Annotated in this window: 45 protein-coding genes (2 of these 45 running past the window's edge); 19 read left to right on the forward strand and 26 right to left on the reverse strand. The window is 51.3% G+C overall.

All coding sequences use genetic code 11. The features are described 5' to 3' along the window. Positions 1-1,856: the 3' portion of an MGH1-like glycoside hydrolase domain-containing protein gene (locus ACFSUS_RS00910; protein WP_381517768.1), read on the forward strand. Its footprint begins 820 nt before the window's first position; the window shows 1,856 of its 2,676 coding nt (coding positions 821-2,676); its start codon lies beyond the left edge, outside the window; the stop codon is at positions 1,854-1,856. Between the two features lie 201 nt (positions 1,857-2,057). Here the strand turns inward: ACFSUS_RS00910 and ACFSUS_RS00915 are convergent, their stop codons facing one another. The 3 genes from ACFSUS_RS00915 to ACFSUS_RS00925 form a co-directional block, all read right to left on the reverse strand. Beyond that, complete coding sequence (locus ACFSUS_RS00915; RefSeq protein WP_381517771.1) at positions 2,058-2,654, reverse strand: LutC/YkgG family protein; 597 nt, start codon at positions 2,652-2,654, stop codon at positions 2,058-2,060. Beyond that, positions 2,651-4,027: a lactate utilization protein B gene (locus ACFSUS_RS00920; protein ID WP_381517774.1), complete on the reverse strand. Its 1,377-nt coding sequence runs from the start codon at positions 4,025-4,027 to the stop codon at positions 2,651-2,653. Before ACFSUS_RS00920 ends, ACFSUS_RS00915 begins: the two co-directional genes overlap by 4 nt. Positions 4,028-4,148: 121 nt before the next feature. Then, positions 4,149-4,883 carry a (Fe-S)-binding protein gene (locus ACFSUS_RS00925; protein WP_381517777.1) on the reverse strand — a complete coding sequence of 245 codons (735 nt, stop codon included), beginning with the start codon at positions 4,881-4,883 and terminating at the stop codon, positions 4,149-4,151. Positions 4,884-5,213: 330 nt separating this feature from the next. Between ACFSUS_RS00925 and ACFSUS_RS00930 the strand changes: the two genes are divergently transcribed. Genes ACFSUS_RS00930 through ACFSUS_RS00945 form a run of 4 tightly spaced genes read left to right on the forward strand, consistent with a single transcriptional unit; the run spans position 5,214 to position 10,698 of the window. Further along, positions 5,214-6,572 (forward strand): glycoside hydrolase family 88/105 protein, encoded by a 1,359-nt coding sequence (locus ACFSUS_RS00930; RefSeq protein WP_381517780.1) that lies wholly within the window; start codon positions 5,214-5,216, stop codon positions 6,570-6,572. Positions 6,573-6,594: 22 nt separating this feature from the next. Continuing rightward, the gene (locus ACFSUS_RS00935) at positions 6,595-7,932 is read left to right on the forward strand and encodes a rhamnogalacturonan acetylesterase (RefSeq protein WP_381517783.1); all 1,338 of its coding nucleotides are present in this window, start codon (positions 6,595-6,597) and stop codon (positions 7,930-7,932) included. Positions 7,933-7,962: 30 nt separating this feature from the next. After that, positions 7,963-9,855, forward strand: coding sequence for a rhamnogalacturonan lyase (locus tag ACFSUS_RS00940; RefSeq protein WP_381517786.1), 1,893 nt, complete (start codon positions 7,963-7,965; stop codon positions 9,853-9,855). 48 nt (positions 9,856-9,903) lie between these two features. Further along, positions 9,904-10,698, forward strand: a complete 795-nt coding sequence (locus ACFSUS_RS00945; RefSeq protein WP_381517789.1) for a rhamnogalacturonan acetylesterase — start codon at positions 9,904-9,906, stop codon at positions 10,696-10,698. A gap of 132 nt (positions 10,699-10,830) precedes the next feature. Here the strand turns inward: ACFSUS_RS00945 and bla are convergent, their stop codons facing one another. The 5 genes from bla to ACFSUS_RS00970 all read right to left on the reverse strand — a co-directional run bounded on the left by bla (position 10,831) and on the right by ACFSUS_RS00970 (position 14,456). Then, on the reverse strand, positions 10,831-11,589 hold the full coding sequence (gene bla, locus ACFSUS_RS00950) for a subclass B1 metallo-beta-lactamase (protein WP_381517792.1): 759 nt from the start codon (positions 11,587-11,589) through the stop codon (positions 10,831-10,833). Between the two features lie 63 nt (positions 11,590-11,652). Next, a complete protein-coding gene (mtgA, locus tag ACFSUS_RS00955) occupies positions 11,653-12,483 on the reverse strand; it encodes a monofunctional biosynthetic peptidoglycan transglycosylase (RefSeq protein ID WP_381517795.1) in 831 nt (276 codons plus the stop codon). A 95-nt stretch (positions 12,484-12,578) separates the two neighbouring features. Next, entirely contained in the window at positions 12,579-13,703 is a 1,125-nt protein-coding gene (hemW, locus tag ACFSUS_RS00960) for a radical SAM family heme chaperone HemW (RefSeq protein ID WP_381517798.1), read from the reverse strand. 94 nt (positions 13,704-13,797) lie between these two features. Further along, entirely contained in the window at positions 13,798-14,256 is a 459-nt protein-coding gene (locus ACFSUS_RS00965; RefSeq protein ID WP_381517801.1) for a GNAT family N-acetyltransferase, read from the reverse strand. 44 nt (positions 14,257-14,300) lie between these two features. Then, positions 14,301-14,456 carry a hypothetical protein gene (locus ACFSUS_RS00970; RefSeq protein WP_381517803.1) on the reverse strand — a complete coding sequence of 52 codons (156 nt, stop codon included), beginning with the start codon at positions 14,454-14,456 and terminating at the stop codon, positions 14,301-14,303. Between the two features lie 57 nt (positions 14,457-14,513). Between ACFSUS_RS00970 and ACFSUS_RS00975 the strand changes: the two genes are divergently transcribed. Next, positions 14,514-15,323, forward strand: a complete 810-nt coding sequence (locus ACFSUS_RS00975) for a DUF4198 domain-containing protein (protein WP_381517805.1) — start codon at positions 14,514-14,516, stop codon at positions 15,321-15,323. 89 nt (positions 15,324-15,412) lie between these two features. Here the strand turns inward: ACFSUS_RS00975 and ACFSUS_RS00980 are convergent, their stop codons facing one another. Further along, positions 15,413-15,949 carry a hypothetical protein gene (locus ACFSUS_RS00980; RefSeq protein WP_381517808.1) on the reverse strand — a complete coding sequence of 179 codons (537 nt, stop codon included), beginning with the start codon at positions 15,947-15,949 and terminating at the stop codon, positions 15,413-15,415. Positions 15,950-16,023: 74 nt separating this feature from the next. After that, entirely contained in the window at positions 16,024-16,560 is a 537-nt protein-coding gene (locus tag ACFSUS_RS00985; protein ID WP_381517811.1) for a hypothetical protein, read from the reverse strand. A 667-nt stretch (positions 16,561-17,227) separates the two neighbouring features. Here ACFSUS_RS00985 and ACFSUS_RS00990 point away from each other — a divergent pair. Continuing rightward, positions 17,228-18,448: an N-acetylmuramoyl-L-alanine amidase gene (locus ACFSUS_RS00990; protein WP_381517814.1), complete on the forward strand. Its 1,221-nt coding sequence runs from the start codon at positions 17,228-17,230 to the stop codon at positions 18,446-18,448. 1 nt (position 18,449) lies between these two features. On the opposite strand, the gene ACFSUS_RS00995 is transcribed toward ACFSUS_RS00990, so the two are convergent. The 3 genes from ACFSUS_RS00995 to ACFSUS_RS01005 form a co-directional block, all read right to left on the reverse strand. Continuing rightward, positions 18,450-19,247: a PhzF family phenazine biosynthesis protein gene (locus tag ACFSUS_RS00995; protein ID WP_381517817.1), complete on the reverse strand. Its 798-nt coding sequence runs from the start codon at positions 19,245-19,247 to the stop codon at positions 18,450-18,452. Between the two features lie 33 nt (positions 19,248-19,280). Beyond that, a complete protein-coding gene (gene hxpB / locus ACFSUS_RS01000; protein WP_381517822.1) occupies positions 19,281-19,970 on the reverse strand; it encodes a hexitol phosphatase HxpB in 690 nt (229 codons plus the stop codon). Positions 19,971-20,330: 360 nt separating this feature from the next. Further along, positions 20,331-20,618, reverse strand: coding sequence for a YciI family protein (locus ACFSUS_RS01005; RefSeq protein ID WP_381517825.1), 288 nt, complete (start codon positions 20,616-20,618; stop codon positions 20,331-20,333). A gap of 331 nt (positions 20,619-20,949) precedes the next feature. On the opposite strand from ACFSUS_RS01005, the gene ACFSUS_RS01010 reads away from it, so the two are divergent. Then, positions 20,950-23,376: an alpha/beta fold hydrolase gene (locus ACFSUS_RS01010; RefSeq protein ID WP_381517828.1), complete on the forward strand. Its 2,427-nt coding sequence runs from the start codon at positions 20,950-20,952 to the stop codon at positions 23,374-23,376. A 105-nt stretch (positions 23,377-23,481) separates the two neighbouring features. After that, complete coding sequence (locus ACFSUS_RS01015; protein WP_381517830.1) at positions 23,482-27,648, forward strand: hypothetical protein; 4,167 nt, start codon at positions 23,482-23,484, stop codon at positions 27,646-27,648. Positions 27,649-27,704: 56 nt separating this feature from the next. On the opposite strand, the gene ACFSUS_RS01020 is transcribed toward ACFSUS_RS01015, so the two are convergent. The 3 genes from ACFSUS_RS01020 to ACFSUS_RS01030 form a co-directional block, all read right to left on the reverse strand. Beyond that, positions 27,705-29,948 (reverse strand): T9SS type A sorting domain-containing protein, encoded by a 2,244-nt coding sequence (locus tag ACFSUS_RS01020; RefSeq protein ID WP_381517833.1) that lies wholly within the window; start codon positions 29,946-29,948, stop codon positions 27,705-27,707. Positions 29,949-30,078: 130 nt separating this feature from the next. Beyond that, entirely contained in the window at positions 30,079-31,380 is a 1,302-nt protein-coding gene (locus ACFSUS_RS01025; protein ID WP_381517836.1) for a serine hydrolase, read from the reverse strand. A 105-nt stretch (positions 31,381-31,485) separates the two neighbouring features. Then, positions 31,486-31,890: an OsmC family protein gene (locus tag ACFSUS_RS01030; RefSeq protein WP_381517839.1), complete on the reverse strand. Its 405-nt coding sequence runs from the start codon at positions 31,888-31,890 to the stop codon at positions 31,486-31,488. A gap of 84 nt (positions 31,891-31,974) precedes the next feature. Here ACFSUS_RS01030 and ACFSUS_RS01035 point away from each other — a divergent pair, with 84 nt between their 5' ends. From ACFSUS_RS01035 to ACFSUS_RS01045, 3 genes are all read left to right on the forward strand, one after another. Continuing rightward, positions 31,975-32,853, forward strand: a complete 879-nt coding sequence (locus ACFSUS_RS01035; RefSeq protein WP_381517842.1) for a PIG-L family deacetylase — start codon at positions 31,975-31,977, stop codon at positions 32,851-32,853. A gap of 151 nt (positions 32,854-33,004) precedes the next feature. Further along, the gene (locus ACFSUS_RS01040; protein WP_381517845.1) at positions 33,005-34,573 is read left to right on the forward strand and encodes an NAD(P)/FAD-dependent oxidoreductase; all 1,569 of its coding nucleotides are present in this window, start codon (positions 33,005-33,007) and stop codon (positions 34,571-34,573) included. A 116-nt stretch (positions 34,574-34,689) separates the two neighbouring features. Beyond that, positions 34,690-35,319: an NUDIX hydrolase gene (locus tag ACFSUS_RS01045; RefSeq protein ID WP_381519143.1), complete on the forward strand. Its 630-nt coding sequence runs from the start codon at positions 34,690-34,692 to the stop codon at positions 35,317-35,319. A gap of 4 nt (positions 35,320-35,323) precedes the next feature. On the opposite strand, the gene ACFSUS_RS01050 is transcribed toward ACFSUS_RS01045, so the two are convergent. From ACFSUS_RS01050 to ACFSUS_RS01070, 5 genes are all read right to left on the reverse strand, one after another. Continuing rightward, the gene (locus ACFSUS_RS01050) at positions 35,324-35,569 is read right to left on the reverse strand and encodes a hypothetical protein (protein ID WP_381517847.1); all 246 of its coding nucleotides are present in this window, start codon (positions 35,567-35,569) and stop codon (positions 35,324-35,326) included. A 67-nt stretch (positions 35,570-35,636) separates the two neighbouring features. Continuing rightward, a complete protein-coding gene (locus tag ACFSUS_RS01055; RefSeq protein ID WP_381517850.1) occupies positions 35,637-35,969 on the reverse strand; it encodes a hypothetical protein in 333 nt (110 codons plus the stop codon). Between the two features lie 44 nt (positions 35,970-36,013). After that, on the reverse strand, positions 36,014-37,465 hold the full coding sequence (locus tag ACFSUS_RS01060; protein ID WP_381517853.1) for a TolC family protein: 1,452 nt from the start codon (positions 37,463-37,465) through the stop codon (positions 36,014-36,016). Then, positions 37,462-38,823: an HlyD family secretion protein gene (locus ACFSUS_RS01065; protein WP_381517856.1), complete on the reverse strand. Its 1,362-nt coding sequence runs from the start codon at positions 38,821-38,823 to the stop codon at positions 37,462-37,464. Before ACFSUS_RS01065 ends, ACFSUS_RS01060 begins: the two co-directional genes overlap by 4 nt. Beyond that, a complete protein-coding gene (locus tag ACFSUS_RS01070) occupies positions 38,816-39,826 on the reverse strand; it encodes an ABC transporter transmembrane domain-containing protein (protein ID WP_381517859.1) in 1,011 nt (336 codons plus the stop codon). Before ACFSUS_RS01070 ends, ACFSUS_RS01065 begins: the two co-directional genes overlap by 8 nt. Positions 39,827-40,034: 208 nt before the next feature. Here ACFSUS_RS01070 and ACFSUS_RS01075 point away from each other — a divergent pair, with 208 nt between their 5' ends. Further along, the gene (locus ACFSUS_RS01075; protein ID WP_381517861.1) at positions 40,035-40,727 is read left to right on the forward strand and encodes a TetR/AcrR family transcriptional regulator; all 693 of its coding nucleotides are present in this window, start codon (positions 40,035-40,037) and stop codon (positions 40,725-40,727) included. Here ACFSUS_RS01075 and ACFSUS_RS01080 read toward each other — a convergent pair. Further along, positions 40,698-41,060: a DUF1801 domain-containing protein gene (locus ACFSUS_RS01080; RefSeq protein WP_381517864.1), complete on the reverse strand. Its 363-nt coding sequence runs from the start codon at positions 41,058-41,060 to the stop codon at positions 40,698-40,700. The two genes, ACFSUS_RS01075 and ACFSUS_RS01080, sit on opposite strands and share 30 nt — an antisense overlap. A gap of 73 nt (positions 41,061-41,133) precedes the next feature. Between ACFSUS_RS01080 and ACFSUS_RS01085 the strand changes: the two genes are divergently transcribed. Both ACFSUS_RS01085 and ACFSUS_RS01090 read left to right on the forward strand, forming a co-directional pair. Further along, a complete protein-coding gene (locus tag ACFSUS_RS01085; protein ID WP_381517867.1) occupies positions 41,134-42,285 on the forward strand; it encodes an efflux RND transporter periplasmic adaptor subunit in 1,152 nt (383 codons plus the stop codon). 97 nt (positions 42,286-42,382) lie between these two features. After that, positions 42,383-45,514 carry an efflux RND transporter permease subunit gene (locus tag ACFSUS_RS01090; protein ID WP_381517870.1) on the forward strand — a complete coding sequence of 1,044 codons (3,132 nt, stop codon included), beginning with the start codon at positions 42,383-42,385 and terminating at the stop codon, positions 45,512-45,514. Positions 45,515-45,611: 97 nt separating this feature from the next. On the opposite strand, the gene cphA is transcribed toward ACFSUS_RS01090, so the two are convergent. Next, entirely contained in the window at positions 45,612-48,299 is a 2,688-nt protein-coding gene (cphA, locus tag ACFSUS_RS01095; protein WP_381517873.1) for a cyanophycin synthetase, read from the reverse strand. 226 nt (positions 48,300-48,525) lie between these two features. Here cphA and ACFSUS_RS01100 point away from each other — a divergent pair, with 226 nt between their 5' ends. Both ACFSUS_RS01100 and ACFSUS_RS01105 read left to right on the forward strand, forming a co-directional pair. Beyond that, entirely contained in the window at positions 48,526-48,702 is a 177-nt protein-coding gene (locus tag ACFSUS_RS01100; RefSeq protein WP_381517875.1) for a dehydrogenase, read from the forward strand. 30 nt (positions 48,703-48,732) lie between these two features. Beyond that, the gene (locus ACFSUS_RS01105; protein ID WP_381517878.1) at positions 48,733-49,488 is read left to right on the forward strand and encodes a succinate dehydrogenase/fumarate reductase iron-sulfur subunit; all 756 of its coding nucleotides are present in this window, start codon (positions 48,733-48,735) and stop codon (positions 49,486-49,488) included. A gap of 75 nt (positions 49,489-49,563) precedes the next feature. Here the strand turns inward: ACFSUS_RS01105 and ACFSUS_RS01110 are convergent, their stop codons facing one another. The 3 genes from ACFSUS_RS01110 to ACFSUS_RS01120 form a co-directional block, all read right to left on the reverse strand. After that, positions 49,564-50,049 carry a WGxxGxxG family protein gene (locus tag ACFSUS_RS01110; protein ID WP_381517881.1) on the reverse strand — a complete coding sequence of 162 codons (486 nt, stop codon included), beginning with the start codon at positions 50,047-50,049 and terminating at the stop codon, positions 49,564-49,566. Positions 50,050-50,350: 301 nt separating this feature from the next. After that, positions 50,351-53,734 carry a DEAD/DEAH box helicase gene (locus ACFSUS_RS01115; protein ID WP_381517884.1) on the reverse strand — a complete coding sequence of 1,128 codons (3,384 nt, stop codon included), beginning with the start codon at positions 53,732-53,734 and terminating at the stop codon, positions 50,351-50,353. 89 nt (positions 53,735-53,823) lie between these two features. Continuing rightward, on the reverse strand, positions 53,824-55,323 hold the full coding sequence (locus ACFSUS_RS01120; protein WP_381517887.1) for a helix-turn-helix domain-containing protein: 1,500 nt from the start codon (positions 55,321-55,323) through the stop codon (positions 53,824-53,826). A gap of 157 nt (positions 55,324-55,480) precedes the next feature. Here ACFSUS_RS01120 and pckA point away from each other — a divergent pair, with 157 nt between their 5' ends. Both pckA and fbp read left to right on the forward strand, forming a co-directional pair. Beyond that, positions 55,481-57,058: a phosphoenolpyruvate carboxykinase (ATP) gene (gene pckA, locus ACFSUS_RS01125; protein ID WP_381517890.1), complete on the forward strand. Its 1,578-nt coding sequence runs from the start codon at positions 55,481-55,483 to the stop codon at positions 57,056-57,058. Positions 57,059-57,207: 149 nt separating this feature from the next. Next, positions 57,208-57,671, forward strand: partial view of a class 1 fructose-bisphosphatase gene (gene fbp, locus ACFSUS_RS01130; protein WP_381517893.1) — the start only. The gene runs 622 nt beyond the window's last position; only the first 464 of its 1,086 coding nucleotides appear in the window; its start codon is at positions 57,208-57,210; the stop codon falls past the right edge of the window.

A 57,671-nucleotide genomic window follows, 5' to 3' on the forward strand; every position in this document is an offset into this window, starting at 1 on the left:
ATGGAATCAACAATTTTATTACGTCGGGCGGCAAAAAGCAGTTTATCAATCCAAACCAGATCGGTACGAAGGCTTCGGCTCAGTACACGCGTGAGGTTCCGGCGGGCGGTAGCGTAAGCATTCGGCTCCGGTTTAGCGATCAGACGCTGTTCACCCAACCCTTTACCGATTTTGACGCCATCTGGGACAAACGCGTTGAAGAAGCAGACGCGTTTTTCGCCAATTTACAGAAGAACGTCACTGACCCTGAGTTGCTGGCGATTCAGCGGCAGGCCTACGCTGGCATGCTCTGGAACAAGCAGTTTTACTATTACAACGTTAATGAATGGCTCAAAGGCGACCCCAAGATGCCGGTGCCCTTTCAGGGACGTGTGTACGCTCGGAACGAAGGCTGGCGGCATATGTACACGGCCAACATTCTGTCGATGCCCGACAAATGGGAATACCCCTGGTTTGCAGCCTGGGATCTGGCGTTCCACACGCTGACGCTCGCCCGGCTCGACCCGCACTTTGCCAAGCGTCAGCTGGCCGTTATTCTGCGTGAGTATTATATGCATCCGAATGGCCAGATTCCGGCCTATGAATGGAATTTTGGCGATGTGAACCCGCCCGTTCACGCCTGGGCGACCTGGAAAGTGTACGAAATTGACCGCGACCTGAACGGCGTTGGCGACGTAGGCTTTCTGGAGCGGGTGTTTCATAAACTGCTGCTAAACTTTACGTGGTGGGTGAACCGCAAAGACGTCGAGGGCAATAACATCTTCGGGGGCGGCTTCCTCGGCCTGGATAACATCGGGGTATTTGATCGTAGTCAGCCGCTACCGATGGGCGGCCGTATCGAGCAGGCCGATGGTACGGGCTGGATGGCGATGTACACGCTCAATATGCTCAGAATTGCCTGCGAGATTTCGTTGACCCGGCCGTCGTATCAGGACATGGCCAGTAAGTTCTTCGAGCACTTCCTGCACATTGCAGCCGCCATGAACAACCTCGGCAAGCAAGGCATTAGCCTATGGGATGAAGTCGATCAGTTCTATTACGACGTACTGCATACGCCTGATAACAACGCCCGTCTGCTCAAAATCCGCTCAATGGTTGGGCTAATTCCCCTGTTCGCCGTCGAGATTTTAGATGAGGAGTTACTTTCTAAATTGCCCGACTTCAAGCGCCGGGTAGAATGGGTACTGACCAACCGACCTGACCTGGCATCGCTAGTATCGCGTTGGCACGAGCCAGGTAAGGGTGAAACCCACCTGCTGAGTCTGCTACGTGGGCACCGGATGAAAATGATTCTGAAACGAATGTTCGACGAGACCGAGTTCCTGTCGGACTATGGCATCCGGGCGCTATCGAAATACCACGAGAAGACGCCGTATCAGTTCGAGTTGAACAGCGAGATCTTCCAGGTACGTTACGTGGCCGCGGAGTCAGAGATGAGTATGTTCGGTGGTAACTCTAACTGGCGCGGTCCTATCTGGTTCCCGGTTAACTTTTTGCTCATTGACTCGTTGTTGAAATTCTACCAGTATTACGGCGACGACTTCGAGATTGAGTATCCGACCAATTCGGGTCAGGTGATGAGCGTGAAAGAAGCTACGATTCAGGTAGCTGAGCGGCTGATTAATATTTTCCGTCGCGGAGCCGACGGTCGTATTGCGGCTTACGGATATGATAAGAAGATGCAGACTGATCCGCATTTCCAGGGCTTATATCTCTTTTACGAGTACTTCCACGGCGACGTTGGAGCAGGCTTAGGCGCTAACCACCAAACGGGCTGGACGGGTCTGGTGGCTGACCTGATCGAGTACTGGTATAAGTACCAGCCAGAACCGGCCGCTGTAAGCATAGGTAAGTAGGCTACCATCTGTTGTATAATCTATAATACTCTAAACAAAGCAACACCCATGATCGCCCTTTGTTGTATTATCTGTCTCTTAACAAAGGTGCTTTGCTAAGAGACTTAAACGAACAATCCTCATAGCTCATCCGCCCCCGCAAATTCCGTCTCCTACACTGACGCGCTAACTCCACAACACCCAATCCAGATGCTTAGCACCCTACTCCTCCCCGTCGGCAAGGATGTAGACGTATAAGGAACGAGCGCCGTGTGCCCCAATCACCAGACTCTGCTCAATATCGGCCGTCTTGGACGGGCCGCAGATGAACGTACCAAAACCCGTCTGATCGACTTTGAGCAGTTTGTAGGCATCGTGCATGTTGGCTACCAGCGTCGACTGCCGAACGACGATGGACAGGTATTGCGTGATCATGGGCAGCACGCGGTGCGGCAAATGGCGCTCGTCGACCCAGATGGCGGCATTCTCTGCGACAGCGAGTTGCCCTTCGATAATAGCCAGGTTCAGACCTGCCAGATCGTGCGGGGATGTGCCGTCCAGCGGGGTATCGGCCAGGCTAGCCAGTTCAGGAATGGTTGTAGCAACGGCCGTTATACCAGAGTACGTTTCCTGAAGTTTGGCGATAACAGTCGCCCAATCGGGGACTACCTCGGCAATCCCCCCTACCGACGCTAACACATCGATGAATTTCTGGGTAAGGTCGTCAAAACGTGACTCGAAGGTGAATTGAGTCGGCAAGGGTATCAAGGCGGGGGCGTTGGCCTTGATGCTGCTTAAGATACGGTCGCGGGAAGTCATTTTTTAGCGTGGTTAACGTACCAGTCACGGAAACTTTCGGCGGGTGGCTCGGGCATTTCGCGCTGTTGGTACCACGGATTGAAGCGATTTTCGGCCAGCACCGGCGCAAACCGGAGTACCCCCCGCCCTACTTTGCCAGCGGTTCGGTACAGCCGGGGCGATTCGAGCACGGTGGCCATTGCTTTCATGGCCGCGGTCTTGGTGGTGGGTCCGTAGCCTTCCTGCATGAGCACCTGCCGCCATTTGTACAGCTGCTGGTGAATATCAATTTTAACCGGACAAACGTTGCTGCACGACCCGCAAAGCGTAGACGCAAATGGCAGATCGGCATTTTCTTTCATGTCCAGATTAGGCGCCAGAATTGAGCCAATCGGCCCGGCCACGGCGCTGTGGTAACTGAAACCACCCGACCGCCGGTAAACTGGGCAGGTGTTCAGACAGGCCGCGCACCGGATGCATTTGAGCGAATTCCGGAAGTCCGGTCGGCCCAGCTGACGACTACGTCCATTGTCGACAATGATCAGGTGCAGTTGCTGGCCCGGCCGGGGTTTATGGAAATGGCTCGAAAACGTAGTGATAGGCTGTCCGGTAGCGCTACGGGCCAGCAGGCGTAAGAATACCCCCAAATGCTCAGCACGCGGAATCACTTTCTCGAATCCCATCGACGCGATGTGAATGTCGGCCAGGTGCGCGCCCATGTCAGCGTTACCTTCGTTCGTACACACGACTAAACCGCCCGTTTCAGCAATGGCAAAGTTTACGCCGGTCAGGGCCACTTTCCGGGTAAGAAAGGTTTCGCGCAGATGCTGACGGGCCGCTTCGGTCAAGTATTGTGGATCGGTCGCGCCTTTGTCGGTGCCCAGGTGCTGGTGGAACGTTTCGCCAACGTCGGACTTCCGGAGGTGAATGGCGGGTAACACAATGTGGGAAGGTGGCTCCCCCCGCATCTGTACAATCCGTTCGCCCAGATCACTATCAATGACTTCGACGCCGTGCTCGATCAGGTAGTTGTTAAGATGACATTCCTCCGTGAGCATGGATTTCGACTTAACCATCTGGGTTATGCCCGCTTCGGTCAGGATGCGATGGACGATAGCATTATGCTCGGCACCATCGGTGGCCCAGTGGATGGTTATGCCGTTGCGAGTCGCGTTTTCTTCAAACTGCACCAGCAAATCGTGCAGGTTCGACAACACGTGGTTTTTGATCTGCGACGCAGCCTCACGAAGCTGCTCCCATTCGGGCACCTGAGCCGCGGCCCGGTCTCGTTTCGATCGCACAAACCAGAGTGTCTCATCGTGCCAGTCGACGGTTGCTTCGTCCTTGTTAAACGCACTGGCCGCAGTGGCATGGTCTACAACAGAGTTGTTCATAACATTCCGATCAGTTTATGGACCGCTGACTTTTATGATTTTTTGTGTTAACACCTAATCAATTGTATAGAATCATGAAAAACCCTATAGATCGTAAAAATCAGCGGTCTATTAAAATCAGTTATACCGTAGCCGTAAGAATTTCGGCAATATGCTTCACCTTCACCGGTGAGCCCGTCCGTTTAAGAATACCTTCTAAATGCATCAGGCACGACACATCGACGCCGGTGATGTAATTAACGCCATGTCGCAGGTGATCGGCCACCCGATCTTTGCCCATCTTGGCAGAAACGGCCTCTTCCGTCACGCAGAACGTACCGCCGAAGCCGCAGCACTCATCGCGCCGGTCCAGCTCAACCAGTTCCAATCCATTCACCATATTCAACAATTGAACCGGCTTGGAAAAGGGTGGCGCCATCAGTTCAGACATCTGCGACAAATGCAGTCCACGCTGCCCGTGACAGCTCTGGTGCAGACCTACGCGGTAGGGAAAGGCAGCCTCCAGCGCCGACACCTTTAATACATCCGTCAAAAATTCGGTTAGTTCGTAAACGCGCGACCGAATGGCTGTAGCCGCTGATTCGTTCGTTGCGTGAAGGTGTTCTTTTATGTGCAGCGTGCAGCTTCCCGATGGCGAGACGACATAGTCATATCCAGCAAAATTCCGGACGAAATTGTCGTTGCAGCCCCCCGTCAGGTGTTCATAGCCCGAGTTAGCCATGGGTTGTCCACAGCAGGTCTGCTCTAGTGGGTAATCGACTTCACAACCCAGCCGTTCCAGCAAGGTCAACGTAGCCCTGGCAACGTGTGGGTAAAATTGATCGACGTAACAGGGAATAAACAAGCCAACTCTCATACACGTGTTTAAGTAATCACATCGCTACGCTAAAGAGGCAATTTACTGCCATAAGCCAGCAATTGATCAACCATTAGTGGGATTATTTCTACTTGTCATTACTCAGCCGATAAAAAGCCGCTTAGGATGACGGAACGAAAGTACCAGCTTAGCGCCTAACCCCTGTCCTGTACCTTCCTACTCTAAAACAACACCTTTGTTTTGTTCAACAAAAGATTATCTGAATACAGGAGAGTGCATGATAGAAAGCCTTTCGCGTAGTATGACATTTAAGGTGCTAAACCAACTAGCTACACGAGCCCACCTGTCTAACCATAAACACCCTAACCGATGAAATACACCAACTTCCTGCTGGCAGGCTTCGTCTCCACTAGTATCGCGGTTTGGGCGCAACCGACGCCCCCGAAAGCTAACGATTCCACTACGCCTTTGCACGCCCTTCAGCCCGATTACCCCGTGCCCTACGGCAGTCCCAAAGTTGAGGACGTAACGAAGGTACTGAACCGGGTGTACACGTATCTGGACGCGGTAACGCCCATGCAGGTCATTGATAAGCAAACCAAACAGGAGATCAAAGACTTTGGTAAATTCAATGAGAATGCCATTCTCAAGCCCGGCGACTTCCGACTGACGAGTTACGAATGGGGCGTTACGTACGCGGGTATGCTGTTAGCCAGTGAAGCCACGGGCGATGCCCGGTACGCGGATTATACCAACAAACGATTCGCTTTTCTCAACAGCATTACGCCTTATTTCCGTCCGCAGGTTCAGGCGAACCCAAAGGCAAATACTCCGCTTCGGGCAATGCTGGCTCCGCATGCACTCGATGACGCCGGTGCCATGTGCGCGGCCATGATCAAAGCGGTACGGGCCGGTTCCATCAAAGCGGACCTACGTCCTCAAATCGACACCTACATTAACTACATTCAAACTAAGGAGTACCGGTTAGCCGATGGTACGTTAGCCCGTAACCGTCCGCAGCCGAACACGCTCTGGCTCGATGATCTGTTTATGGCCATACCCGCCCTGGCCCAGATGGGCAAGCTGACCGGCGACCAGAAGTATTTCGACGAGGCTGTGAAGCAGGTTATGCTCTTTTCGAAGCGGATGTTTAACAAAGAGAAAGGCTTGTACATGCACGGTTGGGTCGAAGGCATGGACGTGCACCCCGAGTTTCACTGGGCACGCGCCAACGGCTGGGCCATTATGACTAAGGTTGAACTGCTGGACGTGCTGCCGGAAAATCACCCAGGCCGGGCCGCCATCCTCGATTTGTTACGTGCCCATGCGAAAGGGCTGGCCGCTTGTCAGTCAGGATCGGGCTTCTGGCATCAACTGCTCGACCGAAACGACTCGTATCTCGAAACTTCGGCCACGGCTATTTATGCCTATTCCATCGCCCGCGCCATTAACCGGGGCTGGCTCGATGGGCTGGCCTATGCTCCGATGACGATGCTGGCCTGGAATGCCGTGTCAACCAAGGTCAATGCTGAGGGCCAGGTGGAAGGTACCTGCGTCGGTACCGGCATGGCTTTCGACCCGGCGTTTTATTACCACCGCCCGATCAACGTCTTTGCGGCCCACGGCTACGGCCCGGTATTACTGGCAGGGGCCGAGGTGATCAATCTGCTCAAGAAAAAATCGTTTGAAATCAACGACAGCTCTCTCCAACTGACCGAGAAGCGGTGACCTAAATTCATTACCCACGTTAATGAAAACTATTCTCTCATTATCTGCCTGTTGTGTACTGGCCTCTACGTTGGCAACCGCGCAACCTACCTTACCCAAAACCAATCTTAAGTTCGACTTTGGCTCGGGAAAGACCGAGAAAGGGTACATGCAGGTACTGCCGACTACTCAATACACGAAAGAAGCGGGCTATGGGTTCACGAAAGAGGCCCAGGTTTCGGCCGTAGATCGCGGTGGAAAAGACGCCCTGAAGAGCGATTTTATAACCAGTGATAAGCCGTTTTACTTCACCGTCGATGTGCCCGAGGGCAACTACGACGTTAAAGTAACTTTGGGCGATAAAGCCGGTGAATCGACGACAACCGTTCGGGCCGAATCGCGTCGGCTGATGCTGGATGAGGTCGTAACCAAGACCGGCCAGCTTGAAACCCGCTCATTTACGGTAAACGTTCGCTATCCACAGATTGATGCTCAGGAAAAAGTCCGGCTCAAATCTCGTGAACTAGCCTATCTCAATTGGGATAATCAATTAACGCTGGAGTTCAACGGGCCCAGCCCGAAAGTCTGCGCTGTCGAGATTACCCGGAACGACAAAGCAACTACGGTCTTCCTGGCCGGAAACTCGACCGTCGTTGACCAGGACCGCGAACCCTGGGCGGCCTGGGGGCAGATGATTCCGCGTTTTTTTAAGCCCGGCAATGTAGCCATTGCGAACCATGCCGAATCGGGCGAAGCCTTGAAAAGCTTTGTCAGCGAACGGCGACTGGCCAAGATTCTGAGCCTGATGAAACCCGGCGACTACCTGTTCATCGAATTTGCGCACAACGACCAGAAGCGGGGAAGCGCGTATGTCGAGCCATTCACAACCTACAAAGAGCAGCTAAAACTGTACATCAGCGAAGCCCGGAAACGAGGAGGAATACCCGTGCTGGTGACGTCGATGCACCGTCGTAACTTCGATTCCACTGGGCACATCAACAACACCTTGGGCGACTACCCCGAAGCCGTGCGCCAGACTGGAGCAGAGGAGAAGGTTGCAGTGATCGACCTGAACGCGATGAGTAAAACCCTGTACGAAGCCTGGGGGCCGGAGCAGTCTATCAAAGCGTTCGTGCATTACCCCGCGAACAGCTTCCCCGGCCAGACGCAGGAGTTGAAAGACAACACGCATTTCAGCACTTACGGAGCTTACGAAATTGCCCGGTGCATGATGGAGGGCATCAAGGCTAACGTACCGGACCTGGCCAAGCACCTCATGAGCGATATTGCCCCATTTAACCCCGCTCAACCCGATCCAATTGCGGCATGGCACTGGCCGCTTAGCCCCATGATCACGGCCCTAAGACCGGACGGCAACTAAAACACGTTCATACCGATCGCACTCAATCTTATGAAGTACGTCTTTATTTCCCGGGTTCTCTTTACAGCACTTTGGCTAGCTAGTTGGCCAGTCCAGGCGCAACGGCTAATGGAAAATTTGGGCCGTGGCGTCGTTGCTATCAATCAGGGCGAGGGTAAGGTGTACGTGGGCTGGCGGTTGTTAGGCACCGACCCCGATAACATCGCGTTTAACCTGTACCGGACATCGGGCAACGGGAAACCGGTCAAGCTGAACAAACAGCCGATTATCCAGAGTACAAACTATATCGACCAGGGCGTTGATTTGAGTCAGTCAATCAGCTACGTTGTGAGACCAGTGCTAAGCGGCAAGGAACAAGCGGCCAGCAAACCGTATACGCTGATGGCTAACGCTCCGGCGCAGCAATACCTGACTCTTCCGCTGCAAACGCCCCAGGGCTACACGCCCAACGATGCCTCAGCGGGCGACCTGGACGGCGATGGGGAGTATGACATTGTGATTCACCAGGCCGGGCGAGGACGCGACAACGGTCAGGCGGGCTTGACCGACCCGCCAATCCTGGAAGGGTATAAACTGGATGGTACGTTGTTTTGGCGCATTAATCTTGGGCGTAACATTCGTGAGGGAGCCCACTACACGCAGTTCATGGTGTACGATCTCGACGGCGATGGCCGGGCTGAAGTCGCCTGCAAAACCGCCGATGGCACTATCGACGGTACGGGTAAAGTCGTCGGCGATTCGACGAAGCATTGGGTCGGTCAGGATGGTAAGATTATGACAGGGCCAGAGTACTTTACCGTTTTTGATGGAAAAACCGGCGCGGCCCTGGCAACGACCGATTACATTCCCTCGCGCAATCCAACTGATGGATGGGGCGGAATTGGTGGCAATGGCGGAACCGACAACAACGGCAACCGCGTCGACCGTTTCCTGGCCTGCGTAGCTTATCTGGACGGAAAATTGCCAAGCGTGATCATGTGCCGGGGTTATTACGGCCGCACGGTGCTGGCAGCCTGGGACTGGCGCAACGGCAAGTTATCATCGCGCTGGGTATTCGACTCCAACAAGCAGGATGGCTTTTCAGGTATGGGCAATCACAATTTAACCGTTACTGATGTTGACAACGACGGCAAAGACGAGATTATCTACGGCTCAATGGCAGTAGACGATAACGGCAAAGGCTTGTACACCACCCGACTCCGGCACGGCGACGCTTTGCACGTCACCGATCTCGACCCCACCCGGCCGGGCCTGGAAGTATGGGGCATCCACGAAAACGAAGAACCCGTGCCTGGTTATGACAACGGCTATGGCGCAGCCCTCTACGACGCCCGGACAGGACAGGTAATCTGGGGTAAGTTCCCCGGAAAAGACGTAGGACGTGGCGTGGCCGAAGACGTTGATCCAACGAATCCGGGCGCTGAACTTTGGTGGTCAGGTTCCGATGGTGTGTACAACGTAAAAGGAGAGCGTATTGGCGATAATCCGCCATCGGTCAACTTTCTGGCGTGGTGGGATGGCGATCTGACCCGTGAACTGCTGGATGGCAATCACATCGACAAGTACAAACTGACGGGTCCATCGGAGCGGTTACTAACGGCCGAGGGCTGTTCCTCGAATAACGGTACGAAAGCGACGCCCGCCCTCAGCGCTGACCTGTTCGGCGACTGGCGCGAAGAAGTGATCTTTCGTACCAACGACAACAAAAGCCTGCGAATCTACACGACAACCATTCCGACGGAGCATCGTTTATACACCCTGATGCATGATCCGCAGTACCGATTGAGCATTGCCTGGCAGAATGTTGGGTATAACCAGCCTCCGCACACCAGTTTTCACCTCGGTAATGGCATGAAAACACCACCTAAACCTTTACTAAACGCAGAGGGACAGAGTATGCGTAGCGTTCGCAAAGATTTTTAAGTCCCTCTGTGTATACTCTGCCCTTCTGCGTTTAAACTCAAACCTCCTATGCATAAGACCCTGTCAGCCTCACTATTCATCATTACCGTTTTTTTGTTGGCGGCTATGCCTCCCCAACGGCCAACCCTCTACATCATCGGTGACTCTACCGTTCGGAATGGTTCTGGTAAAGGGTCGGATGGCCTATGGGGTTGGGGTAGCCTTATTTCGGAACACTTCGACACAACGCGACTACATATCGAGAATCACGCCATTGGTGGCCGTAGCAGTCGTACGTTTATGACCGAAGGCCGCTGGGATAAAATCATGGCGACGCTTAAACCCGGTGATTTTGTGCTTATGCAATTTGGCCACAACGACGGCGGAGCCATCAACGATACGTCCCGGGCACGGGGCAGCATCAAAGGCATTGGCGACGAAACACAGGAGATTGACAACATGCTCACGAAGAAACATGAGATCGTACACACCTACGGCTGGTACATGAAGAAGTACATCAACGATACCAAAAGCAAAGGAGCCACACCCATCGTTTGTTCGCCGGTACCACGTAACGTCTGGAAAGAGGGCAAAGTAGAGCGGTCCGGTAACAGCTACAGTAAGTGGGCGGCCGAATGCGCTAAATCGGAAGGAGCTTACTTCATTGATCTAAATGATCAGATTGCCCAAAAATATGAGGCCGGTTACGACGAAGCCAAACTTAAAACCGAGTTCTTCCCCGGCGATCATACCCATACCAACTACGCAGGTGCTAAATTCAATGCAGCCGCCGTGGTTGAGGGTTTGCAACAGTTGAAAGACTGTAAGCTCAACAATTTCGTTGCCACCATGGCTAAGAAGTGATCGATGGATCGATCAACTTTTTAAAGTCAGGGTCTGCCGTAGCCTAGCCGGGCTGCGAACCAGCGGCCAGGCTACACAACCCACCAGGTACAGCTGGAGCGAGGTCTAGCCAAGGTTACTAATGTGTCGCGATCAACCGCCCTTGCGCTCCAGCATGTCGACGGTGTGCTGCAACGAGGGATGACCAAAGGGCAGGGCAGTAGGCGCATCGGCTGTTACTTTCCAACTCTGATGGCCCGGAACAACGAACGCTGGTTTCGGATAACGTTCATGCACCCGGCGCATGGCAGCCGGCCAGCTAGCCAGATCAGCATCCGACAGATTTCCCAAGCTGCTGGCCTCATAACTTTTAATGAAGCATCCGCCAAATAAGACCTTTTGCTTCGGTAACCAGACCACAATATTATCGGGGGCATGACCAGCGCCGGGAAAGTACGTTTCGATCGACGTACCGCCCACTTTCAGCGTTGTATCGTTGGGTAAGATGCCATCCGGGACCGGAAAGCCCTCTTTTTTGGCCAGATCCGCCGTTAAGCGCGTACTGACAACCCGCGCTCCGTGCCGACGTAGCACTTCGGTTCCCGCCAGTCGGTCTTCATGAAAGTGAGTAACAACGGCTAGCACAACGCGCTGTTTTAGGTAGGTGCTGACCCATTTTATGAGCTGCGTGGTTTGGGCCGTATCCCAGGGTGTGTCAATCAGAACAACTCCCTTTTTGGTCTCGACAATCATCCCGTTCGATGGAAACGGTTGGCCGCCGTAGAGGTTATACGACGTGTGGACATACACCGAGGGCACAAGGGGTTCAACACTGATGGTAAACGGCTGAGCGTAGGCATGCCGACCAACAGCAAGCGCCCAAAGCATCGATAGTAAGCACAAGTACTTCATAGACAGCAGGGAGCGTAGTGGTTAATTAAGTGGTACTTTGAAAACTCTTTATTCTCACGAGCGCTACAGATTTCGGATGTATTTCTGTCCACCCAGGTACCTCATTTGCCGGGCAATCTGTCGGGTCCGGCGCTGGATGTAATTCGAGGGATTCTTGATCGAAAACAAGCGGGGGTTCGGTAGTACGGCTGCCATTCGGGCGGCTTCATTGCGGGTCAACGATGCGGCTGAGTGGCCATAGTACCGCTGCGATGCGGCTTCGACGCCAAATGTCATGGGCCCGGTTTCTGCCACGTTCAGATACACTTCAAGAATGCGCTTCTTACCCCAAATCAACTCGATAAGGGCCGTAAAGTATACTTCTAAGCCCTTACGGATATAGCTTCGCCCACTCCACAAAAACACGTTTTTGGCTACTTGCTGCGATATGGTGCTGGCTCCCCTTGGCCGTTTACGATGTTGGTTCTCTTTGATGGCATCCTGAATTTCATCAAAATCGAAGCCCCAATGCGTCGGAAACGCCTGATCTTCGGAAGCCACTACAGCAAGGGCGGCTTCTTTGCTGATCTCATCGTACGAACGCCATTTTTTATACACATGGCTGCTTTCGTCGGTTCCGAACGTGTCCATCCAGCGCGACACGACTAAAGGCGTTACCCAAACCGGTACGTATTTTAGCACAATCACGTAGCCGATCGAGCCAAAAAATAACCACAAAAACGCTTTTACGCAGAACCAATAGATACGCTCCAGCATCGGCCGCTCGCGAATGAACCGACGAGCCCGTTGCCACCGGCCCGTCTTCTGCAATCGTTGCATAGACGAATGAGCCGCTTTAGGGCGTGGCTGCTGGGGCGCATTGCGGAACGTATTGGCAGGGCGTTGCGAATTCATGGGCGTGAGGGCGTTCCGCGAAAATAATGGTATCGCCGATGGAAACCTGCGATGTTTATGGGATTTATAACCTGAAACCGCAAAAAATTAGCGCCCTATTGGTCGACGAATAACGTTGCCGCTACGCGATCGGCGAAAAGTTTGCCGGACTCTGTCAGTCGAAGCCGGTCGCCCTCACGAACGAGCCAGCCTGTTTTATACATACTCAAAAGGTCATTTGTTTGTTTTTGCGCAAAGTCAGCGCTATACAACACATTCAGCTCATTGAGTGAGCAACCCCACTGGGTCCGCAGTCCCGTTAACAGATATTCATTCACCTGATCGGCTACCGTGAGCTCCTCAACCGTAGCGGGCAGTTTACCATGTTTAATATCAGCGATATAACGTGCATTGTTAGCAATGTTGTATTGCCGACTATGACCATTATACGAATGAGCACTTGGCCCAATGCCCAGGTAAGAACGCCGTTGCCAATAGGCCGTATTATGACGAGCGTACAGACCGGGTTTAGCAAAGTTAGAAATCTCGTAATGCTCGTATCCGGCTGTCGTTAACGCGTTGGTCAACGTTTCAAATTGACTAGCGGCCAGCGCTTCGTCGGCGGGGGGTAATTTGCCTTTTTGCTGCCATCGCCCAAAAGCCGTATCGGGTTCAATGGTCAGCGCATAAGCGGAGATGTGTGGTACGCCTAACGCCAACGTTTTTTGCAGATCGGCCTGCCACATTGAGTCGTCCCGGTTGGGTATCCCATAAATCAGATCCACGCTCATGTTGTCGAATCCGGCTTCATGGGCTCGGTTAACGCAGACTTCGGCTTCGGTTGCCGTATGGGCCCGATTCATCCAACGAAGCGTGGCTTCATCGAACGTTTGTATGCCAATACTAAGCCGATTAACGTAGCGACGTAACATTGTCAACTTCTCGACTGTCAGATCGTCGGGGTTCGCTTCTAAGGTAATCTCGGCTGATGGGGAAATTGTAAAGTACGCGTGAATTGTTTCAGAAATTTGCGCCAGTTCGCTCTCACTTAGCAACGACGGCGTTCCTCCACCAAAATAAACCGTCTCTAATTGGTTGCTGGGCAGGTAATCTTTCTGGAGAATAAGTTCGGCACAAAGCGCATCCACCAGCGCTGATTTTTGGCTTAAACTGGTGCTGAAATGGAAGTCGCAATAGTGACAGGCTTGCTTACAGAACGGTATGTGAAGATAGAGATGCATCTATCTATATGACAGTAATGGCCCGCTGTGGGTTCCCGATTACAAATGCAAAGAGGGTAAAGGGTAAGCGATTAACCTTTTACGAAAATCTCATTTACGCCTGTAGGTCTTTCTCCAGTACAATCATCAGTCCGTGCTTCCCTTGGAGGGCTCCTACAATGTTAAACCCGAAGCGCAGGTTCAGAATGAGCATGTTGCGCCATTGGTTATAGGTCTGGGTGCGAATAGTCATGTATCCCTGTTGGCGACACCAATCGTGTTGTTGACGCATGAGCTCGGCCGCAATGCCCTGGCCACGATGCGATGGACTAACACAGCCTAACCAGCTATAGAATTGCCCCGGTTGTCGTTCGTAGCCGAGTTTACAACCAACGACGGTTTGGTCGTCAATGGCCAAAAAGGTAGGAATGGCTGTTCGGGCAAGTTGATAAGAGAGTTCAGCGACAGTCTCCTCACGACCACGATTATTGAAAACTGTCTGCAATAGGTCAACCATTGACGTTATCAGTGGCTCGGATGGCAAACCGTTGTGGAATTCGTAGCGGATGTTCATGCCGCAAAAATGCAAAATACCCGTTCGCTAGAGAAACGAATCGTTCAGTCTGGGCATTTCTTGCAGCGCTTGCCCTTTTTGTACTTCTTGCAGCACTTTTTCAATACGCATTCGCCCCCCAAGAAGGGGTTGCCCTGCATGACTGGCTTTTCGTGTGATGAGGTGGTGATAAGGTCACCCGTGAGAAACTCAGCGTTCATTGTCTGACTAGTTACGCCAGCAAAGTTACTTTATTTAGATTGATTAAAAACAATGTTATGAAAAAAGTTTTAATTGCTTCCTCTTTATTGATAAGCCTAGGCGCCTTAGGGCATGAGTTCTGGCTGCAACCGAGCCGATTTTTCGTTCGTCCCGGCGATGAGATTAGCCTACAGGTATTGGTAGGTGAGCACTTTTCGGGCGAGCGCTCGGAGGGGAAGAAGAATCGAATTATTAGCTACCGCCACCACGCAGCCACCGGTACGGCCGATATAACCCCTACCCTAACCGGCGATACGTACAGCGACGTTTTAGTCTCGCTCAATACCGAAGGCACGCATCTGTTCACGTTCATGAACACGCCTAAATTTTTGAGCATGAAAGCGGATAGTTTCCTTTTGTATTTGCAAGAGGACGGCCTCGATAATATCATCACCGCCCGCCAGCAACAGGGCGAAAGCAATAAACCGAGTCGGGAATTGTACCAACGATGCGCCAAATCATTGGTACAGGTGGGCGATACTCCCGACCGGACTTTTTCCAAGAACACAGGGATGACGCTTGAAATTATCCCGGCGAAAAATCCGTATACGCAGCGCTTTGGTCAAACGGCCGAGTTCAAGATCCTGTTCATGGACAAGCCACTGGAAGGGGCGCTCGTTCGCTACTGGAACCGGAACGCCACCAACCAAACCCTTGAAGAAAAGCAGCGAACAAACGCTCTAGGTGACGTTAGTTTCCGACTGCGGCCAGGGCGAAACATGGTCAGTGTCGTTCACATGGTACCCGCTAAAGACACCACGCAAACCCGCTACGGATCAGCTGATTGGCATAGTTACTGGGGTAGTCTTACATTTGGTTCCCGATAATAGTCAAAAAAGAGGCCAGCTAGCTGGCCTCTTTTTTCGATACATTCATAAGTTGAATGACTCGGCTGAGCAGTGTAGTTACCCGCATTTTATTTCATCTTACCGACGTATAGGGACAAATTCAGTCCGATAAATGAGCGTTTTGCATTCAGGTTGCCAAAGCCAGTAACACCAATGCCTAAATCTTTTGTCGACGTAATAAATCTGATTTCAGCAGGTAAACCTATGGTTGCATATTTAATCGGTTCATAAATGTTTGATCCGTTTATGAGCGGATCAGGGTCTGAGCTTAGGTACTTACCTCGATTGGTACCCCATACTCCGCTTACACCAGTTGAAAACCTAAACTTACCCGTTTTAAGCCCATACAGTAACCCGAACTCGTGAATTGCAATAGCAGGGACATTGTCCGGGAGAACTTCACCATTAAACGTGTATCGTGCGGTAACAAGGGTCGGACTATTATTAAACTCGTACCCAAGAGCAACCATACCACTAGGAAACTGACTTTTCCCAATTCCTAAACCAAGCCAGTACTTATGGTTAAAGACATCCTGACAGTAGGCTCCATTAGCCACTAGTAAGACCAGTGCCCATGCACTGACAAAAGTTAAACATTTAGACATAGTGTTGCTTCTAAAGGTGTATTTCAATTTTAACTTTTCCTTATAGCATGCCTTTCATTGAAAACATAGCTGCTCTATTTCATTCGCCCGGCATAGACGGATATGTTCAAGCCTGCAAATGACCGTTTAGCATTCCAGTTACCAAACCCGGTCAATCCAATGCCAACATACTTTGATGGAATAATAAACCGAATTTCAGCTGGTATACCTATGGTGGTATATTTAATTGTCTCATGCTGGGCGGAGCCATAAATCAGTGGATCAGGATCGGACCACAAAAATTTTCCTCGATTCTGACCCCATACACTACTCAAGCCTGCTGCGAAACTAAATTTGCCCATCTTATATCCATATAGTAATGCGAACTCACTCACTTCAATTGCAGGGCGTATGTCTGGAAAGATCTCAGTATTTAGCGTATACCGAGAAATAAGTATGGTTGGTTTATTACCAAGCTCGTAGCCAAAGGCAAACATGCCACTAGGCAGTTCACTTTTCCCTAATCCTCCACTGAGCCAAAATTTATTCGGTGAACTATCCTGGCAATAAGAAGCAGTAGATAGCAAGCAAAGAAGTAAAAGGGCAGAGAAGAAAGTAATAAATCTAGTCATACTATTACTTGGATAATTGAGATGATGAATCTAGCAGTCAGAAGTAGTTTTTAAAAACAATTTTGTCCACCGTTGGTACGAACAAAGTTGTGCCAACCCGATGCCAAATGACTTTCTGATCCGGATGAACATGTACTAAAAGCGGAAGAACATTGAACATTTTGCGAGCCGTACGTCTGGTCGTCAAACTGTTGTAGGGCTTTATTTTTGACAAAAATGGGCAGGGTTAACCCATTCTACAAAATATACTCTACAGCGTCTTAGAAAGATTAAACTATTAATATATAACAGCTATAAGCATATATACAGAGCCATATTAAGTATTTTCTACATTAAATTGCCATTAAAGTGTCAGCTTAACATTATTTACTATCTTACCTATATCGACTTAAACTAGTTAGCTTTGAAAAAGATCTTTTAATAATACAACGTTAGTAGTACTCTGAAATATTATTATTCTTATCATTATCAGTTAAACCAATCTATTTAGCGACTGTTAATATTCCATTAATATAAGCTTATTTTCACTTCATTCCGTAAAATGATTTAACATTAACAAGTAGTAGGCTCTCATCGCCCTTATTTCATTTATTGTATTATCCTTATATTAGCTTACTCGCTATGAGTGTATTTCTGGTGCTCAATGGACCGGGCAAACCGTCTGTCGATGAAGGCCTGTAACGTACAGTCTTGCCGCCTGTTGATGGTACTGTTGTGCCTGAGTGCATCGCCGGTACTCGCCCAGCTACCCTCCATCCGGGACACCGTATTGACTGGCTATACGCGTACGGCACTAACACCCATGTACTACGGGCTTGGTACCGACCGACTCGGGGGTGCCCGCATGGAAACCCTCGACTCTAATGTAGTCCTGAATGTAACGGGTATCGACTCCACCCAAAAGTTCTGGCGTGTTCGCCTGGCTCCGTCGCTGACAGCTTTCGTGCCCGTTGAGCAAGTACGGGTCGATACGTTACAGCCTTACCCAGTCGGTTCGCTCACTGGCAACTGGACTGTTTATGGCGATACCGCCGGTCAGGCTTTGGGGCCCTCCTTCGATTATGTTGCCGTTCGGCTGCCTGCCCGTTTGCCGTATCGAAGTCAGCAGCAAGTCAATCCTTCTCGCCTGGTAGTAGACGTGTTTGGGGCAACCCCGAACACAAACTGGATCACCCAGTTGAGGTCAGTGCAGGCCATCCGGAACGTATGGTTTGAGCAGATCGCCGACGAAACGTTCAGGATTTATATTGACTTAGTCCATGAACAGTCGTGGGGTTATTCCATTTACTACCAACGTAACACGCTGGTGATACGCGTACGCCGTCCGCCCAAAACCTACAGACTGCGTGGCCTCACCATTGCGGTCGATGCCGGTCATGGCGGCAGCAACACGGGCGCGAAGGGTAACCAATCGGGCCGGTTTGAAAAAGAACTCACCTTCGACGTGGCTCAACGGCTCCGGGCCCTGCTTGAACGCGCTGGTGTGCGGGTAGTGATGACTCGCACCAACGATACCCTTCTCGGGCCAACCGCCCGAATTATAGCCATGCGTCAGGCATTGCCCGATATGCTGGTCAGCATTCATTTCAACTCATCGGGCAATGCCGCTATACGGGGCGTCAGTACGTATTACAAGCACATTGGCTATCGGCCCCTGAGCCAGACTGTGTTACAGGAATTACTAAAAACCGGCGCAACCGAGTTTGGCAACGTAGGTCATTTCAACTTTTTCTTTAATGTCCCTACCGATTACCCAAACGTATTGGTAGAAGGTCCTTTTCTGAGTAATTCAGCCGATGAGGCCTTGATTACAAACGAACGCTTCCGCCAGAACATGGCGAAGGCCATTTGGAAGGGGATCAGGAAATTTGTCAAAAAGGCCCGCTGAACTACATAATTTCTCCGGTCAGGTACAATTGCACCTGCCCACTGATATCCACCCGTTCTCCGTTTAGCTTACAGCGTAAAAAGCCACCCCGTTTAGATAATTGGCGGGCCGTCAGTTCGGTTTTGTCCAGTTTTTCAGCCCAATACGGTACCAGCGTCGTGTGCGCGGACCCCGTAACGGGATCTTCGTCGATACCTGACTGAGGTCCGAAAAAGCGCGAGACAAAGTCAACACCCGAGTCGGCATCGCCGGGGGCCGTCACGATCACACCCCGCGCCGGAACCGTGCTCATCTCGCGAAAATCTGGTTCTAACGCTTCGATTTGCGCCTGACTTTCGTACACCAGCATGTAATCCGTTTTACCCTTAAAGACCAGCAGCGGCTTTTCGTGCAGGCTGGTTAGCAAGGCAGGTGGTTGTACGTTCGCTTTCTGAATGGTATCGGCGGGAAAGTCGAGCGTTAGCCAGTTATCCTCACTGCGACAAACTTTTAAGAGACCACTGCGGGAATCGAAAAAAATTTGATCAGTTTCGGCTTTATCTTCTAAATAAAACACCACGTAGCCAGCCGCCAGGGTAGCATGTCCGCACAGGTCTACTTCGACCGTTGGCGTAAACCACCGGATATGATAATGGCCTTCCTCTTCTTTCTTAATGTAAAAAGCCGTTTCAGCCAGATTATTCTCGGCAGCAATCTGCTGCATTTGTTCATCAGGAAGCCACTCCGCTAATGGCACAACAGCGGCCGGGTTACCTGCAAACAGTTGATCAGTGAAGGCGTCAAGTTGATAAATGCGCATAGAGTCGTTAAAGTGTGCAAGGCACAAAGTAAATTATGATTTAGGAATGATGCTTGTTTCGTTCTGTATGGCGTTAAACGTGTCTAACGTAAACTCCGTAAGCGTCGGTATAACGACGTCGGCAATCGCAAATTTAGGGTGTCCAAACTCAAAGGGAGCTGGTACCGCTACCGTATGCATACCCGCATCGTGAGCCGATCTTAATCCACTGCCCGAATCTTCGAAGGCCAGACAATCAGCGGGCGCTACGTTAAGTTGTTGGGCCGTGCCCAGGTAAACGTCTGGTGCGGGCTTGTTGCGGGCTTCGAGGGTAGCGGAATGCCATAACGTGAGCAAATCACGAATACCTAGGCGGTTGACGACCACTTCAATCAAGCTCATGGGCGAAGCCGATGCAATAGCCGTTGGGATCTGTTGACCCGCGAAAAATTCGAGGGCCTCGATAGCTCCCGGCATAGGTTCTGCTAATAAGGCAATGCGCTCATGTACACCCTCGGTGATGGCATCCGCCAGGTCTTCCAGACTGCGGGACTGTTCAGCCCAGGGAGCGCGGGCGTACCAGTACCGAACAACGTCCAGAATCGGCATTCCAGTGGTTTGCTTACACTCCTCATCCGTCAAAAATAAGCCAACGGTGGCAAAAACTTCCCGCTCCATGGCCCGCCAGTGGGGTTCAGAATCCACCAGTAGACCATCCATATCAAATATTGCTGCGTGTATCAAAATTAAAAGAAATAGAGGTGTTAACGATCAGACCGGCGGCAACCACACATACAATAAGCTGATTGCTAATACATTCAACCCTTGTTTATGCATCTAGCCCACGCTAATCTCCTTGTAACTAAATGCAAACAAACTACTTTCAGCCAAGATAGTACGGCCTGTACTTACCTTTTAGGACGAGCCTCTGAAGTTTTGAGTCACTTAAGTAAGCTACTTCTTATAAACGATTGATCGCCTAATTCCTCTAATTCTCTGAGCGTGTAACCCGTTCAGCGTTACACGGCTGTAGCAGTCTATCTACGTCAACTAGCCGTGCAACCGCTTGTAGAGAAGGAGGTTCCTTTTCGTGACTGGCTTAATTTATACGTCGGCCCGGCGAAATGGCTTTACATCAATTTTATCCCAAACGCCCTCTACAATGTATGGATCCGTTTCCAGATAATCGTTCAACTGATCTTCGGTTTCGAGATCAAGTATCAACATGGAGCCAATCATGTTACCATCCGCATTAAGCAGAGCACCACCGAGTAGGAACTGGCCTTTTTCTTTCAATTGACGAACGTAGTCTAGATGACTGGGCCGGACGGCCATACGTCGGTCGAGGGCATTTGTATCCGTATGGTCGTAAGCATGTATAACGTACTGCATGAAATGAATCGGATGTTTTATCGGGCAAGATACCATCTTTCGGCAATTTCGTCTTAAACCACGCCCAGTTTATCCCACTTTTTGGCGTCTCAACGGAGACTCTCCGGTCTTGATTCATCCTTGATTATTAGCAGTCCTTATCAGGAAAGCTACCAGACGCGTCAAATGATGATCTTCACAATCCAGTAGTTAACTACCTAGCCGCCACTAGTCCTTTGCAAGGCGGTCGATGCCCTGTATACCCCTTAACTTCTGCAACAAAGGAGTAAGCGTTTCTCAGTTTTCTTGCTAATTTCCGGTTTTACAACCAATCCGCTTACCTCATCAATACATGAAGTTTTCTTTCTGCTGGCTTATGGCGCTCTTGACGGCGTCTGTCGTTGCTCAGCCCAAACCCACCCCGCCATCATCTGGGTCAATTCCCGAACTCACCGTAGAACGTATCATGCAGGACCCGAAGGTCTGGATTGGTACGTCTCCTTCCAATCCGTACTGGTCCGACGATTCAAAGACGATCTACTTCAACTGGAATCCCGACAAGGCAAAAGGCGATTCGCTCTATAAAATTACGCTGGCGACCGGGCCCAAACTGGCCGCTTCGCAACCCGTTAAGGTTAGTCCCGCCGAGCGTCGGTCTTTACCAACTGCGCCCGTTGCCGCTTTTAACCGGGCCCGCACGCAGCGCCTGTTTGAACGCCAGGGCGACCTGTTCTGGCTCGATGTGAAAACCGGGCGCACCCGGCAATTGACCAATACTGTAGACGTAGAAAATGATGTCATTTTCTCGGGAGATCAGCAAAGTGCAGTGTTTCGACGCAATTCTAATTTGTTCAGCCTTAACCTCCAGACTGGCGAACTTACGCAACTCACTGACTTTCGGCCCGGTTCCAGAAAGGTTGACCCCAAATTGACCGACGAGGAAAAGTTCCTGAAACAGGATCAGTTACGCTTATCAGACGTAGTGAAAGAGCGTAAAGACAAAAAAGACGAGGGTGAGCGCATTAGCAAAGCGGATAAACCGAAACGGCCCAAGGAAATATACCTCGACGATAAGCAGGTTGTCAATCTGCAACTCAGCCCCGATGGCCGCTTTGTAACGTACCGCCTGTCGAAAAGCGCGTCCAACGCGAAAACGGCGCAGGTACCCAACTACGTTACCGAATCAGGCTATACCGAAAACATCTCCGCCCGTACGAAAGTAGGGGCTCCGCTGGCCAGCCAGGAATTTTTCGTGTACGACATTGTGAAGGATACGGTGCGTACCGTTAACACAAAAGACATTCCGGGTATCAACGACAAACCCGATTTTCTAAAAACCACAACCGCGAGTAGCAAACCCGACACCGCAAAGAAGACACGGCCGGTGGTGATTAACGGACCGGTTTGGTCAGAAGATGGTAAGTTATGCGTGGTGGTGGTTCGTTCACAAGATAACAAAGACCGCTGGATCATGCACTTCGACTTGGAGACTCTCAAGCTCTCCCTTCTTGACCGCCAGCACGACGATGCCTGGATTGGTGGCCCCGGCATCGGTTCGAACTTTTCGGCGGGTAACATGAGCTTCCTGGCCGATAACCAAACGCTCTGGTTTCAGTCGGAGGCCGATGGGTATTCGCATCTCTATACCGTTAACGTATTGACCGGTCAGAAAAAGCAGCTGACTTCGGGCAAATTTGAGGTCCAGCAGGTACAGCTGTCGAAAGACAAAACGCACTTTTTTCTGCAAACCAACGAAGTGCATCCCGGCGAACAGCACTTTTATCGTATGGCGGTGACGGGCGGCCCACGCACCCGGCTAACCAGCATGACCGGCGCCAACGACGTAACCCTTTCGCCCGACGAAACGAAACTGGCAATCCGCTATTCGTCCAGCAATCAGCCGTGGGAATTGTATGTTTCAACGATCAGTGAACGGCCGATAGCCAACAGTAGTAAAGGGGCTACCCCTATCAAGCTAACTAATTCGATAACGGATAGCTTCAAAGGGTACGCCTGGCGAGAGCCAACCCTCGTCACCATTCCGGCTCGCGATGGCCAGACAATTTATGCGCGGCTGTACAAACCAGCGAAATCCAGTGGTAAGGCAGTCGTTTTCGTACATGGCGCGGGCTATTTGCAGAACGCCCACAAGTGGTGGAGCCAGTATTTCCGCGAGTACATGTTCCATAACTTATTAGCGGACCGGGGCTATACCGTGCTCGACATTGACTACCGGGCCAGCGCTGGTTACGGCCGCGACTGGCGTACGGGCATTTACCGGCACATGGGCGGCAAAGACCTCGACGATCACGTTGATGCGGCTAAGTGGCTCGTGCAAACCCAGGGCGTTGACGCCAAGCGCATTGGTCTTTACGGCGGTTCGTACGGCGGCTTCATTACGTTGATGGCCATGTTTACAACGCCGGACGTCTTCAAAGCCGGAGCAGCGCTTCGACCCGTAACGGATTGGGCGGCTTACAACCACCCCTACACCGCCAACATCCTGAACGAGCCCCAAACCGACTCCTTAGCGTATCGTCGTTCATCGCCGATAAATTTTGCCGAAGGCTTGAAAGGTCATTTATTGATCTGCCACGGCATGGTCGACGTAAATGTGCATTTCCAGGACGCCGTCCGCCTAGCCCAGCGACTGATCGAGCTCAAAAAGGAAAACTGGGAGCTTGCCCCCTACCCCGTTGAGGACCATGGCTTTGTGGAACCTACCAGCTGGATGGACGAATACAAACGGATTCTGAAATTATTTGAAGAGCGCTTGTAAACGTTTCTGTCTGGGTAATTGACAAAGTGGACTACCATCTACTAAATAATCAATTACCCGGACAGCTTATCCATGTACATTTGAGAATACGATTACTTACCATTCATGCGCCTTTTTTACTCAGTAATTACCGTATTCATTACGGCTTCATCCCTTTTTGCCCAATCGTTTCAACCTTATGTCGGGATTATCAGCAACAGTCCGGCCTGCGACGGGCAAACGTATAAACTAAACGCTACCTATCCCCCTCCGCCCGCGGGGACCTCGGTCAGCTTTCAGTGGGCCGGGCCTAATAATTTCTCGAGTACATCTTATGGCAGTATACAGGTACTGGCATCGGCAACAACGTCAGGCACGTACTCTGTCACAGCAACCTATTCGGGAAACAATAACGCCGTCGTAAGTGCTTCTACAGTGGTGGCATTAGGGACGCCCAAACCGCTGGCACAAGTATCCGATGGTCAATTTTATAATTCGTATGGAAGGTCAATCTGCGGCCCTACTAGTCTGACATTTGCAGCGTTTCCAGATCAAACCTATAGTATGAATCCGGCAACCTACCAATGGACAGGACCAAATGGGTTTACGAGCAACCTTCAAAATCCGCGACTCAATCAAGGAACTGCCGGCCAATACATCGTCGAGGCCACCTATCCAAATGGCTGCGGAATAGGCAAAGACACTATTACAGTTACAGAATTCAGTCCTTCAGTATATGTAAGTAGCTACTCAACAGGGCCAAATCAGCAGTATAGCACCTCTTTTTGTCCGGGTACTTCAGCAGAGATACGTAGTACAGTATCTAGCTTACCATCCGGTTCAACGGTTGCCTATCGGTGGAGTGGTCCAAATGGTTTTACGAGTACAGCGCAGAACTTTACGATAACGGACATAACACCATCAATGGCAGGTACGTACAGCGTTACAGCCATGGTTTCCGGGGCTTGTATAGGTACCGCGACAGCTTCTCAAGTTATATCAATTGGCGCTCCTCCACCTTTCGCTTATAGTAAACCTGGTGGTAGCTCGTACAACATATATTGCCCCGGGATTGATTTTTCCCTCAACGTACTATCTGTAGGGGATGGAGCTACCTATCAATGGAGCGGACCGAATGGTTTTACTAGTTCAGCGCAAAACTTTACGTTGGCTAATGCTACATCCGCCCTGGGAGGAACATACAGTGTGACAGCTACGACTGCGGCTGGCTGCTCAAGTAGTTCCACCGTGTTTATCAAAATTCTTACTCCCGATGTATACATTAACAGCTCACTTGTTGGAGCGAACTCCTTTGATGGCTCAAGCTTTTGCCCAGGAACTGCTTTTCAATTAGCGGCCGTATCTGGTGGAGGGGTGTCACGGACCTATCGGTGGAGCGGCCCAAACGGTTTTACCAGCGCAGATTCAAGCGTTGTGCTGAACAATGTAACACCAGATATGACGGGTGTTTACAGTGTCACAGCATCTTATACCGGAGCTTGTTCGGGAACAGGAACCTCGTCAAAAACTATAATGATTGGTGGGCCATCAGTTACTGTCATCCGTCAGAATCTGACTAATTCAAGTACTTGCCCTGGAGGTAGCATTGGCTTCGTGGCTTCACCGTCAGCCAGCGCTGGTACAACCTATATGTGGCGTGGTCCTAACGGGTTTACCAGTACAGCCCAAAGTTTTACGTTGACTAATCTAACGGCTGCTATGAGTGGCACGTATAGCGTGACAGCTGCCTTTACAGGCGCTTGTTCCGGCACCGCTACGTCGTCTACTCAGCTAACTATTGGCACACCCAGAATCTTTATCAACGCAACTACAAATGCGGCCGTTTGCCCAGGTGGCAGTTTAACTCTGACTGCTTTTTCTTCAACCGGCACTGTAGCAACTTATGCATGGAGTGGCCCAAACGGATTTACCAGTTCGTCCCAAAGCATTATGTTAGCCAACGCAAGCCCGGCCATGGCGGGCCTATACAGTGTGACAGCTACGTTTACAGAAGCTTGTGCCGGAACAAGCACGGCCTCACGAGCAGTTGAGGTAGGGCAGCCGATTGCTAACATAAGCGGCAATCCTTACGTCTGCCCTGGAAGTCAGCTTGTGTTGACCGGAAGTCAGACCATTAATCTTAATGTAGTTTCTTACCCCGCCACGTATCGGTGGAGCGGTCCAAATGGTTTTACCAGCACTGCACAAAGCATTACGATAACAAATACAAGCCCGGCCATGGCTGGAATGTATAGTCTTACGGCTAATTTATCGGGAGTGTGTTCAGGAACCTCTGCTGCATCCACCCAGGTGCAGGTGACGAAGCCATTTTTAAATATTTTTAGCCAATCTGCGGATAAAACAAGCTCAGGAAGCAGATTTTGCCCAGGAACTGCTTTTGTTCCATACCCTTTGTTCTTTAACAGATCGAATGATTTTCCGGCGGCAAGTTCGGTCACCTACCAATGGAGTGGCCCCAACGGATTTAGTAGCACGTCAGAACAGCCTACTGTCCAAAACGCCACTACACTGGCTTCAGGCACATACAGCCTCACCGCAACCGTAACGGGCGAATGTAGTGGCACGTACACAGCTTCGACGCCTATCACCATTGGCAAGCCAATAACGTCAGTCTCTGATTTCCCGATCAATGCTTTTGCGTCTGGAGATAGAGTCTACTGCGCAGGAGCTTCCGTGGGTATTTCAGCTTATACAAGCCCAAGCAGTGCTACGACTTCTTACCAATGGAGTGGTCCTAATGGGTTTACTAGTTCAGCACAAAGCTTTACGTTGTCAAACCTAAATTCGACCATGGCTGGCGTGTATAGTTTAACGACAACCTACTCAGGTCAGTGCGCTGGTCAGCGAGTTGCTTTTGCCAATATTGAGGTGGGCACTCCTCAGATAGACATTGGTCTCTTTAAAGCTAATGGTGCGGGGGGCAACTTTGCCAGACCAATATGCCCGGGTAATCTGTATACCCTAGCTCCTACAGCCTACCTTTCTAGCCAAAACATTCTATTAACGAATAATACCTACGAATGGACGTTACCCAATGGTACGACAACGTCTACACCTTCACTGACCATTGTCAGTGCGAACTCATCCAACGCTGGCCGGTATATTCTAAACACAACCTATACAGGTGTCTGCTCGGGCACGAGTCGCGATACGATGGACGTTACGTTGGGACCACCTACGCCAACGCTGCGTACCGAACGTAACTTTATCGCTAAGGGGAGTTCCACGACCCTGTACGCCACTAACTGTATAGGTTCTGACATAACCTGGTCAGACGGTCAAACGGGAAACTCAATTATTGTTTCGCCGACGCAAACCACACCCTACACTGCCGTTTGCAACTTCGATGGATGCAGTGGGCAGCCGTCGGCTCCGTTATTGGTTACGGTTAGCGATGCTCCTGAAACCGATCTAAGCGTAAGAATGGCTGTTACGAACCGAGCCCCAGGTGTAAACCAGCCAGTGACAGTTCGAATAACAGTTGTGAATAGCACTGGGCAACCTGCCAACAACGTGCAGATCACGGGTCGACTACCCAATTCGCTCCTAGCCAACATATCGGCTTCTTCTCCAGGATGGTCTTTGCAGGCAAACGGACAGGTTATCACGGCTGTTATAGCCAGTGTACCGGCAAGTAGTAGCACTAGCTATACGTTCGTGGTAACGCCTACGACCCCAGGCATTTTTCGGCTGGCCGCTCAGATTACGGCTTCTGATAATCCAGATCCAGACTCTGCTCCCAACAGTGGCCTGAATGATGGACAAGACGACGTTGCCTGGGTAGACTTACGAACACAACAGTTTAGTCAGGTCTTAAGTGAATCATTAGAACCGAATCCGGCTGTATTGCCCAAAGCGCAGTCAACCCTTATCTATTTACCAGAAGGCTTCGTTGACCTAAGCCTGGGACTGGTAATCAGCAATAAAGCCCCACAACTGGGCGAAATCGTTACCATTACATTGTTGATGGATAACTACTGCAACCACCGATTGCTTAGTCCCGACGTAACCTGCGAGCTACCGGCCGGACTAACCTTCGTTGATGGTGATGGGTGGTCAGCATCAGAACAGAACGTACTGCTTACCGGTGGTAAGTATTACCGGGAATGGCCCAGAACGTTCAGCTTCCGTGCTAGGGTTACGGGTTCGGTCGGAGCACCCGTCAAAGCCCGCATCAGCCGTAGTGATTGGGATGATGTCGACTCAGCTCCTACAAACGGGTTTGATACGGGCGAAGACGATACGGCGCAAGTTAGTTTACGCGTAAGGTAATAGCTCCTCACATCAAATTACTCAATCTATTGGTAGAGTAACTAGCCCCTGGTTAGTTACTCTACCACTACCCGAAGCACCGATTGCCGGTCGCCAGCCTGCGCCTTAAGCAAATACGTGCCGGTCGGAATATTTGTTAAAGGCCATTCGGCCTGTTTCTTCCCTATAAAGGCAGGGAGTTGACTCTGCCAGATCGCCCGGCCCGACTTATCAACCAACTGCATCTGTACGGCAGACCGCTCTACTTGCTCAATCTCCAGCCGTAAGCGATCGGTAATCGGATTGGGAGCCACCCGCACCGACAGCCCAGCGACGGGTTCAGCGGCTGTAACCACAACATTGATCGGATCGGATGGGGGCGACGTACAACCATTCACAGTAACGACAGCGTAATATTGCCCCGTCTGGAATGGCGTTATCGTGGCCTGAGCCCCGTCGGTAACGGGTTTAGCCGGATCGGTACCAATACGAACATACCACTGAATACCTATGTATTGATTGGCGCTTAACGTGATTCCTGATTGGGTAATGACCGGTTTGCTTGGCAGTGGATTGAGTGCTTTTATTGTAATAAACGTAGTGGCCGTCGTACACCGGTTACTATCCAGCACACTTACCGTATAGGTACCTTCCGACAAGCCCGTCTGGGTTGCCGTACGGGCTCTCAGTGTATCACGCCGTTCGGTTAACCAGTAATATGTAAAAGGCTTAGTGCCGCCCGCCACTTGTACAGTGGCTTCGGCATCGCTTCCTCCGGCGCATAACACGTTCTTAACAGTACCAGTCGACAGCGTCATAGCTGACCCATTGGTGACAACGGCCTGCACAGAATCGGTGCAGCCTGCTTCGTCGGCAACACGGAAACGATACGTATTCGGCCGCAAACCCGTGATCTGATTACTCGGCTGGTACGCCTGACCGATAAGCTGATATTGTCGTTTTGTACCAACCCCCCCTGTGCTGGTCAGACTGACGGCTCCCGTAGGACAAATACAGCAGGTAGCGGGCGTAGGAGTCACCTGAATCGTCAACGGCTCAGCTTTGACTACCGTCACCGAAACAACATCGGGGCAGCCGTTTGCATCGGTGCCAGCGATGCTGTAGGTCCCCACCGCCAGGTTGTTAAACACATTGCTGGTCTGGGGAATTCGCGTTGTTGTCAGTTGATACGTTACAGCCCCGGTGCCCCCCGTGGGCGTTACAGTTACTGACCCACTGTTGGGCCCCAGGCAGCTCACGGGCGACGAAACCGCGGTCAGCCGCAGAGGGGCCGGCTGGGTTAGCGCTACTGATTTTTTGCCTTGACAGCCGCTGGCATCCTGCACCGTGATTTCATACGTATTGGCAGATAGCCCCGTAAATTCCCTGCCTGTCTGGAACGCATTGGTCCCTAACTGATAGCGATACGGTCCTGTGCCTCCCGCTACGGATACGGAGATGGCTCCATCGACCGATCCGGCACAAAGCGTCGGCTTAACGGTCAACTGAATATCAAACGGATTAGGAGCACCGACTAGAACGGGCTGCGTCAACTGACAGCCTTTGGTATCGGTAATAGTAAGCGAATAGGTAGTGTTGGCATTTAAATCAACGAACGTACCGTTGGCTTGGGGCGTCCCATTGTTCAACGAGTATTGGTACCCACCTGTTCCGCCCGAAGCAACGGCGATAAGGCCTCCGTCGGCCCCGCCTACGCATTTAGCTGCGACGGCTGTCAGGCTTACAGCTAATGGGGCGGGTTCGGGCACCTCTAGCTTAACCTGTTTGGTACAGCCCACAGCATCTTTCACCGTCACCTGATACTGACCGGGTTTTAGATTTCCGTAGCCCCTGTCGGTTTGAAAAGGCTGGTTATCCAACTGATATTGAAACGCTCCGGTCCCATCGGTAGCGGTTAGATAGATTTGTCCATCGGTGCGCCCATTACACGTAACGGGCGTGACCAAAGTCTCCAATGTAATTCCGCGGTTAACCTGAACCGAGACGGTACCCGTTGACACCGTTGTGCTTGTTACGGAGCAGGTTGCCCGGTAGGTCGTCGCTTGGGTGGGCGCAACGACAATGGAGCTACCCGTTTGCCCCGTTGACCAACGGACTGTTCCACTAGCTGGGCATCCGGAGGCTGTTAAAGTTGTGCTGGAGCCCCCGCAAACTGTAGCCGGGTTAGCCGCTACAGACAAGCTTCCCTGGGCCGACACCTTATTGGGCCCTAGTGCCACGAGCAGCCCAACGAGTAAGGTAAATAGTACTGTCCGACCCAGGCAGAAATCAGTAATGTAGAAAGGTAAATGGTTTTTCATAGACTAAGGGATACTTAAACAAATATAGCTTCTTACGACGCCCGTTTATTTCGCTTCGTGTTATACTTTATTTACTTTTTCGGTGAACTTTCAGCTAGCCTGCAAACTGCACCTTATTTTTCGAATAATGCTAGTTATCAACATCCTTGACCACCGGCCGACTGTCGTTCAACCGCTTCTCATACGGCACCCGAAATCGGCTCAAATCAGGAGTTCGACTGCGTTTACGGGTCAGCTCGTACTGATAAATGGTCTGACCCAATTGGTATAGAAAAGGTTGCCCCACGCTCTCGTATTCATACTTATCATCGTTTAGAATGCCATCGCTATTCACGTAAACAGTAGCGGTTAGCATGTATTCAATTTTGTTGGTAAAGTCCACTACGTAAGAAGCGTCTGTCAGGAAGCCATACGCCCACCCCACTTTGTTGAAAACCCGCACGCCCGCTGGCAACTGATGGTGTGTACTATCCAGAAAAAAGAACTTCACATACGTGTCATAGTATTGCTTGGCGTCGTATTTGGGGTAGTTGGTTTCACCCGGAAACTGCGAAAGGTATTGATACAGAAACGTGTAGTCGTCGTTGGTCAGATTAAAGCGCTGTTTGGCTGGAACTGAGTTGGGAAACATCACCGATTGCAGGATCTGTTGCAGAGATTCCAACGGCAACTTATTCCGGGTGGTAAAATCAAAGGGTTCATGCACGAGACTGTCGTTGACGTAGTACCCCTTGCCCAGTTTGGCGGCACGCTTAAAATCAAATGGTATTTTGTTGTACACCAGCGGCTGCGAATAGATCAGCGTCCCGTCTTCCTGAATAAACCGAATAGGATTTGTGTAGCGGTTTTCCTCGGGCGTCATGCGTACAAACCGGTGCGTAAGGCGCGTGTCGAGGTAACCTTTCGCGTGTAACGACTGGTTGATGGCCTCCTGCCCGACGAACTCGTACATGCGGCTATAAGCATCGTTATCGCTGACTAAAAACGCTTTCTTAATAAAATGGGCGATCGACGGATAGCCGTTGGGCGACGTATTGTCGGTCCATTCTTTGGTTTGCTTACTGTAAGCACTGTCAAACTGCATGGCCGTAAACTTGGTCACCCGCGGGTTATGCAGGTTATTGAGCTTCTCCAGCGACAACAATGCGAGCGGCAGTTTAACCGTTGACGCCGGGTTGAAATACTCCGTGCTGTCGACCCGAAAATAGTAGTTTTTAAACGAAGGCGTATTGTTCTTATCACGGTCGATCTGGGTATAAATAATTTGTACCCGGTGGACCGCAGCCTGCCGAAGAACGTCTTGAAAAATGGGATTCTGGTTCGTGGCGAACAGCTTTTTCAGGAAGTCATCCGTTCGCGCTTGTCCGTAGGCAGACGTGAGGAATAACCCAAGCCAAACGATCCCAATGAGTCGTTGAATACCTTGTTGCATGGCCAACAAAATACAAAAAGAAGTGGAGATACGGTGTATTATCTGCCCACTGTGTAGCCCATAAGACGAATTTTGGGCGTATCCCTTGCAAGGAGACCCGGAAAATCAGGTAGTCAGCGTTATGCTCAGGCCGCTTCGCAACGTGTTCTGTACCTCAGCGATGCTATCGGTATATCGTATGAGTTCGTCCACCTTTTCGGCGGGTGCGCTTGATGTAACATTGGCTTTGTAGCGAAAATTGCGTCCCGGTTCGCCCTCGGCACCGAATTCGCCGGTGCATTCGACTTCGACCTCCGACACGGGTATGTTCCGTTTATTAGCTTCCCGGTAGATGTCGTTGCAGAAGCAGGTAGCTAATGAAAGCAGCAAAAGTTCGCCCCCGTTTATGGCTGATCCGTAGCCCGAGCCCTTAGATGCGATCTGGACGACTTTAGCATCGCCGTTTGTTTGCACCACCACGTCGTTCTGATTAAACTTGTTTTTAATTGTAGCCGATATTTCCACGCTCATTATGGGTTTACGTCAATTATGCATTCGGTTATGTCATGCTTTGATGTAAGGATTCTACCTTGTAAAACTAATAAACCGCAGTTAATGAAAGCATTATTCTACGTACTACTGATCAGCGCATCGTTGAAAGCGGTTGCGCAAGGCCCAAAAGTGTTGATTGTAACGGCGCATCCCGACGACGAAACCATGTTTCCGGTAGTTGTCTTTAAAATCACCCACGAGTTGAAGGGCTCGGCCGATCTGGCGTTGCTGACGGATGCATCGGGTGGCTTCAATGGGATGGTCGCTTCCAGTTATTTTGGCATGAACATGCTTGATTCAGCCGTTGGGCGAAAACACCTGCCGCTCATTCGGAAGAAAGAAATGATGGCTTCGGGCGAGATTCTGGGCATTGGCAACTTTTTCTTTTTCGATCAGCGCGATGATTTTTACAACCGCGACGAAACGCCGTACCTCCAAGGCAAGCGTTGGGACATCAATCTGGTTGACCGACGTTTGGATGAAATCCTGTCCCGAGGTCAGTACGACTACATCCTTTGCCTGGTACCGCACGACGGCCAACACGCTCATCACAAAACAGCTTCGTTAAGTGCTATACGGGCGGTCCAACGCTACAAAGGCCTTAAAAAACCGATTGTTCTGGGCGGTCAGGCCCAGAACAAGGGCTACACATTTCGGTTCAGCGAATTGTCGGGATATCCCGAAAGTCGAATCAGCCCCCAAGCGCCTGTGTTTGAGTTCGACCGATCGTATACGTTCGGCGAAGACAACAAACACAGTTACATGATTGTAGCCGACTGGGTCAAAGCTGCTCATAAAACCCAGAGTGGCGACATGAACCAGGCGATGCACCAGGGTGATTTGGAAGCATTCTGGTATTTTGCGCTGAACGGTGACGACCGCATCAGTGAAGTGAATAAACTATTTCAACAGCTCAAAAACGCTGGATTTCCCACGAAGTGACTAGTAAACTTACTCACCAACTCTCTCATTGATTATTACTTAGTAACCTCCCAAGCAACGAACTCTCTCAAACGCCGACTTGTTGAAAAAACAGCGGGCGTCTTCCTGTTAACTTTGCCTGTACTGCCGGATAAATACTGGCCCAATGCTTATGATTCATCAACTTTCGCTTACCCTGGCCCCCGAAGACGCTTACGATGAAGCCTCTTTTCGGAGACAGGCCTTACGTTCGTTGCGCCTACCGGCTGATAGTGCTGCGGTGGTGCGTAAACGTCGGCAGTCCGTCGATGCCCGAGGTCGGCAGATTCGTGTTCACGTCGATGCCGACGTGTTTATAGGCGAGGCCCCGTCCCCGCTGATTCAGTACCAAAAACCGCAGGTCGATGTTAGCAGGGCTCCACAAGCTATCATTGTCGGTGCCGGACCAGCCGGTATGTTTGCCGCTCTTCGGTTAATCGAACTGGGCATTAAACCTATTGTGTTAGAACGTGGTAGCGACGTTCGCGCTCGTCGGCGCGACCTGGCGGCCATCAACAAAGACCATATCGTTAACCCCGAATCAAATTACTGCTTTGGCGAAGGCGGAGCCGGGACCTACTCCGACGGTAAGCTGTACACGCGCTCTACCAAACGCGGAGATGTTCGGCGTATACTGGAAATCTTCGTGGCGCACGGGGCAACCGAACAGATCCTCGTCGATGCACATCCGCACATTGGTACCAACAAATTGCCGAACGTAGTGGCCGACCTTCGCGAGAGCATCCTGAACGCCGGGGGTGAAGTCCGGTTCGATACTAAAGTGACGGACCTGATTTTAGCGAACGGTGAGCTTAAGGGCGTAGTTACCGCTTCGGGAGAAGAGCTAACCGGCATTGGTGTTATTTTAGCCACGGGGCATTCGGCCCGCGACATTTTTTATCTCCTGCACAATCGTAACGTTCGCATTGAAGCCAAGCCGTTTGCCATGGGCGTACGCATTGAGCATCAGCAGTCATTGATCGATCAGTTCCAGTACCATCAGCCCAATCGAGGTGATTATTTGCCCGCAGCCTCGTACAGTTTGGTAACCCAAACCCGTTTCAACGGGGTAGAACGGGGCGTTTTTTCCTTTTGTATGTGTCCGGGCGGCTTTATTGTCCCGGCCGCAACGGCTCCCGGCGAACTAGTCGTTAACGGGATGTCGCCGTCACGCCGGGATTCTAGATACGCCAACTCAGGCCTGGTGGTTGCCATTACCGACACCGATCTGAAGCCGTATGCCGATGAAGGTTCGCTGGCGGGTTTGGCCCTGCAACAGGATCTGGAACGCTGGGCCTGCCAGATGGGGGGGGGTAGCCAGACGGCCCCTGCCCAACGAGTTGCTGATTTTGTGGATGGTCGGGTCTCGAATGAGCTGTTACCGACGTCGTATCAGCCGGGGCTGGCATCTGTAGACATGGCCGACGTGTTGCCCGACCACATTGCCCAACCCTTACGCCAGGGCTTACGCGATTTCGGCCGGAAAATGCGGGGCTACCTGAGCAATGATGGCCAGGTCATTGGCGTTGAAAGCCGTACCTCGTCGCCGGTGCGTATTCCACGTGACCGCGATACGTGCGAACACGTTGAGGTTCGGCGGCTGTTTCCGTGTGGCGAAGGCGCTGGCTATGCAGGAGGCATCGTTTCGGCTGCGATGGACGGTGAACGATGCGCGGAGCAATTAGTTAAGTTATATAAATAGGTTTACGGTATTGGGTATTCGGTTTACGGCGGTCAGTCGCCACGGTGGCTGACGCCGACAATGCAGGTATTCTCTGTATGCCGTATACCAAAACCCGTAAACCGAATACCGTAAACATGATCGACACCTCGTTTCATACGTTCTCAGAGCACCTTCGCCAACGTCTGCAGAAGCCACTACCCGGCGAGGCCGCCCATGCAAAAATGGCGTCGACTGCTCGTTACCGCTTAGGTATCAAGCCAAATGAACGTACGCGACGGAGTGCCGTGCTGATCTGTTTTTACCCTTACCAGGATTCGATTTACCTGCCGCTGATTCTACGGCCGCAGTACGACGGTGTTCATGCGGGCCAGATGGCGTTTCCGGGCGGGCGAATGGAACGTATCGACGAAAATCTGACTCGAACGGCCCTGCGCGAAGCTCAGGAAGAGGTCGGCATTCGGGTGACCGACGTAAAGGTGCTGGGTTTGTTAACTGAGCTCTTTATTCCGCCCAGCAATTTTTATGTGCAGCCCGTAGTAGGCGTACTCCCTTACCGTCCGGATTTCTACCCTGACCCGCGCGAGGTAGAAGCGGTGGTGGAAGTGGAATTAGAAACTTTACTAGACGAGACGATCGTTGGCGACAGCCAGATTGAAGTGCGTGGAGTGTTGGTAGATGCTCCTTTTTATCAGATTCAGGGGTACCGCGTCTGGGGCGCCACGGCTATGATGATCAGCGAACTGCTGATGGTGATGAATGCCTGACAGGCTATGGTTGCGCTTCGGCGTACAGCGTAGCCAGATTAAAAACCATGCCGTCGGTGATGGTCACGTCATGGTTCCAGCCATCCCGGATGACAATTGTATCAGCGGACTCAGATTCCCAGATAACCGGAATATTTTCCGTAAAAATCCAGATCACTTTCTTTACGCCAAACTCGTGTAACTCACGCGTCTTTTTGATGAAATAATCGTGCTGGTATTGGTACTTCGTCAGATCCGGCCTTGGTATCAATTTCTACCACGTAGTCAGGCGCGATGTCCATGTACTTATTGGTAAATGTATAGTCCTTGAGCCGTTCTTATTCATAAATAGCAATATCGCAGGAGCGCCATTTCTTTTTTCGGATCTGAACGCCTAGTTCACTCGACAAGTAGCGGAATCGTTTGCCAAAAGGATGAGCGAATAAGAATCGTTGAATAATTTCAGCTAAAAAGCTGCGTAAGCCACTTGTTCCTGTAATTTCTTCCGGTTCTTTAATCCCATTCAGTACATCACGGTAGCCAGCGTAGTAAACGGGTTTCTCATCTTCCATTTCATAAACAAGCTGGCTTAACAAAAGCTGCCGCTGCCGACGCTGCTCGGGCGTCATGGCAACTTTCTTCGTTTTTGTGTTCTCGTCTACCGGCGTCATAGCGTTGCTTGTCTTGTGCAATATATGGACAAAAGCGACACCAATCAGCTACTTGTGCCGGCCACAAAATACAGTTCGGCAATGGCTTTCTGATACTTCGTTTTCAACTCTTCCCCTTTTACCCGCAGGTCAATCAGCTTTGTTTCGCGGGCGTTTACCAGGAATAAAGAACTTTCGCCTAACTCAAACTTTTGCTGTTCAGCCTGCAAGAGCAATTCCTGGTTCTCAATCGTTTGCCGTTGCACCAACAGCTGCTGAGACAGCGTCTGGAGCTGATTGTAGGCCACCTGAATGGTATTTGTAATATCGCGGCTCAGTTGTTGGCGTTCCAGGTTGGTTTGCTGGTTTTTGACCTGCACCTCACGCAGTTTACCCCGCTCTTTGCGCAGAAACAAAGGAAACACAAAGTCTACACCAATCTTATGATTCTGCGGTCGTAACGCGTAATAGCTGGTCCAATCGTAATTGGCGTCCACAATAGGCGTCTGGCTCAGTAAGCTGGCGTTAACATTAATTTGGGGCTGTACCATTGCCTTTCGAAAACGCTCTTCGAGCGTCAGTTGCTGCACCTTCACGTTCAGCTTAACCAATTCAGGATGTTGTTGGATGGCCTGATTAACCAGCGTTTGCAACAGCGTTTCGTCGTGCCCCGTCGTTGAAGGCTCCTGCGGAATTGCTGCTGCCGGTAGCTCAACCGGTTGACCAGCCGTATTCCACAAAAAGGCACTAACCTTTAATCGGGCATTTTGCTCCTCTACGTCGGCCTGCTGGCGTTGCACAAGCCGATCCTGCACGGTAATCAGGGCTTCCGTTGTATCGATGGTGGCCGCATCGCCCAAAAAAGCCCGTTCGCGTAAGGCCCGAAACCGCCGATTGGCCAGTTCATAGCCTTCGGTTAAGAGCTGCCGCTGCTGATACGCCAGAAACCATTCCCAATACGTTTTGGCCGCTTCGTACAGTAATTTGTTGACAACCTTCAACCGGTCGGCTTCGGCCAGGCTCTCCATTAGCTTTGCCTGGCGGACAGCGTTTCGCCGGGCGTCGATAAACAAGCCTTGTCCGATGGGCACGCTTAATCCAACGCCCGTCAACCCCGACGATGGAGTGCGTTCTTCAGGGTTAATGTATTTACCCATGTTGCGGTTATACGACACGTTGAGGTCGATGCCGGCTACCCAGAGTGGTACGGTCAGCTTGTTTTGCCAGTGATCAAAATAAAGGTCCTGCCCAAACTCTTTGCGATCATAAAGAACGCTTACCTTTGGATCGAATGCCCCCCGTGCCTGCACAATGACCTGCCGGGCTTCTTCGCCGAACAAATTAGCCTGCTTCACAATCGGATGATTCAGACGAATGAGCTCGTAAAACGTCTGCGCCGAAAATACCGTTGTGTCGGTCTGAGCCCTACCTGATGTTGGTGCTGTTTGCGCGGCTACGGGTTGCCAAAGTAGACATCCGCCGAGCAAAAGCCCGAAGAATAAACCCAACCGTTTCATTTTTTCACTCCTTTCTGCTCGTCTTTGGGCTCCTCCTGCAAACTTGGCGGGAAGCCGTTTAACATTCGCCAGAGCTCATACCAAACCGGTACGTCGTCCAGCATGACCCATCCATACACCCCCGACCCGACCCGCAGCTGCGGAGGCCACGGCTGGTCCCCTTTTTGCTGAAACGGCCGCACCAATAGTCGATATTTGCCCCCGACGCTGCTGACCGCATCAATCACGGCTACCCGGCCCCCAAACGTACCGACCGCCACCGTTGGCCAGCCCGAGAACTGAATGGCTGGCCAGCCATCAAATTGCAAACGAACGGTTCGGCCGCGCTGAATCAACGGGACGTCCATGGCCCGAACGTACAGTTCAACCGCCAGTTGAGGGTTAGCCGGTTGTAGCGTAGCAATGGGTTCACCTTCTTTGATAGTTTCGCCAATGCCCGCTTTAGACGGACGCACCACGTAGCCGTTTTGTGGGGCGCGCACCACATACAGTCCCCGCCGGACCTCTACACTACTAATTTTGTTCCGCAGTTTTGAGATTTCCCCCTCGGCATCGGCCCGATACGATACCGCCGAACTCCGATCGGACTGCGCTTTAGCCACCTTTTCCTGGAAGTCAGCCTGAATGGTAGTAAGCTCCAGCTCGGCGTTCACCAATTCCTGACGCGACACGTTGAGCTTGTTCTCCTGCGAGATCACTTTAGCGTTGTCTTCCTGCACTTTCAGCCGGCGGGTTTCGAGGTCGGTTAGTGAAATCAGGCCGCTCTTATAGGCTTTCTCGTAGCGCTCAATCCGGTCGAGAGCAATCTGGTAATTCTTACGAATGGCAACCAGGTCAGCCTCGTCAGCCGTTACTTTGAACCGGGCTTGCTGCACCTTATTACGGGCAGCGCTCAACTTTACCTTTAGGCCGGTTTGCAAAGCGGCAATCTGGCCATCTAGCGCCCTAATCTTAGTATCCGTCGCGGTTAGACTCCCTTCTTTAGCGGTCAGTTGTTCGCCCAGACGTAGCGGCAAATTAGGATCAAAGTAATCGTCTTTGATGTCGGAGATGACCAGGAGCGTATCGCCTTTCCTGACGTAATCGCCATCTTTAACGACCCAGCGTTCAATTCGACCCGCAATTGCATTCTGAACCGTCTGAGGCCGGTCCTGGGGCGTCAGGGCCGTCACGGCACCCTCGCCGTTGATGTTCTGCTGCCAGGGTAAAAACATGACAATCAGCCCAATAACCAGGAAAAACAACATCCAGCGCCCCAATTTACGACCCCCATCGGATTGTGGCAGAGTGCGTAATGTTTTGAGTGGGTAGTGATTGAAGAGTTCTTCATCTACCCGTTGGTTCGATAAATTAAGCATCGGTCGTCGTTAGAGGTAGGTCAGTAACAGCACCAATTTTTTCAACAGCGGTAAGCAAGTCAAATACCGTATCGATACCCGAAATGAGTTTATCAACCGAACTCGTGATGAGCACAATAATCAATTCGGCAGCCACAAATTGCCCAAGCGACATCTCACGGCCCACAACCAGCGTTGTACCGAGAATCAGCAGACCACCCGTCACAATTGTTTTGAAGGCGACTCCGCTGTAAAAGAACCGCTTCAGCACCTGAAAGTGGGCGCTACGGTACGTTACGTAGTTGGCTACGAGATCATCCATTTTGTCAATGGGCTCCAGCGGATCGCTCCACGACTCAGACCGTTGGTGACGATAGGTCGGCAACTCCCGCGCTACGTCTTCGAGCCAGGCCACCACCTTGTACTTGTATTTGGATTCGTTTAGACTGGTTTTAATCCCACTCGGGCCATAAATCCGGCAGATTAAGAAAATAGCCAGAACCGTCAACGTACCGAATCCGATGAAGATGGGGTGGTAAACAGATAGCAGAATAATTCCGAACACGATCTGCACGGCGGCTGCTGTTAAATCAATGAGGAGTTTGGGGAGTCCTTTCTGAATGGTAAGTACATCAAAAAAGCGGTTCATCAGTTCGGGGGGATAATACCCCGACAGGGCGTCGGGCTCAATGCGCGGCAGTCGGTACGTAAACTCAAACGCGGCCTTGGCAAAAATGCGCTGCTGCATTACTTCAACGAGGGTCATCTGCCCTACCAGCAACAGGCCCGTCGCGATTACCCCCAAAATGACCAGCCCAATCAATAGATAGACAGAACTAAATACTAGACCGCCCGAAACCAGATTGAACACCGCCTGAACACCCAATGGCAGCGAAAGGCTGATCAGGCCGGTTACCAGGGCATACAGATACACGTAGCCGATGTCTTTCTTCTCGTTCGTAAGGAGCCGAATGAGCCGCTGGGTTGGCGACGGTGGTGGTCCGAGTGCATTCTTTATAGCCATTGATTGTATGCTTTTGTTTTAAGATGAGTCCTTTGTTAGTGGTATCCAGAACGATTATTCATTAATCTAAACGTAACCTTAAACACTTCGATAGTATATTATCTAAATTTGATAGTATTACTATCTTTTTTGCAAACATAACTTTTATTGACGGTTGTATGTTTACTTTGTTGAGGATTTTTAGTTAAGCGGTTAACGTAGCAGACAGATGGAGTATTCTGTACACGTTCGCATGAACGAGCACCTATTTCTGCGCGATCCTGAAGGGTCAGAATTGGGACGCCGTATAGTACGGCAAAGTATTTTGTTGTTCAATGATGTCGGCTTTGAAGAAGCTACCTTCCGCAAGCTAGCCGATCGAATGAACACGAAAGAAGCCAGCATCTACCGGTATTTCGAGAACAAGCACCGATTGCTGATTTACCTGGTGGCCTGGTACTGGCAGTGGCTTGAGTATCAACTTATGTTCCAAACCAATAACCTTACCGACCCTCGGGAGAAGCTCGAGCGGTTGTTACGGCTGATTTTATTAAAAGACCTTGACTCGTCGACGAATGATGATATCGACGTGCGTACCTTACACCGCATCGTGGTGCGTGAGTCCAGTAAAGCTTATTTAACCCAGCACGTAACCGAAGACAACCGCCAGCAGTTGTTTAAACCCTACAAAGACCTTTGTGGGCGCATTGCGGGAATCATTCTCGAATACCGTCCTGATTATCCGTATGCCCGATCGCGGGCAAGTTCGCTCATTGAAACAGCGCATTACCAAACGTTTTTCATGCAGAACCTGCCGTTATTAACCGATTTCGGTGTGGATAAAGACGAGAAACATATACTGAATTTCTTACGTCATCTGCTGTTTTCATCCTTAGACGCCCCTACCTTCGGACAGCAATAAGGCCTCCTGAATGTATGTCCGGATCAGGTCGTTGTTCCAATCGGTCACGTTTCGAATAACGAGTGATTTAATTTGTTTTCGTCCCCTACTTTCCAACAGTCCGGCTTCGTCGGGCAGGTCGGCGCCACGCATGAACGCCAGATCTACGGCAACGGCTTCGGCCCGTACTATGTTTAGGTAGCAGAGTAGCTGAGTCCGGCACGTGTAGACGGGTACCTGCCAGCCGATTTTCTCCCGAACAGCGGGATCGGTGGTTAGAATTAGTTGCCGTAACCAACGTAAAATACGTTGATGATCGGACGTTTGCTGGTTGATATAATCATCAACGGTCATAGCTTTGTAATTCGTAACAAAGGCGGCTGTTTTGCCGTTAGAAATTTAGTTCTTTATTGCAAAATACTACCCTGTGAAAAGATGGATTGCTCTCGGTCTCGTCGTTCTGGTTCTCGGCGGGATAATTGTGTATAACAAGGTATTACACCCGGCGCCGGGTGCTACCCCAGGAGGCTCCGGCGGTGGTGGCCAGGGAGGTTCCGGTAAAGGCGGACCCGGCGGAGCTCAGGGTGGTAGAGGTGGCCCCGGTGGCCCGGCTACGGTCAATGGCTTCGTGGTTGTCACGAAACGGTTACAGGAAGACGTCGTATCCAGTGGCTCACTACTGCCCAATGAACAGGTTGATATTTATCCCGAAATATCGGCTCGTATTACGCAACTTAACATTCGTGAGGGCCAGCCCGTAGCTAAAGGTGCGTTGTTAGTTAAACTCTTCGACGCTGACCTGCGGGCTCAACTACTAAAACTACAGGCACAGGCCGACAATGCCCGCCGTACTGAAGAACGGAACAAGCAACTGCTGGCCCGAGGAGGTATCAGCCAGCAAGAGTACGACATCGTCACCACAAATCTGCGTTCATCACTCGCCGATATTGAACTGGTGAAAGCCAACTTACAACGCACCGAAATTCGGGCGCCCTTTTCCGGGGTCATTGGTCTACGTAACGTTAGTGCCGGGGCCGTGGTATCGCCCAGCACCCTAATCGCGCGCTTGCAGCAGATTTCTTCGCTGAAACTAGACTTTTCCATTCCAGAAAAATATGGTCAGTCGGTGCGAAACGGCAGTATGATTTCGTTCTTGGTAGATGGAACCCGGGAGCCCAACCAGGCGGTTGTATACGCTATTGAGCCGGGCGTTGAACAACAGACCCGCAACCTCCGAATTCGGGCAAGGGTCAATAACACCACTGCCAAGTTTCGACCCGGTACGTTTGCCCGCGTTACGCTGACCATTCAAAATGAGCAAAGTCTGGTAGTTCCGACCCAGGCCGTCATTCCGCAAACGCGTACCAACCAGGTGATTGTCGTTAAGAATGGGAAAGCACATTTCCAGGACGTGACAACAGGGCTTCGTACCGCCGGGACGATTCAGATCCTATCCGGTTTGCAGGCAGGCGATACGGTGGCGACGACTGGATTATTGTTTTTGAAACAGGATAGTCCGGTAAAAATTGGCCGGGTCATTCAATTGCCGAATAGCGGGCCTAAAATGGCGACCCGCTAAGACGAGTTGTTTGGTGAATGGCATCAGACCAGCAGTAACCGAGGAGTACGTGTTTGAATGACCATCAACAGAAGTACAAACTGAAACCTTAATTCTCATGAGTTTACCCGAATTAAGTCTGAACCGACCCGTTTTCGCCATGGTGATGTCCATCGTCATCGTGCTGTTTGGGGTTATTGGGTTCACGTTTCTTGGCGTTCGTGAATACCCGGCTATCGATCCGCCGGTCATTTCGGTGCGAACGAACTACACAGGAGCGAACCCCGACATTGTGGAGTCGCAGATTACCGAACCCATCGAAAAATCGCTGAACAGTATCGAAGGTATTCGTACGATCTCATCGAACAGCGCATTGGGAGCCAGCACGATTACGGTGGAGTTTAACCTCGACGCAAACCTCGAACAGGCGGCTAATGATGTGCGCGACAAAGTAGCCCAGGCCCAGCGGCAACTTCCGCAGGACATCGACGCGCCCCCCGTGGTGACCAAGGCCGATGCGAACTCGGACCCTATCATCTTTATGACCGTACAAAGCACCACACGTAATCCAACGCAGTTATCAGATTACGCCGAAAACGTGCTTCAGGAGCGGCTGCAAACGATTCCGGGAGTTAGTCAGGCTAACATCTATGGCCTCAAACGCCAGGCGATGCGCTTGTGGATTGACCCGATCAAGCTCTCGGCGTATCGGTTGACCACGCAGGACATCCAAAATGCACTGACGGCACAGAACGTGGAGTTGCCCGGCGGTAAGGTATACGGTAATAACACCGAACTGACGGTTAAAGCCGTTGGGCGATTGACGACCGAGGATGATTTTAACAACTTGATTCTGCGCCAGACCAACGACCAGATCATTCGTTTCAAAGACATTGGCTACGCTACGCTGGGTGCCGAAAACGAAGAAACCATCTCAAAGCAAAATGGCGCCGTGGGCGTTATTCTGGTATTGATTCCGCAGCCGGGTGCCAACTACGTGAGCATTGCCGATGAGTTCTATAAACGCTTCGACCAGCTCAAGAAAGACCTGCCCAGCGACATCATTGTCAGCATCGGTATCGACCGGAGTACCTTTATCCGACGGGCTATTGAGGAGGTAGGCGAAACGCTGATTATTTCGTTCGTTCTGGTCGTGTTGGTCATTTATTTCTTCTTCCGCGATTGGCTGATTGCGTTCCGCCCGCTGATTGACATTCCCGTATCCCTCATTGGTGCGTTCTTCATTATGTACATAGCAGACTTCAGTATCAACGTACTAACTCTGCTCGGTATCGTTCTGGCAACAGGACTTGTGGTGGATGACGGTATTGTGGTAACGGAAAACATCTTTAAGAAGATTGAAGATGGCATGGATACCAAACAAGCGGCTAAAGAAGGCTCTAACGAGATTTTCTTCGCCGTGTTGGCCACGAGTATAACACTGGCTATTGTGTTCCTGCCGATCATCTTCCTGCAAGGCTTCGTGGGGCGCTTATTCCGGGAGTTTGGTATCGTGGTAGCCGGTGCCGTACTGATCTCGGCCTTCGTATCGCTGACGCTGACACCCGTATTAAGCGTAAAACTGACGAGCAAAAATCACGGGAAAGACTCCTGGTTTTACAAAAAAACGGAACCGTTCTTTCAATGGCTTGACAAATCCTACCGCGATTCGCTCAACGGCTTCATGCGTAAGCGGGGCTGGGCACTCGGCATGATTGCCGCCTGTTTGTTATTAATCTTTGGATTAGGTTCGTTACTGAAATCAGAGCTGGCTCCCCTCGAAGACCGTAGCCGTACCCGGATCGCCATTACGTCTCCCGAAGGTACTAGTTACGAAGCACAGGCAGCCACAACGGATCGGGTGATGCAGTTTGTGCTCGATTCTGTGCCCGAGACCAAGTTAGCGTTTAGCGTAGTGGCTCCTGGTTTTTCAGGGGCTGGTGCCGTTAACTCGTCGTTCGTCATGGTCAACATGGTCGATCCGGCCGAACGAACACGATCGCAGCAGGAAGTTGTAGATTACCTGACTAAAAACCTCAGAAAATTCAGTGAAGCCAGAATGTTCGCCACCCAAGACCAAACCATTCAGGTAGGTCGGGGCGGTGGCTTGCCGGTTCAATTCGTCATCCAAAACCTCAATTTCGAGAAGCTTCGCGAAAAATTGCCGAAGTTCCTGGATGAAGTGGCCAAAGATCCGACCTTCCAGAACAGCGACGTCGATCTCAAATTCAATAAGCCCGAACTGAACATTAGCATCGACCGTGAAAAGGCCACGAGCCTGGGCGTTTCGGTACAGGATGTGGCGCAAACTTTGCAATTGGCCCTTAGTAACCGAAGGCTGGCGTACTTCCTGATGAACGGAAAGCAGTATCAGGTGATTGGCCAGGTCGACCGGGGGGATCGCGACGAACCCGTTGATTTAGCCTCGTTCTACGTACGCACGAACCAGGGTGAATTGATTCAGCTGGATAACCTGGTGCGATTCCAGGAGGTAAGTAGCCCCCCGCAGGTGTATCACTACAACCGTTTCAAATCCGCGACCGTATCGGCGGGTCTGGCACCGGGCAAAACGGTTGGCGACGGCGTAGCAGCTATGCAAGCTATTGCAGATCGTACCCTCGACCAAACGTTCCAGACGGCTCTTTCGGGTCCATCACGCGACTACGCAGAAAGCTCTTCAAACACCCTGTTTGCGTTTGGCCTGGCCTTGATTCTGGTGTACCTGGTCTTGGCGGCCCAGTTCGACTCCTTCGTTGATCCGTTCATTATCATGATCACGGTACCGCTTGCGCTGGCCGGGGCCGTATTCTCGCTGTGGATGTTCAATCAAACCTTGAACATCTTTAGTCAGATTGGTATCATCATGCTGGTGGGGCTGGTGACCAAAAACGGTATTCTGATTGTGGAGTTTGCCAATGAACAACGGCTGTTAGGTAAGAACAAATTTGAAGCGGCTGCCGAATCAGCTGCCCTGCGCTTACGACCGATTCTGATGACAACGCTGGTAGCCGCTTTCGGCGCGTTGCCGCTTGCTCTTGCGTTGGGTTCGGCCTCGAAAAGCCGAATTCCGCTTGGTATCGTAATCGTGGGTGGCCTGCTGTTCTCGCTGGTACTGACCCTGTACGTTGTTCCAGTTATTTACACCTATCTGACACGCCGGAAAGACACCGAGAAGCGTCCGCTACCCCAACCGGAAGGCCGACCAACGGGTGACACGACCAAACCCGAAAAAATGGAAGTACAACTGTAAAACAAGCTTTCATAAACGCAAGAAGGGAACCGGTTTAACCGGTTCCCTTCTTGCGTTTATGAAAGCCTTATAAATAGGTACAGCACTACTAATTGGCCTAAACCACCTCCAGAGGTAGTCCATACCGTTCGTCCTGCTTCTTGTATTCCTTTATAATGGTAATGGTTTGCTCAATCTGCTCCGTCAGATGCACGATAAGACTCCCAGGCTGGGCGTTTTGGATGGCATAGTTCAATGCTGCTAATTCATCGGGTATAACGGATACTGGTTTTGATGGATCGGCGCTCCATACACCTTGACGAACCAGATCAACTAAGCCCATCGGGTCGCGCCCCCGAACGTCTTTATCGAGCCGGACAATGACTTCATCAAACACAGCACCGGCTATCTTCCCCAGCGCCAGCAAGTCCTCATCGCGCCGATCGCCCACCCCCGTCAGGATACCAACCCGGTGCGTAGCGTCGGTCTGATGAATGAATTCGCCTAATGCACTTAATCCGTGCGGATTGTGGGCGTAATCGACCAGTACCGAAAAATGTTGAAACAAAAATATATTCATTCGCCCGGGCGTATTTTCGTCGGATGGTTCAAATGTCCGCAGCCCCTGGGCGATAAGGTTAATAGATACTCCCTGACAGAAAGCCGCCAACGTTGCAGCCAGTGCATTTTCAATCATAAACGGGCATTTCCCCCCAAACGTCAGCGGAATCATGCGGACATGCTCAACTTCTATCCGCTCCGAACCACGTATAATAGTGATGAACCCATTGTCGCAAACGGCCGCCACTCCGCCCGTCGCACAGTGGGTTTGTACGCGTTCGCTACCGGGCTGACGGCTAAACAAGGCGACCTGACAGCGTACCCGCTCACGTATGGCGTAGGTATGATCGTTATCCGCATTCAATACAGCGTATCCATCCGGACGAACACTTTCGGGCACGATCGCCTTAACGTGAGCCATATCTTCCAGCGAATGGATGTCTCGCAGGCCAAGGTGGTCGGCCGCTACATTGGTGACAACCCCAACATCGCACTGGTCGAAAGCCAGTCCCGCCCGGAGCATGCCCCCCCGAGCACACTCGAGTACAGCTACCTCCACCGACGTATCGCACAATACGTTGCGAGCACTTGCGGGTCCGGTGCAATCTCCTGCTTCAACGCGATGATTACCAATGTAAACGCCCTCAGTAGTGGTAAAGCCAACGCATCGGCCCGTTTGCTTGTAGATGTGCGCCAGGAGCCGGGTGGTGGTAGTTTTGCCGTTCGTGCCCGTTACGGCAATCAGCGGAATGCGGCCTACTGTCGTTGGGACGCCCATGAACTTACCCGGCGAAGGCATTTCTTGCGATACCGCCTTTGTCGGAAAGAGCATCTCGGCGATGGCACCGCCAACGTCGCGGGGTTTTCCTTCCGACGGGTGCGTGTGCATGCGTAGGCCCGGACCGGCATTCACTTCAATTACGCTTGCTCCCGATGCCTCTAACGGACGACGGATGTCATCAGCAATCAGATCAATACCGCAAATGTCTAAGCCAATGGCCCGGGCCGCCCGCTCGGCCATGAACGCAATTTCGGGGTGAAGTTCATCTGTCACATCAATGGCGGTTCCTCCTGTGCTCAGGTTGGCCGTATCCTTCAAAAATAGCCGCTCGCCGGCAGGCAGGGGAGACTCAAGCGTCAACTGCCGCTCGGCCAGCATATTAAGCATAACTAAATCAACGTCAATTTTTGTCAACACGTTCTGGTGCCCTTCTCCACGGCGGGGATCGCGATTTACCTCATCAATCAGCTCTCGAATCGTGTTATATCCGTTGCCCACAATCATGGCTGGTAATCGCCAGGCTGCCGCGTATAACCGATAATTAATGACGAGCAACCGGTAGTCGTTGCCCGTAATGAATTGCTCAATCACGACCTGTTCAGAATGTCTTTTTGCGTTCAAAAACGCGTCGAACAGGTCAGGCACATTCTGAATGTTTGTCGTTACGCCCCGTCCGTGGTTACCGTCCAGCGGCTTAACTACCAGCGGAAAGTCGATCTCTCGCAGCACAGCCTCCAGGCCCTCCTCACTGGAAACAACGGCTCCAAACGGCACCGGAATCCCAGCTGCGCTAAGGGCTTGTTTGGTATCACTTTTATCGGCAGCCAACTCAACGGCAATTGAGCTGGTTCGACCCGTAACTGCAGCCTGTATACGTTGTTGAGCAGCCCCGTAACCCAACTGCACATACGAGTCAGCGTTCAGGCGGATATGTGGGATGCCCCGGCGAGTGCAGGCACTAACAATCGCCGATGTGCTGGGCCCTAAGCGATTGGTTTCATAGATCCGTCGGAGTTCGTCAATGGCGACGGCCACATTGTAAGAGCAGCCCCTCACCAATGCTTCAGCTATAGCTACCGCACAACGAGCAGCATAAATGCCGGCCTGCTCGTCCTGATAAGCAAACACTACGTTGTAAACACCGGGTTGCCCAGTTCCGCGTGTGCGGCCAAAGCCAACGTCTATGCCAGCCAACGTTTGGATCTCTAACGCGATATGCTCTATCACATGGCCCATCCAGGTGCCTTCCTGAACCCGGAGAAAAAAACCTCCTCGGTGCCCTTCTGAGCATTCGTGATTATCTAAGCTGGGCAGTAAAGCCTGCAAACGTTCGTAAAAGCCACTTATCTTGTTGGTAGGGAAGTCTTCGAGTTGTTCGAGGTCTAACTTCATTACTACCAGATTCGTATGCTTGATGGACCAATAGTTCGGCCCTCTCAAACAACTTATATCTATGATGTACATCTTATCTACTAATATTCATAAAATCTCTCGAATAACTTCAAACAAACACGAATGGCTAACTAGTAGCCGAGTAATTTATGTAACGGTCCGCCTGCTCTGATTACCGGCCTCCGGGCAGGATTCGTGTGTTTTGGACCATAGCCTCACTCATAGGGAGTCGGTAACAAACGATTTAGAGAAAGGGATGTATATCAGTCGGAAAACTACTTCCCAAGACACGCAAATCATGAATTCTGCTGCAGAAAACGCTTCTATTATTCCCGTAAAAGTCAAACATGAGAACCAGAACGTACCGACGAAGCAGACCAGCTTGTCACCTATTTATGTGCTATTGGCTTCAGACGATTCGAGTTACATGACCAGCAGTACGGTACAGGTACCGGACGGGTCGCCAACTATCTAAGCCAACTTCTTCAACTAACCTTCGACTTACATGAATTTCACCTTAAAAGTTTGGCGGCAGAAAAAAACTGGCGCGCCGGGCAAGCTGGTTGAATACAAGGTAACCGGCATTTCACCCGGCCAGTCATTTCTGGAAATGTTCGACGTATTAAACGGCGAGCTGACCAAGAAAGGCGAAGAAATAATTGCCTTCGACCACGATTGCCGCGAAGGCATTTGCGGCTCCTGTTCCATGTTCGTGAATGGTCGGCCGCACGGTCCGCAGACGGGTGCCGCTGTTTGTATGCTCCACATGCGAAGTTTCAAGGATGGAGATACCATTGTGGTTGAACCCTGGCGGGCGAGAGCTTTTCCGATCATCAAAGACTTGTCGACCGACCGAACGGCCTTTGACCGGATTGTGCAGGCAGGCGGATACATCTCCGTTAACACGGGGTCGGCCCCCGATGCTAACGAAATTCCGGTGGCGCGCGACGTGCAGGAAGCAGCCATGGACGCGGCCTCCTGCATTGCCTGTGGCGCGTGCGTAGCGGCCTGCAAGAACGCATCGGCCATGCTGTTTGTCGGTGCCATGGTATCTCGCTTTGCCTTACTGCCTCAGGGGCAGCCCGAGCGCAAACAACGAGCCGAGCGTATGGTTGCTCAAATGGATGCCGAAGGTTTCGGAGCCTGTTCCTTCATTGGTGCCTGCTCGGTTGAGTGCCCGGCATCCATTTCGCTTGATAACATTGCGCGCCTAAACCGGGAGTATCTGGGCGCTAAGCTTACATCACCGGGCAATACGTAGCCTCCGGCTAAAAGCCGAAGGGACTGACTAATCTGTGTAGGTTAATCAGTCCCTTCGGCTTTTAAACAGTCGTTGTTAACGGGGAGCTACATTACTTCCGCCCTTTTTCCGGTTGGGTATTCCCAGGCCTAACAAGCCCGCTAACCCGAATAACCCAATCCAGCCCCAACTTCCTGTCTTGTTATCTTCGTTCTGGGCTACCGATTCCGAACTGTTACCATGATCCCCCTGACCTGACTGGCTCAAAGCGGGTGTTCCAACAGCCAGAGCTGTGCTGGTAAGCAGTACGGTGGCAATGACAGCTACTTTACGCATCGTTGTTTCCCGCTGGTCCGGTCTCCGCTTTCGCCCTACTACACCTACCAGGCCCAACAACCCAAAAAGCCCTACCCAGTCTAAATCGGTCTCCTTATCTTCAATATCCCGTTGCGCCGTTTCCTTTGGCACCTGATCCACGTCGTATCCCCGCGACCTTGCCTGTGCCTGGCTTAGTGCAGGCGTCATAGCAATCAGGAGTGCGCTCATGGTGATTACCTGAGCTTTTTTTCGCATTGTTTTCATAATCGTTGAGTTGTTTTTCGGTTCGTTGATGACTTTACAGCAACAGGTAAGCTATGGCCCGCTTAGATTCTTGAGTAACTCCAGGCCCAGCCTCTATCGACGTCTGGCAAGAAAATACGTAAGAATGGAGCCAGATCGTCCACATCCCATACCCTCCAACGAAACATCAGCGAGGAGAGCAGACTTTAGCGTGATGAAAATAAGGGTATGGTCCAAGTGAATAGCTCCTGATCAGAATTAGTCAACTATGAGTACGACTTGGTCAGTATAGTAAGCGATTAAGACGTTTGTTAACCAGCCGTCATGTCAACAACGCCAGCAGATCTTTCATGGACAATGATTTCAACATCGATTCGTCGGTTTGAATCAACGTAGTAGCCAGCTTTTTCTTGACCGACTGAAGTTCGAGAATTTTCTCCTCGATTGTATCCGGACAAATCATTCGAATGGCCATGACATGGTTCGTCTGGCCGATCCGGTAACTCCGGTCGATGGCCTGGTCTTCAACCGCCGGGTTCCACCACGGATCGACAATGTACACGTAATCGGCCTGGGTCAGATTGAGGCCTGTTCCGCCTGCTTTCAGACTAATCAGAAATACACGGCAGTTTTCGTCGTCCTGAAACCGATTGACGACAGCTTCCCGGTTGCGCGTTTGGCCGGTCAGGTATTCGTGGTCAATTTGCCGGGCGTGGAGCTCATCCCGAATCAGATCGAGCATGGAAACAAATTGAGAGAAGACGAGTATCTTATGATGAGCAGACTTCGATTGGATCTGCTCCAGCAACGTATCGAGCTTAGCCGATGCGTCGCCGTAATACTCTTCATCGCCCAGCAAAGCGGGTGAGTTACAGATCTGCCTGAGCTTGGTCAATCCCTGTAGGATGTGCATCTTCAACCGTGGGATGTCTCCTTCTTTTGTCGTCAGCAGAAACTGGCGAAACTCCTGCTCGTAGGCATTGTAGACCTTTCGTTGCTGCGGGCCCATTTCGCAGTACAGAATCATCTCGGTCTTATCTGGCAGCTCCGGCGCGACCTGCTCCTTGGTTCGGCGCAGGATAAACGGACTGATTTTACGCTGTAGTTCTTTGGCCCGCTGCCGATCGTCGAACCGGTCAATGGGCGTAGAATAATGATCTTTAAAATGCTGATAACTTCCTAGTAGACCCGGACAGGCAAACGACAACTGGCCGTATAGATCAAAAGTATGGTTCTCAATCGGCGTGCCCGTCAGCACAATCCTGTTGCGTGACCGCAACTGTCGGACGGCCTGATACCGCTGCGAATCCGGATTCTTGATGGCCTGCGACTCGTCCAGGAAAATGTAGTTGAAGCGGTATTCTTTGAGTTGCCGAGCGTCGGACAGAAGCGTGCCGTAGGAAGTCAGAATAATCTCATACTGCCCCCATTCGCTACGGTCCAATTGGCGGTGGGCCCCATAAAGTGTATAGAGTTTAATAGACGGCGCGAATTTGGCAACCTCGGCCTGCCAGTTAAACAGCAACGATGTCGGCACAACAACCAGGTTGGTATTCGTCTCGCGTTTGGCTCGTTGCGACAGAATGAACGCAATTATTTGAAGGGTTTTGCCAAGGCCCATGTCATCGGCCAGGCAGCCACCAAAGCCTAAATCGTCGAGGAAGTTTAGCCAGTTCAGCCCTTCCTGCTGGTAAGACCGTAGCGTGGCCCGTAAGTCCGGTGGTGTTTCAACGGGATTGATGGATTGATGATCCGTTAATTTTGTTACGTACTCGGTTAACTGCTGTTTTACTTCATCGGCCAACACCTCCTCCGGGTAGAGCTCGCGGATGGCGGAGAAGTTGACGTTCGGCGTTCGAATCTGCTCATCAACGACTTCACCGGCTTTGACGTAGGAAGAAAACCGTTCGAGCCATTCGCGGGGCAGCACCCCCAGGGTACCGTCATCGAGCGTTACGTACCGGCTTCGGTTCTTAAGGGCTTTTTGCAGGTGCTTGAGCGACACCTTCTGCTTGCCAAACGAGATACCAATTGATGTTTCGAACCAATCGAGCCCCCGGTCAACTTTAACCGAGACCTTAGCTTTATGCCCGTTGAGTTTATTCTTCGTGAGTTTATTGAAGCCTAAAACCTGAATATGCTGACTTTGCCAGGTATCAAACGCATCCAGGAACCAGCCCTCATCCAGAAACTGCTCTTTGTGCAGCATAAAATGAGGCTGGTCGAGCTGTTCCTGAAAATCGGGATGCTGGTTAACGATGGTCAGCGTAAACTCTAGTTCGGCTTGTTCGTCCCGTTGCACCATAAACGGGTTCCCCGCCCTGTCGATGGAATAGATTTGCCGTTTCGACAATACCGGAACTTCGACTGGGCCATACTTCATCACGGGTGAGAGATAGACGTAATTCTCCGTGTCGGACAAATACACCAGTCGCTCTCTGGCATCGTTGAACCCGTTCTCGGCCAGTTGACTCGGGGTAGCGGGCTTCAGGTACGAGTAATTAACGGCAATTCGATTTTCCAGCTTCGCCAGAATCGCGTGGCGGAACTCCTCGTATTTAGTCTGATGAATAAGCAGGCTATTATTCTTTTGGGTGAAGAACTGAATGGCCCGCCAGTAATCGGCATCATTGATCAACACAAGCAAATCATCGACAGCGATGAAGTAGTCGTACTTGAGACTTACGTTCTCTACCTCATAAGGCTTATCGCCAATGAGAAGCTTAGCCGACACCTGGTATAGCGTATCGGCCTGATGTACCGACAAACGAAGCTCAACCGGTGTATTCGGTAGCTTCACAGGCACCAGCGAATTGGCCGTAATAGCTTCTGACGCCTTCGCGTTATGGTAAAACGCTTGTAGCTGGAGCGGATTGCGAACCACTAATTTCAGCCCCTCAATGTCCGTCTCGGCTTGTTTGGTGCGGTGATGGTTCTGGAACCTGGTTATGCCCGTGAAAAACTTCACCTCATCGAGGTTGTTCGACTTATACGCAAAATCCAGCGGGTTAAGTATGACTAAGGGATTCTTGATTTTCCCGTCGCGGGTGGCGGCCGCTTCGAACAGTTGGATGCAGAAGTTATCGTAGTAGCGGTGTTTCGTGAATACAATAATCGGCTGCGTAACGCCCGTATGGCTCACGACCTTCAGCGATTCAGCAGCGGCATTGGGTACTAACTGGTCGATGAGCTGCGCCGTGGTTATGGGTGTGATCGGCAGAAGTTCTTTGCGAATGGGTTGAATCGTAATCGACCGGTTTCCGTACGTTAGCTCGAAAAAATCGTCTAGCTGAAGTTCGTTTTCCAGGCCGTAGTCCTTCGCCACCGTCTTGATGGCTTCGTAACGTAACGGCTGGTCGAAGAAAACGCGTAACTCTCTGCGGTTTACGATAGTCCACAATACCTGGGCCTGGTGATCACATAAATTGTCGGTCTGCGCTCCACAAGTACAGGCTACCCACATGGCCTGCCTCTCCTGCCTGACAACCACCGTAGGGTAATGACTTAGTCGAGACGCCTGGGTAAACGTTCCCTCGTTAATACTGATTTCCAGAGGCTGAACATCAACCGCCCGAGTTGACAACGACGCTACTTCTGAGCTATGTTTTACTAAGAAGTTATCAGTCAGGGTCACGATTGTATCTTTCTCAAAATGATACACATGCCATGCGTTCGGATTGTCTTCGCTTACGGGCTGGTCAAGCATCTGTCCTGGGTTATTGGTTTGTTGTTTTCTGACAGGATGAACAGGGAATCCTGCAAATCCTATTCATCCTGTCGAAGAATACATCTTCTTTACACCCGATGAACGCCCAGTTCGGCCAGCGTTTGCTTAATAGCCGAGATACGCTGTTGCCGATTGAGTTCTACTGGTGGAGCCACCCGCTCAAGACAATCCGACAAAGGGCACCGTTCACAGGATTCGTTTACCTCCCGGCGACGTACGGCAGGATCATCCAGAAAACGAATTCGTGAGCGGGAGGCCTCATTGACCAATATGCACATCGAAACGCTATGGTTCAGGTGCCGAATGGGCGTTAGGGGTCGCGTGAATGCCAGAATGAAGTAGGTGTTTTGCGAACCGACATAATCTGATACTTGCGCTCGTAACAACGGAGCCCGGTAGGTGTTATGCCGCAGTACATCTTCGAGCTCGTATAAACTCGTCAGCGACACCCAGCGTCGGCAATAATGTTCGTCGGTAGTACCGTGCGGGTTGTGCAGCCGGGCCAGGTGAATTTCGCGAGTAAGGTTAACAACGGAGCTACTGGCCTCATGTTCAAAGCGCAGAAAAGCGAACTCGTCAACCCCGAAATAATGCGGCAACAAGTTACTCATGCGTAACAACAGTGTTTCGGGTGTCGCCTGAAACTGATCCAGCATGGCCATCAACGCAGTCGAAGCGTCGGCCCAGGTAGTTAGGTTCAGAAGCGCTTCGAGTCGGGCGCGCAGAGCCTCGCGCCGAATCAATATGGCCCCGGCAAAATACGACGCCCGGAAGTTGTTCAGCACCTGCTCAAACGTATCGACTTCAACCCAGGTTGAGGTCAGTGGCCGGGCTGTGAGGTTCATGTACTGAAAAGCCAGTTCGCGGCCCAGCGTGAACACGCGCTGGTCGGTGGTCAGGGTATGATTTAGCAACAGTCGCTTTTCGTGCGGAATAAACACCGACCGTAGCCGCATCAGGGATGGATGCGTCTCTTCGGTAAACAACACCACCTCGTAGCCGTACTGGCGGGTCAAATAATCGCTCAGGAAAGCCTCACTCACCAGCATATTGTCGGGCAGGCCGCTTTCGCGCAGAAACGAATCAGCAGCCTCTTCAATGTCGGCGAAGTAATTATCATGCATCTCCTGGTACGTCCGCATGACAGTAAAGTAAAACTGCGGCAGGTCGAGGTTATAATTACGGGCCAGTTCAACGACAGTGCTGATAAAGGCACTTAGCTTAATCGGCGCTTCGGACAGCAGTTCCAGCAGGTCGCCGGGCTCGATGCCGAACATACTCAGGGGCAATTCTGTAAGCAGGTCAGAGCGCAGGAGCTGATAGATCGGCTCCATTTTTTTGTTGAGCTGGAGTGATACGAGTATATCATAGGTCGTGTCCATCGCCCTGGCCAGCGCAATTATCTTCTCTGTCTTCGGATATTTTTTGCCTTTCTCTATCTCATTGATGTAGGACTGCGACAGACCAGCCCGGTCGGCTAACTCATATTGCGTCAATGACTTATCGAGACGCATTTGCCGCAGTTTTAATCCAAATAGCAACCGGATATTTCCGGAATTGAAGTCCATACGCTCAGTTATTGAAGATATAAAGGTACGAAACCAATGATTTACAGCAAGTTTTTAACTTTTAGCGATTAATCGCTTGTTTAGTATAATATCGCAGAATACATTTGATCCACAGTTATCAAACATCAAGACACGCACTTCTCTACTCTAAAGTCCTATGGAAACACTTACTGCCTCCGCCTTCTTCAAAACAGATATTGTACCGGTACTTGATCAATCCATTCCGGGTCGGCTTCATGTTGATCTTTCACCCGACGAATTGGTTGATCATGTTCTAATACGTGGTGAAGGACGATTAGCGGATACAGGCAGTCTTGTTTGTGACACAGGTAAGTTCACGGGTCGTACGCCTAAAGACCGGTACATTGTTCGTGATGAGACGACCGCGTTAACCGTGGAGTGGGGCGAGGTGAATCAACCCATTGATGCTGACACGTTCGATGAGCTACACCAACGCATGCTGGACGGGTTAACTGACCGGGATGTGTATGTACGGTTCGCCCGGGCGGGTGCTATGCCGCAATACGGCCTGCGCCTACGAATTATTACGACGCTGGCCTGGCACAACCTGTTCAGCTATAATATGTTCCTCCGACCGAAAGTCGGCGAAGCCTTAGACGGCCCAGTTGATTTTACGGTTATCGTCGATCCAAATTTTGAAGCCAACCCAGCCACAGATGGTACGCGTAACACCAATTTTACAATCATCAGTCTATCCAAAGGAGTCATTCTGATTGGGGGTACGGGCTATGCCGGAGAGATTAAGAAGAGTGTGTTTTCGGCCATGAATTTTATATTGCCGATTAAGTTTGGGGTTCTCCCCATGCACTGTGCCGCTAATGTTGGCAAGCAGGGACCTAACGGTCAGGCAGACACCGCCCTGTTTTTCGGCTTATCCGGAACGGGAAAAACTACCCTATCAGCGGACCCGGTTCGTCGGCTCATTGGCGATGACGAACATGGCTGGGCCGACGAAGGCGTGTTTAACTTTGAAGGAGGGTGCTACGCTAAAGTGATCCACTTAAGCCCTGAGAACGAGCCCCAGATTCATGCCGCCATCCGTCCGGGTGCCATTCTGGAAAACGTTCGCTTCTTCCCCAACACCGCAACTGTCAATTACGCGGACGGCTCCATAACCGAAAATACCCGTTGCTCTTACCCGCTCAGCCACGTTGACAATGTCGTAGAACCATCTGTTGGGGTGGCCCCCCGGCACATATTCTTTTTATCAGCCGATGCGTTCGGGGTACTCCCTCCAATATCCAGACTGACTCCCGAGCAGGCGTTAGATTATTTTCTGCTTGGTTACACTGCCAAAATAGCCGGTACTGAACATGGTGTTACCACACCTACCGCTACGTTTTCGCCCTGCTTTGGTGCAGCCTTCCTTCCCCTGCCCGCCCGCCGGTATGCTGCCTTACTCAAAGAACGTATAGAACAGCACGGTACGCAGGTCTGGTTGATTAACACGGGTTGGAAAGGGGGTGGCTTAGGCATTGGGAAACGCATGGCGCTGCCGCACACTCGAGCCATGATTAATGCTGCCTTATCGGGTGCTCTGGACAGTGTGCCGTTTGTGCAACACGCGGAATTTGGTCTTTCCATTCCGACACGTTGCCCAGGCGTGCCGACCGATCTGTTAAACCCAATTGACACCTGGGAATACAAAGGCATGTACACCGCTGCCGCCAAACGATTGGCGAATGCCTTCACTGAGAAGTTAAAAGAGATTTAAGCACGTGACTGGTCAAGTATAGTCAGTTGTAGTCAAGTATGATGCACAAAACGCTGTTGCTCTTGACCATATCTAACTACCTGACTACGCTTGACCATACTTGACCAGTCACCGAGTTCAACCAATTTCTCACTTAAACAGCTCAGCTTATGACCGTTCAAAGTACGCTTAACGATTCAATCATGGCGGCCCTGGGTCTGCCTATCGGTACCACTTTAGACCGATTCATCAAACGGCAGCAAAGTCAATACCCTTCGGCCGTTGGTGATTTTTCGCAGTTGATCCGCGACATTGCCCTGGCCAGTAAGATCGTCAACCGCGAGATCAACCGGGCGGGATTATCAGGTTTGGCTGGCATGGCGGGTAGCACGAATGTACAGGGTGAGATGCAGCAAAAGCTTGATCTGTCGGCCCACATTCGGTTTCTGCGCGCGTTGAACAATGGCGGAGAGGTGGCCGCCATCGTGTCAGAAGAAGAGGAAGAAATCATTCATACCGACCATCCCGAAGGGAAATACGTGGTGGCGCTGGACCCGCTCGATGGCTCGTCGAACTTTGATACAAACGTATCAGTCGGCACGATTTTTTCCATCTACCGCCGGACGTCCATGAT

Origin of the sequence: Spirosoma soli, from assembly GCF_042684525.1 — a bacterium.
Classification (GTDB): Bacteria; Bacteroidota; Bacteroidia; order Cytophagales; family Spirosomataceae; genus Spirosoma; species Spirosoma soli.

Excerpts from the sequence above, each read along its gene's own strand:
- ACFSUS_RS00915 (WP_381517771.1), bottom strand. The coding sequence starts at position 2,654 with ATGACTTCCCGCGACCGTATCTTAAGCAGCATCAAGGCCAACGCCCCC.
- ACFSUS_RS00920 (WP_381517774.1), bottom strand. The coding sequence starts at position 4,027 with ATGAACAACTCTGTTGTAGACCATGCCACTGCGGCCAGTGCGTTTAAC.
- ACFSUS_RS00925 (WP_381517777.1), bottom strand. The coding sequence starts at position 4,883 with ATGAGAGTTGGCTTGTTTATTCCCTGTTACGTCGATCAATTTTACCCA.
- ACFSUS_RS00930 (WP_381517780.1), top strand. The coding sequence starts at position 5,214 with ATGAAATACACCAACTTCCTGCTGGCAGGCTTCGTCTCCACTAGTATC.
- ACFSUS_RS00935 (WP_381517783.1), top strand. The coding sequence starts at position 6,595 with ATGAAAACTATTCTCTCATTATCTGCCTGTTGTGTACTGGCCTCTACG.
- ACFSUS_RS00940 (WP_381517786.1), top strand. The coding sequence starts at position 7,963 with ATGAAGTACGTCTTTATTTCCCGGGTTCTCTTTACAGCACTTTGGCTA.
- ACFSUS_RS00945 (WP_381517789.1), top strand. The coding sequence starts at position 9,904 with ATGCATAAGACCCTGTCAGCCTCACTATTCATCATTACCGTTTTTTTG.
- bla (WP_381517792.1), bottom strand. The coding sequence starts at position 11,589 with ATGAAGTACTTGTGCTTACTATCGATGCTTTGGGCGCTTGCTGTTGGT.
- mtgA (WP_381517795.1), bottom strand. The coding sequence starts at position 12,483 with ATGAATTCGCAACGCCCTGCCAATACGTTCCGCAATGCGCCCCAGCAG.
- hemW (WP_381517798.1), bottom strand. The coding sequence starts at position 13,703 with ATGCATCTCTATCTTCACATACCGTTCTGTAAGCAAGCCTGTCACTAT.
- ACFSUS_RS00965 (WP_381517801.1), bottom strand. The coding sequence starts at position 14,256 with ATGAACATCCGCTACGAATTCCACAACGGTTTGCCATCCGAGCCACTG.
- ACFSUS_RS00970 (WP_381517803.1), bottom strand. The coding sequence starts at position 14,456 with ATGAACGCTGAGTTTCTCACGGGTGACCTTATCACCACCTCATCACAC.
- ACFSUS_RS00975 (WP_381517805.1), top strand. The coding sequence starts at position 14,514 with ATGAAAAAAGTTTTAATTGCTTCCTCTTTATTGATAAGCCTAGGCGCC.
- ACFSUS_RS00980 (WP_381517808.1), bottom strand. The coding sequence starts at position 15,949 with ATGTCTAAATGTTTAACTTTTGTCAGTGCATGGGCACTGGTCTTACTA.
- ACFSUS_RS00985 (WP_381517811.1), bottom strand. The coding sequence starts at position 16,560 with ATGACTAGATTTATTACTTTCTTCTCTGCCCTTTTACTTCTTTGCTTG.
- ACFSUS_RS00990 (WP_381517814.1), top strand. The coding sequence starts at position 17,228 with ATGAAGGCCTGTAACGTACAGTCTTGCCGCCTGTTGATGGTACTGTTG.
- ACFSUS_RS00995 (WP_381517817.1), bottom strand. The coding sequence starts at position 19,247 with ATGCGCATTTATCAACTTGACGCCTTCACTGATCAACTGTTTGCAGGT.
- ACFSUS_RS01005 (WP_381517825.1), bottom strand. The coding sequence starts at position 20,618 with ATGCAGTACGTTATACATGCTTACGACCATACGGATACAAATGCCCTC.
- ACFSUS_RS01010 (WP_381517828.1), top strand. The coding sequence starts at position 20,950 with ATGAAGTTTTCTTTCTGCTGGCTTATGGCGCTCTTGACGGCGTCTGTC.
- ACFSUS_RS01015 (WP_381517830.1), top strand. The coding sequence starts at position 23,482 with ATGCGCCTTTTTTACTCAGTAATTACCGTATTCATTACGGCTTCATCC.
- ACFSUS_RS01020 (WP_381517833.1), bottom strand. The coding sequence starts at position 29,948 with ATGAAAAACCATTTACCTTTCTACATTACTGATTTCTGCCTGGGTCGG.
- ACFSUS_RS01025 (WP_381517836.1), bottom strand. The coding sequence starts at position 31,380 with ATGCAACAAGGTATTCAACGACTCATTGGGATCGTTTGGCTTGGGTTA.
- ACFSUS_RS01030 (WP_381517839.1), bottom strand. The coding sequence starts at position 31,890 with ATGAGCGTGGAAATATCGGCTACAATTAAAAACAAGTTTAATCAGAAC.
- ACFSUS_RS01035 (WP_381517842.1), top strand. The coding sequence starts at position 31,975 with ATGAAAGCATTATTCTACGTACTACTGATCAGCGCATCGTTGAAAGCG.
- ACFSUS_RS01040 (WP_381517845.1), top strand. The coding sequence starts at position 33,005 with ATGATTCATCAACTTTCGCTTACCCTGGCCCCCGAAGACGCTTACGAT.
- ACFSUS_RS01045 (WP_381519143.1), top strand. The coding sequence starts at position 34,690 with ATGATCGACACCTCGTTTCATACGTTCTCAGAGCACCTTCGCCAACGT.
- ACFSUS_RS01055 (WP_381517850.1), bottom strand. The coding sequence starts at position 35,969 with ATGACGCCGGTAGACGAGAACACAAAAACGAAGAAAGTTGCCATGACG.
- ACFSUS_RS01060 (WP_381517853.1), bottom strand. The coding sequence starts at position 37,465 with ATGAAACGGTTGGGTTTATTCTTCGGGCTTTTGCTCGGCGGATGTCTA.
- ACFSUS_RS01065 (WP_381517856.1), bottom strand. The coding sequence starts at position 38,823 with ATGCTTAATTTATCGAACCAACGGGTAGATGAAGAACTCTTCAATCAC.
- ACFSUS_RS01070 (WP_381517859.1), bottom strand. The coding sequence starts at position 39,826 with ATGGCTATAAAGAATGCACTCGGACCACCACCGTCGCCAACCCAGCGG.
- ACFSUS_RS01075 (WP_381517861.1), top strand. The coding sequence starts at position 40,035 with ATGGAGTATTCTGTACACGTTCGCATGAACGAGCACCTATTTCTGCGC.
- ACFSUS_RS01080 (WP_381517864.1), bottom strand. The coding sequence starts at position 41,060 with ATGACCGTTGATGATTATATCAACCAGCAAACGTCCGATCATCAACGT.
- ACFSUS_RS01090 (WP_381517870.1), top strand. The coding sequence starts at position 42,383 with ATGAGTTTACCCGAATTAAGTCTGAACCGACCCGTTTTCGCCATGGTG.
- cphA (WP_381517873.1), bottom strand. The coding sequence starts at position 48,299 with ATGTACATCATAGATATAAGTTGTTTGAGAGGGCCGAACTATTGGTCC.
- ACFSUS_RS01100 (WP_381517875.1), top strand. The coding sequence starts at position 48,526 with ATGAATTCTGCTGCAGAAAACGCTTCTATTATTCCCGTAAAAGTCAAA.
- ACFSUS_RS01105 (WP_381517878.1), top strand. The coding sequence starts at position 48,733 with ATGAATTTCACCTTAAAAGTTTGGCGGCAGAAAAAAACTGGCGCGCCG.
- ACFSUS_RS01110 (WP_381517881.1), bottom strand. The coding sequence starts at position 50,049 with ATGAAAACAATGCGAAAAAAAGCTCAGGTAATCACCATGAGCGCACTC.
- ACFSUS_RS01115 (WP_381517884.1), bottom strand. The coding sequence starts at position 53,734 with ATGCTTGACCAGCCCGTAAGCGAAGACAATCCGAACGCATGGCATGTG.
- ACFSUS_RS01120 (WP_381517887.1), bottom strand. The coding sequence starts at position 55,323 with ATGGACTTCAATTCCGGAAATATCCGGTTGCTATTTGGATTAAAACTG.
- pckA (WP_381517890.1), top strand. The coding sequence starts at position 55,481 with ATGGAAACACTTACTGCCTCCGCCTTCTTCAAAACAGATATTGTACCG.